The sequence below is a fragment of the Cytobacillus praedii genome (assembly GCF_001439605.1).
GTDB lineage: Bacteria > Bacillota > Bacilli > Bacillales > Cytobacillaceae > Cytobacillus > Cytobacillus praedii.
In genome coordinates this window covers 230,686-288,356 of record NZ_LMBX01000001.1, presented here as the reverse complement: position 1 = coordinate 288,356, position 57,671 = coordinate 230,686, and the positions used below count along the sequence as shown (strand labels likewise).

Genomic DNA, 57,671 nt, shown 5'->3' with positions numbered 1-57,671 from the left:
AAACACCTCCCAGTACAACTGGGAGGTGTCCTCTATAATTAAAAATGTTTATCCGAAACATTAATACGGTTTAGTGCACGCTGTAGAGCAAGTTCAGCACGCTTGAAGTCGATGTTTTCACGCTTCTGATCGTTCAGACGCTTTTCCGCGCGCTCTTTCGCACGAAGAGCACGATCAACATCAATTTCATCACTTTGTTCAGCAGATTGCGCCAAAATAGATACTTTATCTGGACGAACTTCTACAAATCCGCCACTTACTGCTACGATGTCTGTTTTACCTTGCGTTTTTAAACGAACGGCTCCAATCTGTAACGGTGCAACCATTGGAATATGACCTGGCAAAATTCCGAGTTCACCGCTCTCGGCCTTTGTACTTACCATTTCCACATCTGATTCATACACCGGGCCATCGGGAGTAACAACACTGACTTTAATCGTCTTCATTTTTTACCCTCCTGGTCCGAGATTAGACTTCTACACCCATTTGTTTTGCATTCTCAATCGCGTCTTCAATGCGGCCAACTAGACGGAATGCATCTTCTGGAAGGTGATCATATTTACCTTCAAGAATTTCTTTAAAGCCTTTAACTGTTTCTTTAACAGGTACGTATGAACCTGGCTGGCCAGTGAACTGTTCAGCCACGTGGAAGTTTTGTGATAAGAATACTTGAATACGACGCGCACGCTGTACAACAAGCTTATCTTCATCAGAAAGCTCGTCCATACCAAGGATTGCGATAATATCTTGTAATTCTTTATACTTTTGCAATGTTGACTGTACTTGACGAGCAACAGCATAATGCTCTTCCCCAACAATTTCAGGTGACAATGCACGAGAAGTAGAAGCAAGTGGATCCACCGCAGGGTAGATACCCATTTCAGAAAGCTTACGCTCAAGGTTTGTTGTTGCATCTAAGTGAGCGAAAGTTGTAGCCGGTGCCGGATCCGTATAGTCATCGGCCGGTACATAAATCGCTTGGATAGAAGTAACAGAACCTACGTTAGTAGATGTGATACGCTCTTGTAATTTACCCATTTCAGTAGCAAGAGTTGGCTGGTAACCAACGGCAGAAGGCATACGGCCTAGTAGCGCTGATACTTCAGAACCTGCTTGTGTGAAACGGAAGATGTTATCCATGAAGAAAAGAACGTCTTGTCCTTGGTCATCACGGAAATATTCTGCCATTGTCAAACCAGTTAAGGCAACACGCATACGTGCACCTGGCGGCTCGTTCATCTGACCGAATACCATCGCAGTTTTCTTAATAACGCCTGAATCAGTCATTTCATGGTAAAGGTCATTACCTTCACGAGTACGCTCACCTACACCAGCGAATACAGAAATACCGCCGTGCTCTTGAGCGATGTTATTGATTAATTCCTGGATTAAAACGGTTTTACCTACACCGGCACCACCGAATAGACCGATTTTTCCACCTTTAATATATGGAGCAAGCAAGTCTACTACCTTAATTCCAGTTTCAAGAATTTCTACCTCTGTTGAAAGCTGCTCAAAATTAGGTGCTTCCCTATGGATAGAGTCACGACGACCATCACCAGAAAGAGCCGGGTCTAAGTCGATTGTTTCACCTAATACGTTAAATACACGGCCAAGTGTAACATCACCGACAGGTACAGAAATTGGTGCACCAGTATCAATAACTTCACTACCACGTGTTAAACCGTCAGTAGATGACATTGCAATGGTACGAACTGTATCATCACCTAAATGAAGGGCAACTTCAAGGGTTAAGTTGATGTCAACTTCAGATTCATTACGCGCTTTATTTACGATTGTCAATGCGTTATAGATCTCAGGAAGTTGTCCGCTTTCGAACTTTACGTCAACAACTGGACCCATAACTTGAAGAACGCGTCCTTTGTTCATCTTTTTCCCTCCGTTCATTTCAACACACAAAAGAGCAAGGGACCAGCTGGGCCCTTCTCCTTTGTACTAATATTTTATTTTTATTCCAACGCGGCTGCTCCGCCGACGATTTCGGTAATCTCTTGTGTAATTGCAGCTTGACGAGCGCGGTTGTAGATTAGGCTGTAAGAGTCAATAAGCTCTTTCGCGTTGTCAGTTGCACTTTTCATTGCGCTCATCCTTGCGGCATGTTCACTAGCTTTACTGTCTAGAAGTGCACCATAAATTAAACTCTCTGCATATTGAGGCAATAATACATTTAAAATCTCTTCTGCAGATGGTTCAAATTCATAAGATGTTAGTTTGTTAGATGTCGCAATATCGGTTAGTGGAAGAACTTTCTTCTCTGTAACATCCTGTTGGATTGCACTGACAAAGTGATTGTAGTACATGTATAGCTCATCAAATGCCCCATCAGCAAACATATTCACTGTTTTATTTACAGTATCTTTAATATCAGCAAATGTTGGCTGATCAGCTATTCCAGTAATGTCGAGAATAACGTTCATGTCACGTTTCACGAAGAATTCACGGCCCATCTTCCCTAAAGCGATAATCACATACTCATCTTTTGATTTATGGCGCTTTTGAATGGATTGGAATGCTAAACGCAAAACGTTACTGTTAAATGCCCCTGCAAGACCACGCTCACCCGTAATAACTAAATAAGCTGTCTTTTTAACAGGTCGAGAGCTTAACATCGGATGCGTTGCATCTTTACTGCCTAAGGCTATGGATGCTGTAACCTCTTGAATTTTATCCATGTAAGGAACGAATTTCTTCGCATTCGACTCCGCACGGTTAAAGTTAGAGGCAGATACCATTTCCATTGCTTTTGTAATTTGGCTCGTTTTCTTTGTAGAATTAATCTTACTTTTTATATCTCTTAATGATGCCACAGGTTCTCACCACCTTATTTCAAAGTTTGTCAGACCCCGATTATTCGGAAACTGCGAAAGATTTTTTGAATTCGTTGATCGCAGCAGCCATATCATCATCAGAAGGAAGTTCCTTCGTTGTAGCGATATGGTCTAACAAATCTTTGCGGTTGTGGTCTAACCAAGAAAGGTATTCTGATTCGAAACGACGAATATCCTGTACAGGAATATCATCAAGGAAGCCACGAGTTAGTGCATAAAGAATCGCAACTTGCTTTTCAACTTTTAATGGTTTATTTAGATCCTGTTTTAATACTTCTACTGTACGAGCACCACGGTTAAGTTTTGCTTGAGTAGCTTTATCAAGATCAGAACCGAATTGAGCAAATGATTCCAATTCACGGTAAGATGCAAGGTCAAGACGCAGCGTACCTGCAACCTTTTTCATCGCTTTAATTTGTGCGGATCCACCTACACGTGAAACAGAAAGACCTGCGTTGATCGCTGGACGTACACCAGAGAAGAAAAGGTCAGACTGTAAGAAGATCTGTCCATCTGTGATAGAGATAACGTTTGTTGGAATATATGCAGAAACGTCACCAGCTTGTGTTTCAATAAACGGCAATGCAGTGATTGAACCTGCACCTTTTGCATCGCTTAATTTAGCAGCACGCTCTAGAAGACGGCTGTGCAAGTAGAATACATCCCCTGGATATGCTTCACGACCTGGAGGACGGCGTAATAATAAGGAAAGCTCACGGTATGCAGCTGCTTGCTTTGTTAAGTCATCATATACAACTAATACATGCTTTCCATCTAGCATAAATTCTTCTCCCATTGAAACCCCAGCATATGGTGCCAAGTATAACAATGGAGCAGGCTGTGATGCAGAAGCTGTAACAACAATTGTGTAATCCATTGCACCATTCTTACGTAACGTTTCAACTAGTCCACGGACCGTTGATTCTTTTTGTCCGATGGCAACATAAATACAAATCATATCTTGTCCCTTTTGGTTCAAGATTGTATCGATCGCAACGGATGTTTTACCTGTTTGACGGTCACCAATGATTAACTCACGTTGCCCGCGTCCGATTGGCACAAGTGCGTCAATCGCTTTAATTCCCGTTTGAAGCGGCTCGTGTACAGATTTACGATCCATAACACCAAAAGCCGGGCTTTCAATTGGACGAGTTTTTGTTGTATTGATTGGACCCATTCCATCAACTGGCTGTCCTAGTGGGTTAACAACACGACCGATTAACTCTTCCCCAACAGGAACTTCCATGATACGTCCTGTACGGCGTACCTCATCCCCTTCACGAATTTCTGTGAATGGTCCTAAAATGATAATACCAACGTTATTTTCTTCAAGGTTTTGCGCCATACCCATAACGCCGTTTGAAAATTCAAGAAGCTCTCCAGCCATGACATTGTCGAGGCCATGAGCACGAGCGATACCGTCACCAACTTGGATAACTGTACCTACATCACTCACTTGAATTTCCGACTGATAGTTTTCGATTTGCTTTTTTATCAGCGCACTGATTTCTTCAGCTTTGATGCTCATGAGTTTCACCCCTATCTACGAATCTTATCCTAATAATTGACGTTCCAGACGATCTAGCTTACCGCGCAAGCTGCCGTCGAAAATCCGGTTTCCGATTCGAAGCTTGATGCCGCCGAGTAAATTAGTATCTACGATATTGTCAATGCGAAGTGATTTCTTGCCAACTTTTACTGCAAATGATGAAGACAGCGCTTCACATTCCGCGTCTGTTAACGGACGGATTGAGTAGACCTTTGCCTCTGCAATGCCTCTTGCATCATTTGCCATATTTACAAAGTGATCCGCCACATCAGAGATTTCATCTTCACGATGGCGTTCAATTAAAAGCATTAACGTATTTGAAACGAATGTATTTACAGATGCAAATGCATCCTTTATAATCTCCTTCTTCTTTTCAATTGAAAGCTTTGGAGACTTAAGCACCGCATGTAATTCGGAAGTTTCATTCATTACTTGTTTCACTGCACGAAGCTCTTCTTCCATCTGGTCAAGAAGCTGATGTTCATTTGCAAGCTGGAAAAGAGCTAACGCATAGCGCTTTGCTACCATAGAGCCCGTCATCGCTCTTCTCCTGCCTCTTGAATGTATTCGTTAATAAGCTTCTCTTGATCCTCTGCACTTAATTCCTTCTCAATTACCTTTGAAGCAATTAATACAGATAGTGAAGCCACTTGTTCGCGAATAGCTGCAACCGCTTGTTCTTTCTGCTGTTCGATCTCAACCTTAGCAGATTGCTTAATACGCTCAGATTCCGCACGTGCAGCAGCAATGATTTCCTCACGCTGTACATCGCCTTGTTTCTTTGCGCTTTCAATTAAGCCTTGCGCATCGTTGCGTGCTTCTTTTAGAAGGTTTCTTTGCTCTTCTAAAAGCTTTTTCGCTTCTGTACGGCTTTGTTCAGCCGACTCGATTTCATTTGCAATATGATTTTCACGTTCTTTCATGATGCCCATTAATGGACCCCATGCAAACTTTTTAAGCAAAAGTAATAAAATAATAAACGCGATCAACTGGTAAATCATATCTCCACTGTTAAAACCGGTTGATGCACCTAATACTAAACTGTTTGATAACACCCTCGATTCACTCCCTTCAAGAGCTATAAGAAATGCAATAACGATGTTTCATTTATATAAAACTTAGATTTTTTTCATTTTTAAGGCATAAAGGAATGGCGAAGGTCCTCATCGAATGATCTTCGCCATTTTCAAATTGTTTAACTAGGAGTTACTGTCCAACAACCATGAATGCGATAACTACTGCGATGATTGGTAGTACCTCTACTAGACCTACACCGATAAACATTGTTGTTTGTAGCATTCCACGAGCTTCAGGCTGACGAGCCATCCCTTCAACTGTTCTTGAAATGATAAGACCGTTACCGATACCAGCACCTAGTGCTGCTAAACCTACTGCGATTGCTGCTGCTAATAGACCCATTCTAAATTTCCTCCTTGAATTGTATAATTAATTTTTTTTATTTGTGTTTTGTTCAAAATTGAACAGGGTATATATTAATGGTCTCGGCTCACTTTGTGTGCCATATAAACCATAGATAACATACAGAAGATAAACGCCTGGATTCCACCGATAAAGATTGAGAATCCTTGCCAAGCAACCGTTGGAATGATTGCTGCAAATTTGCCGGCCCAGCTGCCAGCAGCTAGAGAACCAACTAGTAATGATAGGAGAATTTCTCCAGCATAAATATTTCCATAAAGACGCAGACCTAATGTGAGGGCATTGGCAAATTCCTCAACAATCTTAATTGGAGACATGATCCAGAATGGCTTAAGGAATTCACGTCCATAACCGCCTGCTCCTTTTGCCTTAATTCCAAAGAAATGCGTTAAGGCTAAGAGCATTAGAGACAAAGTCAATGTAATTGCGGGATCAGCTGTTGGTGATTTCCACCAGAGTTCCCCGTTATAAGTTATTGAAAATGGCAGACCAAGCATATTGGAAACAAAAATATACATAATCAATGTTAAAGCAAGCAGATGGAATCGTCCGCCATCCTTCCAATCCATCGAACTGTTAATAATGCCTTTCACAAAATCCATTACCCATTCGAGTATATTTTGCATCCCTGTAGGTTTCATGGCTAACTTCCTAGTAGCGAGAACAGCTATAATAAATACAACTGCACTAGCAACCGTAATCATCATAATATTCCCCAAGTTAAAGGTTAAGCCCATAAACTCACGTAAAGGAGCTCCATGATGCATTAATATTCACCTCTCTTCCCCGCTATTTACGTAAATGAAAAGTTTGAAGAAAAAAATCTATCATAATGACAACATATGAAGTCATTAATCCAATTACAACACTGATCAGATGGAACTTCTCGGGATATTCCATTGCAGCAAACACAGCAAGTACTGCCATTGCCATTCTGGTAACCATTCCGAGTGAGCGTATCTTCTCACCGTTTGCGACCGCATTGCCAAATTGCTCTGTTTTTCTTGCTAGAATCCACAAGTTAAACAAACTACAGGAAGTACCCAATACTAATCCTAAAAAGATAGATTGGTAAGAAGTAAATCCCCAGCCAAGAACATAAATTGACAACAATAAAAATATGTATTTTCGTTGTCTCACATAGGTAGCTTTTAATTCTGGCATTATGATTTATTCTCCTGTAAAAAAATGATGGACTGCTTTGTATGGGTTGCGGTCTTTTGATGCATGAAAACGCATTCCCCCTCACTTTGAGGTGAATGGTAAGTGGGTTTTGAGGTGTTACTAATTACCATTAGCAACATGCAGACGTGGGAATAATGACTGCCCAAAATTATGAAAACCCTATCATATTATACCCTTTGTAAGCATACAATAGGGGCTTGTCAATGTCAATGCATTTAAATTGAAAAAAGTCATATATATCAAGGGAAAGAAAGTACGTTCACATTATTTTCATAATAATTTGAATCTTACCTATTGAAAAAGGGGCGAAGTTCTGCTACGCCCCTTTTATCAAGTATTTCAGGGTTTTCCATGCAGTTGAAATAGCATCTTTTTTGACACTTATTTTTTTAGTTTTTCTTTAATCGGGTGGAATGATGATGATTCCATTTCACCATTTGGTAATATATACAAGTAGGATTCAAGCGCATCCTCTCTGCCCGCTTTTTTCGCAAACACCTTAATTTTATAAAGACCAGGCTCTGGGAGCTGATCGCTTTTTATCTCCTGCAAAAGCTGCCCTTTTCCTACTCCTCTTTTCCAATCAAGGAAATCAATAAATCGCAGACTATCCGCATCAAACATCGCAATCCCGAATTCCTCTGCCCCTCCCGGCAGATACACTTCATATCGGTACGTATCTGGCTTATCTCCCTTTCCAACCCCAAATCCCATGACTCTTGGATAATTGGGTTCTTCAAGAACATAGATATATGGGATATTGATTTCTTGTGATCCTGCTTTCAATCTAATTGTTCCATCATATACCTTCTTTTTAAATACATTTGGGTCAACAGCTAACTTTAGCTCAAGGCGCTTTTTTTCTCCTGGCTTTAAATAGAAGGAAAATGGAAGCGTCCAGCTTAGGCCATTTTCTGCATGCGGAATGGAAAATGAGTACGAAAGGGAAGAATCACTGATATTTTCTACTGTTAGATACCCATTATGCTCGTGCATACGATCGGCTAGTTGAAATTTACCAAACTGTAATGAAGCAGGCATAACGAGTGAATTCGATTTTAAAGCCTTTTCCATTTGGATTCTTCCTGCTCCCTGTTCATACGTTCGGTAAGGCTTTCCTTTTTTGTTTAGGAGCGGTTTTGCTGTATTCATGAGTACGGCTTTAATTTTTTCAGGACCCCAATCAGGGTGGGCTTGCTTAATAAGTGCGCTTGCTCCCGCTACATGAGGAGCAGCCATACTCGTTCCTTGCAGAGGCAAATATCCCCCTGGTACCGTACTATTAATTGCGACACCTGGCGCAACAATGTCTGGTTTGATTTCCCATGTTGACGTTACAGGGCCACGGGAACTGAAATCAGCAAGAACATCCTTTTCTTCTATTATATATGTTCTTGCAAAAATCCTTTCTTTGGAGAGTTTCTTTCTAAGCTGCTCCCCATTCGTTTTTGATAACGCAGTTACCGGAATTGGCAATTCCCTTTCTAAATTCCCGAAAAAGTTACCCTTCGTATTATTGTAAATAACGACTGCTTTTGCCCCTGCTTCGAATGCATTTAATCCCTTTTCTGTAAAGGTAAGCTCTCCCCTTTCTACAAGAACGATTTTTCCTTTAACATCCTTCAGTTCTTCCTTTTTACCTAATCCACCATAAACCATTTCATGTGATTGATTGAATTCCCAATCAACCGACCCTTGAAGCGGCTCAAGCCTGAGCTTCTGACCTGATACCTCCAGCAAAGGAATATGTATGGACGGTGTTGATGCACCGACGGAGATTGCTCTTGAAGCTGTACCTGGTGAACCAACTGTCCAATGATTCGGGCCGGAGTTGCCAGAAGATGTCACTGCTGTTATCCCTTTCTCTACGGCTTTATTTAGTGCCATGCTTATCGGGAGATCTGGACCATTCACGTTGTTGCCCAATGACAGGTTTAAAATATCAACCTTATCCTTTATTGCCTGATCGATTGCGGCAATGACCTGTTCCGTAGTCCCGCTGCCTCCGGGACCAAGCGCCCGATAAGCGATAATCGTCGCTTCTGGTGCTACTCCCTGAATTTTCCCATTTGCTGCGATAATCCCAGCCACATGAGTTCCATGCAGCGTTCCTTCTCCATCAGCTGCATTTGTTTCCATCGGATCATCATCTCCATCAACTAAATCATGCCCGCCCCCATAGTTGACTCTTAAATCTGGGTGGGTGTAGTCGATTCCCGTATCAATGATTCCAACTTTTACTCCTTTTCCTGTTAACCGCTGATTTTTTTGATCAAAAAGTCCGCGTACTTCCTCTCCGCCAATTATTTTTATACTCTCTTCTGCATGAACCCTATACGTATTAACTGGAGAAATGATTGAAGTGTTCGCTTTTTTCGAAAGCTGCTCAATTTCAGCCTGCTTTCCCTTTACCGAAAAGCCAGCTATCGCGTATTTATAAATATGTCTTAGCTTTAATTCTGGAATCGAACGAACGAGCTTTTTAATTTCTTCCTCACTTTTTTCTTCGGATAAAACAACAATAGAAACCTTTTCCATGTCAGGGGATTCCAACGGAATTTGCGGGTGATTTAATGTCTGTGCGAATGCCGCCGATTGAGATAGAACCAGGAGGATGACCGTTAATACCGAGATGATCTTTTTCATAGAAAGCACCCTTTTTTGTAATAGGGTTTTCAATTTAATGGGGGATTATGTGAAGATGTAAAAATAAGAAAGGCTAACCTTAAAATTAGGTCAGCCTTTCATTATGAAATATCGACGGCAATTACTTCGTTCCGAATAAACGATCTCCTGCATCACCAAGTCCTGGAACAATGTAGCCATGATCATTCAGCTTTTCATCAAGCGCAGCAATGTAAATATCTACATCTGGGTGTGCCTCTTGCAGCACTTTCACTCCCTCTGGAGCAGCAACGAGGCACATGAATTTAATATTTTTGCCTCCACGCTTTTTCAAAGAGTTAATTGCTTCTACCGCAGAGCCCCCTGTTGCAAGCATTGGGTCAACCACGATGAAATCTCTTTCTTCCACATCACTTGGAAGCTTTACGTAATATTCGATTGGCTTCAATGTTTCAGGATCACGGTATAGTCCAATATGACCAACCTTTGCCGCAGGGATAAGCTTTAATATTCCATCAACCATCCCAATTCCCGCACGAAGGATTGGAATGATCCCCATCTTTTTACCAGCCAAAATTTTCGATTTTGTCCGGCTCACTGGTGTATCAATTTCTGTTTCCTCAAGCGGCATATCTCTTGTGATTTCGAATGCCATTAATGTTGCAACTTCATCAACAAGTTCGCGGAAATCCTTCGTTCCTGTCGCTTTATCACGAATATATGTAAGTTTATGCTGAATAAGGGGGTGGTCAAATACGTATACTTTTGCCATGGAAAATTCTCTCCTTTTCAATATGTAAAATAGGTTCGTTCTAACACTTCGTCTAATTTTACAGAAAAAAAATAATCAGGGCAACTATGAGTGTAAAAAGTTTAAAATTCGTTAAAAGTTTTTTGTATGGATAATTTTCTAGTATTTTCCTCAATTAATCTAGTACTTACAATCAATTTTTCTTGTTATTAGGCAAATACCCTTTGGGATTGTCTTTATCTAGCAGTCTCCTACTTTTATCTAGCATTTCAATCATTTTATCAAGCATCATTTTTGTTTTATCTAGCATTTAAACTTTGTTCTTCTTTATCCGCTAAAATTCTCCAATAAAAAAACTGCCCTTCCTTTTCGAAGAGCAGCCTGTATAGATTATCTTTCAGGATATAAAGTAAAGTTGCTTGTTAATGCTTCGACACGCTTGCTTGCCTCTTCAAGCTTGCCTTCATCTTCATGATTTTTCAATGTAAAGGCAATAATTGATGCAATTTCTTCCATTTCCTTTGCACCGAAGCCACGTGAAGTAACCGCTGCTGTCCCGATGCGAATACCGCTTGTTACAAATGGACTTTCTGGATCGAATGGAATCGTATTTTTATTTACTGTGATGCCCACTTCGTCTAGCACCTTTTCAGCAATTTTTCCAGTTAAGCTGAGTGAACGAAGATCAACGAGCAATAAATGATTATCCGTACCGCCAGAAACAAGGTCAAGTCCTTCTTTCTGAAGACCTTCTGCCAGATGCTTCGCATTAGCAATGATTTCACCAGCATACCCTTTGAAATCATCCTGAAGCGCTTCACCGAATGCGACTGCTTTTGCTGCAATGACATGCATTAGAGGACCGCCTTGGATACCAGGGAAAATCGACTTGTCAATTTTCTTCGCGTATTCTTCTTTACAAAGAATCATCCCGCCGCGTGGGCCGCGAAGTGTTTTATGCGTTGTTGTTGTGACGAAATCTGCATATGGAACTGGATTCTGATGAAGCCCTGCTGCAACTAGACCAGCGATATGAGCCATGTCCACCATTAAATACGCGCCAACCTCATCGGCAATCTCACGGAAACGCTTAAAATCAATTTCACGCGGGTATGCACTCGCACCAGCAACAATCAATTTTGGTTTATGCTCACGAGCCTTTTCGAGAACAACATTATAATCAATCAAATGCGTCTTTTCATCGACACCATACTCAACAAAGTTATATTGAACGCCACTGAAATTAACAGGGCTTCCATGTGTTAAATGACCGCCATGGGAAAGATTCATACCAAGGACCGTATCGCCTTGTTCTAAAATTGTAAAGTAAACAGCCATATTCGCTTGTGCACCTGAATGCGGCTGTACATTTACATGCTCAGCACCAAAAATTTGCTTCGCACGATCACGAGCCAGGTTCTCTACGACATCCACATGCTCACATCCGCCGTAATAGCGTCTGCCTGGATAGCCTTCAGCATATTTATTCGTCAACACAGATCCTTGTGCTTCCATTACTGCTTCACTTACAAAGTTTTCAGAAGCAATTAATTCAATCTTTGTTCTTTGACGTCCTAACTCATCTTGAATCGATTGAAATACTTGTTCATCCTGTTGTGCTAAATGCTTCATTATAGAATCCTCCCTTTTCGACTAAGCTCTTTTCAATAGATATGTAACGTCCTATTTTGAAAATTCTATTATATCTTATCATGTTTTTGTGACGAAAAGAAGAATAGAAACGATTGTAAGCGGATTTCTCATCTAAAAGGAAAAGCCGTTGCATTTTGCAAAGGCTTCTACTATCTGCATGACTCATTCGCTTGGCTTCGTTCATACACAGCACGGGCACCGCCTATAAGCTTTGGCCTCGTTTTTGCTAATGTCACATGGGCTTCCCCAATACATTTCTGTGTGGTTCTTATCGGGACAGCGACATGCTTTAAGTGCATACCAATGAATGTATCTCCGATATCCATACCTGCATCAGCAGTGATATGTTCAACCATAACTGGATCATTAAGGTGTTCAAACGCATAAGTAGCCATTGCTCCGCCAGCTTTTCTTACAGGAACCACGCTTACTTCGGAGAGCTGTCTTTCTTCTGCAATTTTCCGTTCAACAACTAACGCCCTGTTCAAGTGTTCACAGCACTGGAACGCTAGAGCAACGCCTGTTTGTTCCTGAAATATTTTCAGCTGGGTAAAAATCATTTCTGCCACTTGCTCTGTGCCAGCCGTGCCAATTTTCCTTCCAGCCACTTCACTTGTGCTGCAGCCGATAACAAATAGATGCTTGTCTGTTAGCTGAACTTGTTCAGCAAATTCACGAATAATGGTATTCAGCTGTTCTTCCCATGTTTGAATGGATTCCGTCATAAAGGCTCACCCTTTCTCGGAAGTTTTGTTTCTATTTGTTTTCGTAGTCTTTAATTTTTCCAACACGGTTTTCATGGCGTCCGCCTTCATAATCCGTTGTCAGCCAAACCTTTGCAATTTCCCTGGCCAATCCCGGTCCAATGACACGTTCTCCCATAGCAAGCATATTGCTGTCATTATGCTCACGTGTTGCTTTTGCACTGAAAAGATCATGAACGAGTGCACAGCGAATGCCCTTCACCTTGTTAGCCGCAATGCTCATGCCGATGCCAGTTCCGCAAATCAAAATGCCTTTATCAAATTCTCCGTTTGCAACCTTCTCCGCAACAGGAAGAGCATAATCAGGGTAATCAACAGACGTTTCGCATTCACAGCCAAAATCTTCAAATTCAATGCCCATTTCTTTCATTACATCTTTTATTTCCTCGCGAATATTTATTCCGCCATGATCTGATGCAATCGCTACTTTCATCTTTAATCCTCCTAAAAAAGTCTGTTTTCACAAATATTGTTGCTACATAAAATGAGTTGGTAGAGGTTGATTTGCGCTTCAGGGTACTCGCTTTCCGCGGGGTGGGCGCTGAGCCTCCTCGGCACTGCGTGCCTGTGGGGTCTCACCTGACCCACTTCTCCCGCAGGATGTTGAATAAGCTACAGTGAATAGTCATCGCACGAAGGAAATGCGTCAGCATTTTCGAGGAGTCTCGCACCTTCCGCTCCAGTCAACCAATTTTTTTACTGACCTATTTATCACATAACTTGGATAAAACAACAATCTTCTTGAAAAGTTCCTACTTTTATTACCTGCCCTTATTTTGGCACAAAAAGCAAATATTATAAAGAGGGATTGGCTTGTAAAGACGAATAGAATATAAAAAAAAGCCTTCATAAATGAAGGCTGCATTGGATTAAATCTGAAATCTCGTAATGGTATTCTTTAATTTTTCTGCTTGTCCCTTGAGCTCATTTGCTAGGCACTCTACATTGGCCATTACCTTGGTCTGCTGTTCTGTTGCAGTTGCCACCTCTTGGGCACCTGCAGATGTTTCCTCAGCAATAGCTGCTACTTCCTGTGACTGTGTGGAAGTATGCTGAATGCTTTCCATTTGTCGATCGACTAATATCGTTATCGCTGAAACAGATTCAGCCATTTCATTTACAGTTTTTGTCATTTCTTCAATAACTTCATTTGTTTCCGTTCCTTTTTTCGCTTCACTGTTTGCCGTTTCCACTTGCTCTGAAATTTGGCGCACGACATTCTGGACTTCACCCTGAATGTTTTTAATTAATTCTGAAATGCCTTGTACAGCTGTGGCACTCTCATCTGCAAGCTTGCGGACTTCCTCTGCAACAACAGCAAACCCTTTCCCATGTTCACCTGCACGTGCTGCCTCAATCGAAGCATTCAAGGCAAGTAAATTCGTTTGTGCTGCAATGTCACCAACTAGCTGGATGATTTGTTCAACCCTTGCCGCATTTTCTTCCAAGCGTTTGACTGTTTGAAGAGATTGCTGATTTTCCTTGGCAAGATCCTCAATTCCTGAAATTAGGTCATGAATAACCTTTTTAGAATTATAAAGATCCTGAACCATTTCTGTCGATACTAATTCAGATGCCTTAGCCTTTTCTTGAACCTCTTCAGCAATTCGGATTACATCTTCAACTGATTCAGCTGTTGATTGAATGGAAATTGCTGAATTATCCGCACCTAAAGAAATTTCGTTGATTGTTCTAGAAATAGCATCGACTTGATCTGCTGCAAAGGATGATTCCTTTGAAATAGCAATCACTTTATCATTTGTTTCACGGAAATTCTCATCGATTTGGTGAACCATTTCCCTTAAGTTTGAAAGCATATCATTGAAAGCCATTCCAAGCGAACGAATTTCATCATCCGATTTTGCCAGTTCGACATCGTCTTGAATATTTCCTTGAGCTGCTTTTAATGCCATTTTCTCTAACTTTTGTAAAGGTTTCACAATAAAGCCTGCTGCGAAAAAGGCCAATATCCCTGACCAAATAACTCCAAGACTAAGCGTAATGATTGTAAACCACACTTCCCCAAACGGAAGGGAATCCTGAATCAGCGGGTATAAAAAGTAAATAAAGAAAGCACTTGTTGTATATGTAATAATCGCCAAAGTAGTAATAAACAGTACAAGTTTCTTTCTTAAGCCAAATTTATATTGATGTTTCTCCCCCATTATTGTCCCCCTGCTTACCTATTTTCTTTTTGTAGCCGATGAATCATTTTTATAATCATGTCATTCATTTCATTATACGTGTGTCTGTATTGTTCAATTGGCCCGCCAAAGGGATCGGCAATATCACCCTCGCTATTTCCAATTGCAAATTCCTTTAAGGTAAAGGTTTTCCCAGCAGCATCTGGAAACATACTGATTACGGCTGCTTTATGGCTTGCAGTCATCGTGATAATATAGCTCGTCCAATTCACAAGCGTATCATTAAGCAGCGATGCCTGATGGGAATTAAATAGGATCCCATTCTCCGCTAGAACTTTCCTTGTATTTTCCGAAGCAGCACTCCCATCCGCTGCATAAACACCAGCCGATTTCACTTCAATTCCCGGGAGATTTCTGCTTTTCAAAATGGCCTCAGCCATCGGGCTCCGACACGTATTTCCTGTACAAACAAATAAAACGCGAGTCATAGCTGTGCCTCCTTTTCACCATTATAAGTCAAAACTCCCAGATTCAATAGTATTCTTCGACAAAAATTTTTTAAATACTTACAAAAAAAAAGAAAGGGGAGCACTCTTCCCTTTCTTAAAAAGAATTTTCGGCAAAGCTATGCTTCCTTTTAAAACTGGTTCGCTCCATCCATACAAGCCCAAACTATTTCTACGAGCGGTGTCAGGTACCGCTCATGAACACTTGTTAGCCTAAAAGCAGTTTAATTCCGAAGGCAAAGAGAATGCTGCCTCCGAGTGCTTCACTGTATGATCCCAACCATCCTTGGACCTTCCTCCCAATGAGTAAGCCAAGCCATGTAAGGATTGTTGCTGTTATGCCAAAGCATGCAAGTACAATAACGATTTGTGCCCCATATATGCCGAGAGTCAAACCAACTGAAAAGCTGTCTAAGCTAACGGTAAAGCCAAATAGAAGTAACCCCCAGCCAACTGGAGTGATCAGACTATTGTCTTCTTTTTTAAATCCTGACCAGATCATTTGAATACCTAATAGCAGAAGCAGTCCCCCGCCTACATAGGTAGCGAACTCCCCAAATTTATTGGATAAGAACTTGCCGGCAATCATCCCTAAGAGAGGCATCCAAATATGAAAAAAGCCTATGATCAAACCGATTTTGAAAATTTGTCTAAGGCGAAGTTTAAACATCCCCATCCCCAGACCAACTGAAAAAGCATCCATTGCTAGGGCAAATGCCATTAAGGATAGTGTGAATATTACACCAAACATTTCTCCCATTCTTCCTCCCCCTCGGACTTGCTAATTCAGCATATGCACGTCCAAAGGAATTTAGAAGAATAAACACAGTTAATTCCAAAGCTGCTTTAAGCAGAAATCCACAAAGTTATCAACAGTCTTCGATTGGATTATTTCCTAGTGGATGAAAAAAACCGCTCCTTCATTAGGAACGGCTTAGCTGTTTATCACTCGGTGCCCTGCTGCCTTCATTAGGCGATTCATAACCGCATGCCCCACACCTTCCTGGGGAAACATTTCACTAAAAAGCACATCGGCATTTGTATTATTAAATTTCCTTAACACATCATATAGAGAACTGGCTACAGAATCCAAGTCATCCCGTTTTCCACAGGCAATCACATAGTCTGCCTGATAGAAATTCACATTCTCCTCCGTTGTTAAAATCCCCACAGATAATCCTTCTGCTTTCTTTTTATTCACAAGCTCCTGGATATACTCCTTCGTTCCATCCACAAGAGTAAGCGGCGCATCGGGTGCATAGTGACGGTATTTCATTCCCGGAGATTTCGGAGCCTCCCCTTTATCCACAAGTGCTGGATCAACACTCACCTCACCAATCACCGCTTCTAGCTGCTCCTTCGTTACACCGCCAGGTCTTAAGATAACAGGAATGAATTCTGTGCAATCAACAACAGTCGATTCAACTCCCACACCGGTCGGTCCACCGTCGACCACCCCGGCAATCTTTCCATTCAAATCCTCCCACACATGCTCAGCTGTTGTTGGGCTTGGTCTTCCTGATCGATTGGCGCTAGGAGCAGCAATAGGAAGTCCTGATGCACTGATAATCGCTAACGCCACTGGATGATCTGGCATTCGGACTGCAACGGTGGATAAACCAGCTGTAGCATGATCAGAAAGTGCTCCCTCTTTCTTTTTAAAAATAAGTGTTAATGGCCCCGGCCAAAACTGCTTCATTAATTGTGCAGCTTTCTCAGGTATTTCTTCAACAAAGGCATTTAGCTGCTCTTCTTCGGCAATGTGGATAATAAGTGGATTATCACTCGGTCTCCCTTTTGCTGCGAAAATTTTTTCCACTGCCTCATCATTTTTCGCATTTCCTCCTAAACCATACACGGTTTCAGTTGGAAAAGCGACAACTTCATTGTTTATTAAAAGATCGGCAGCCTGTGAGATATGTGGATAACTACCTTGATCATCCACATATTTATCCACCGACCATCTTTTTGTATTCATTCGGCTCCACCTTCATTAATCACATAAATAAAAAACGATTATCCCTTTATTTCCCGTGATTTTTTCTGTTGTTTACTTTTGAAAGTATAAAAGAAGATAGAGGATAACTCAAGTATTATCCACAAATTGTGGATAGATTAAGCGTTTTTGTGAATAACTTTGGAAAGATACCCACAATTTAGATAGATATTTTCAAAAAGAAGGAGTTGTCCACAGTTAAAATGTGCTTTACATGTTCAGATTGAAAAAGCTCTGCAGGCAAGTTTTCTATTATTTCCTCAGTAAATCCAATCAAGCTGAATATTTCAAGTGAACTCTTTTTATTGGAGGCTAAATATAATGTCGTTAGCTGTCTGTCCCGGGCTAAAATGAATATTTGCTCAAAAAGAAGATATAAATCTTTTTCCGTAAGATCCGGCCTTATTGCAAGCGAACGAAGCAGCCCCACCTTTCCAAACGGCTCTATCCCAAGTGTGGCTTTCATTTCTTCCGCATGATTCTCCATGACTAAAAAGTAATCTATGGACGCTTGCACCCCATCCTTGCTTAATCCTGCCTCTTCTAAGAATAACTCCAATCTCGTAATATCCTCTATTTGTGCGCAGCGAATGATAGTTTCCATTTCGACCCACCCCATTTTTCATATTCTACTTCTATGAATATGGAAAAATAGAGAAAGTAGAACTGTTTTTAATAAGAAAAGCGCAAGCGCCTTGGTCATCGCCGTACAAACTAGAAGGGCCGGTTCTTTCGATATAGGAAACACGGTGAGCGAGAGCAAACCGATGTTGACGCAATCGTTGCGGAGGGGACCTGAAGTTTGATAGGCGATAGGACGCTTGCGCTAGACAATTCTCCAACTCCAAAGTTATACTTTCTTATTTTATAAAAAAAAGCCTTGTACACACCCAAGGCTTTCAGCTAAATAGGTTATCCCAAAGCTCTTTAATGAAAAACTTCACTTCTACCGGCTGCTCATCTTCTTCTACATATACAGGAGGTTCTTCCTCTTCTATCTCTTCTTTTTCTTCTACTTCTTCTTTTTCCTCTATTACTAGTTCCGGCTCTTCCTTTTTCTCTTCTGTTATTTCTGCTGTTTCTGTTTCGATCTTATTCGCTGCCTTTACCTCTGGTTCAGCAATAACCTGTTCTGCCTTTTCTCCTTCAAAGCCATCACTTACTGCCACACCGTTTGAAAAATCCAGAAAGCATAGCGGCGGAAATAATACACACCACCAGTTGGCTCCATTTCCGTCTCCAAGAGTGATTAAAATAGCTTCATACTCTCCAGCTGGATATAGGAACTGTCCATACAGTTTTGTAGGAAAGTCTACCTTTCCGAATTCAGCTGTTACAGACTGTGATAATTGTTTCCTTTCGACTACACTTTCTGCTATTTTCTGAATCTCTGGCAGACGTGAGCGAATTAAATTACGTGCCTCTTCAATTGACGTTAATTCTGCTACCCACTCTGTAATTTCCGCATTGACCGCATCCCTGACAAGCCTCTTAAGCGCCTGGTCCGATTCACTATCACTATTTGCTAGAATCCGCAGCCTAATAGCCTCATTCGGTATGACAAGCGGCTCATCCGCTATCACCTCGTTTTTCGGCATATATAGACTTGCTATCGTTCCTAAGCATAGAATAATAATATATAAATTCACGATAATTTTTGTTTTCAATTCTGACACCGCCCCTTCACTAACCCAGTGTGGACAAAATGACAGAATCTTAAACTACTAAAATTAAAAAAAGTGACCAGTGCCGCAGAAGAGCAAATCTGTTATATTCGCTCTTCTGCGGCAGTTACTTCTTTAAACTAAGTCCATTCGTTCGCGCATACGCGGATATCCAGGAATAGTGCCTAACACCGGATCGTGGCGAAGACAATTCGGTCTTTGCCGTTTATGTCATGCACAATTTCAATATCTGCCTGTGGAAAAGTCTGCACAAGTAATTCTGCGACTGCCTGGCTTTGCCCTGCCCCGACTTCAAAACCAACTAGCACCTCATTCTTTAATACTTCAGGCAGTGAATTGATTAACCTTTTGTATATATCAAGACCATCCGTACCAGCAAACAATGCACGATGGGGTTCATGCTCTAAAACGACCTCTGACATCCATTCCTTATCACTGATTGGAATATATGGAGGATTTGAAATAACAGCATCGAACTTTTTCCCGCTGGAGATTAACGGCTTCAGCAGATCCCCTTGGACAAATTGGATGTCTGCTCCTAGTACTTTTGCATTTTCTGCTGCTAAAGCTAGCGTCGGCTCATAAATATCTGTCGCTGTTACTTGCAAATCTGTTTTTTCAAGCTTCAGTGTAATAGCAATCGCACCGCTGCCTGTCCCAATATCAGCTATTTCAAGTGTCTTCTTTCCTCCAAATAGTCTATCCATTCGCTGTAAGGCACCATGAACCAGCTCTTCTGTTTCTGGTCGTGGAATAAGAACATCTTCATTAACGAGAAAGCTGCGCCCATAGAATTCTTCATAGCCAATAATATATTGAATTGGCCTCCCCTCCGCATGGAGAAGAATGGCCTTTTTAAAATCTTCGAAAATATTTGCATCCAACTCATCGCGAAGACACGCTAAAAAGCTGGAACGGTTCATACGCATAAAATGCTGCAACAATAATTCTCCCGCATTTTCATCCCGATTTTTCTCTTTTAAAAAAGAAGAAGCCCAATGGAGGGCTTCATATACTTTCATTGCTTCATTACTCATTAGAAGCACTTTCAAGCTTCGCAGATTGTTCTTCAAGGATTAGTGCATCGATGACTTCATCAAGCTTTCCTGAAAGAATTTGGTCTAGCTTTTGAATCGTTAAGCCAATGCGGTGATCGGTTACACGGTTTTGCGGGAAGTTATACGTACGGATCCGTTCAGAACGGTCCCCAGTTCCAACAGCAGATTTACGCACTTGGTCATATTCAGCCTGTGCTTCCTGCTGGAATTTATCATATACACGGGCACGCAATACTTTCATTGCCTTTTCTTTATTCTTAATTTGCGACTTTTCATCCTGACAAGAAACAACCGTTCCAGTCGGCAAGTGTGTCAGACGGACTGCTGACATGGTTGTATTAACACTTTGTCCGCCAGGTCCGCTTGAAGCAAATGTGTCAACTCGAATGTCCTTGTCATGAATTTCAATTTCCACTTCTTCCGCTTCAGGAAGAACAGCAACAGTCGCTGTTGACGTATGAATACGGCCGCCAGACTCTGTTTCAGGAACACGCTGTACGCGGTGCGCGCCATTTTCAAACTTCAATTTCGAATAAGCGCCATTCCCATTAATCATGAAGATGATCTCTTTATAACCGCCAACACCTGTCGTGTTCGCATCGATTACTTCTGTTTTCCAGCCCTGCATCTCTGCAAAACGGCTGTACATACGGTATAAATCGCCTGCGAATAGAGCAGCTTCATCTCCGCCTGCTGCTCCACGGATTTCCATAATAACGTTTTTATCATCATTCGGGTCTTTCGGAATGAGAAGAATCTTCAGACGTGCTTCAAGGTCCTCCACCTTCTCTTCAAGCTCGCTCAGCTCTTCCTTTACCATTTCACGCATATCTGCATCTAATTTTTCCTCAAGCATCGCTTTTGCATCTTGCTGCTGCTCGCGTACTTCTTTATATTCGCGATACACCTCAACAGTCTCTTGTATATCTGATTGTTCTTTCGAATACTCACGCAATTTTTTTGGATCATTTACAATATCCGGATCACTCAAAAGCTCATTTAATCTTTCATAGCGGTCCTCCACTGATTGAAGACGATCAAACACAGCATTTCACCTCTATTTTTCCATTAATCCTCGGATGGTATTTCCGGGTAGTCTATATAAAGTAGATTGTTTTTGTTCATTTATACACAAATCCATAACATTCTAATTATAGTATAGGTGAAAGATGACGTCAAAAACAAATTAAGAAAGGCATTTGTAACTGGCACAAAGGTTATCACGCAACTTTTTCATTTTATCGAGTCATTTTTCTTGTTTATCTCGCACTTTGTGAAATTTATCAAGCACTTCATCCATTTTATCGAGCATTTTTAGTTTCCGGACGCAAAAAAAAGCCTTCTGATTTACTCAGAAGGCTTCCAAATAAAATTAATCAAAGCAGTAATGTATCTTTTGAAACCCAGACCTCATTTCAATGACCTGCTTACGAATATTTGTTACTGTCTCTCTTCCTTCTAATACATTGACAATGTAGTCCGCTATAATATCCATTTCCGCTTCCTTCATGCCCAAACGTGTTATTTCGATGGTTCCGATTCGCAAGCCGCTTGGATAATCCCAATCCTCAGGCTTATCGCTAGGAATCAAATTTTTGTTCGTAATAATGTTGGCTTCCGCAAGCTTATGAGCGACATTTAAACCGCCGCCAAATCGTTTCACATCAAGAATGACTTGGTGTGTTTCCGTAAAGCCTTTATGGGAACCAAGGACAGAAATTCCTCGATTATATAGTGCCTTTGCTAGCGCCTTTGCGTTCGCAACAATTTGTGCCATATACTCATTGCCAAAAGCTAAAAATTCTGCTGCAGATGCCGCTAGAGCAGCTACCCGATTTACTTGATGTGTCGCTGCAAGCGCAGGAAAAATTGTGTCACAAATAGGCTTTGTTAACTCCGGATCGTTCCAGACAATGATTCCGCTCTGCGGGCCGCTGAAAGTCTTTCCGGCCGAACCAGTCATGATGCAGGCACCTTCATTTAGAGGATCCTGGAACTGCCCCCCGCCAATAAGACCAAGCTGATGGGCGCCATCAAAAAATATTTTCCCGCCCCATTCACTCACAATCTCTGACATTTCTTTTAGCGGAAACGGGAATAAGGTCATCGAGGCACCGAGTGTGACGAGCTTAGGCTTTACTTCCCTAGCAGCCTTTGCAAACTCATCCAAATTTACGACTAGGTCAACAGGATCCATGGGAACATCATATATGTTTAATCCGCGAATTCCTGCTGGCCCATCATACCGATTACTTGAGTGGCCGCCAAACTGCTGTGCAATCGTTAAAATATTATCCCCTGGCTTAGTTAATGCAGCATACACAGTCATATTGCCAATCATGCTTGCAACTAACCGATGATCGGCATACTTGCTTTTAAATACCTTTTTGAGCAGCTCCACACAGAGAGATTCAATTTCATCAATATACTTTGTACCAGAAAACCATCTTTGAGTTGGGCCGATATGTCCTTCTGCCGCCCTTGTTCCTACCTCAGATGCAAGTAATTGCCGGACAGTTGGGCTTGTTGGTGCTTCTGGCGCTAATAAATTGAGACATTCTTCTCCTCTCCAAATCGCATTCCGATCGACAGCATTGATGATTTCCTTTTGGATTAGACGTGGAGAACTGCTTCTTTCAATCATTTCTTTTGCCCAGTCCAGCACATTAGAATCATGAATTTCATAGTTTTTAACATCTTTAGTCATTGAACTCATTCTACTTCCTCCTCGATCATTGCATTAACTTAGAAACACCCATGGCTTTTTTTCCGCTGCATCAGATAAAGAACCTATGATTCTATCAAGTTGGGAGGATTCATGATTGGAAAAGACGTAGAAGTAGGATCTTCATTAAAACCAATATATCGCATTCTGGATAATCGGTCAATATATTAATCTGATTATTCCGTCATTAAAAAGCCAAAAAAAAGAGTATAACCTCTGTTATACTCCCGATTATCCATTATTTAAGTCGCTATCCGCTTCCCCAACAAGAATTCTTCCTAAGCTTAGCCAGTTTTCCTCCACTAAAGAACCAGCTAATGCAGAATCCTTTTTCTGGCTAGCTAGAATGATCGCTTGATGTTCTTCTAGTGATTGATAAGCATCAACTGAGCTGAATTTAGAAAACTCAAGGCGTCTGACCTTAGGCATGATTCTATCTAATGCCCGCTCAATTTCATCATTCCTTGATGCCTTTAGCAAAACGGCGTGAAATTGATCATCTGCTTCAACTGCACGAATAACATCTTTTTCTTCCAAAGCTTTACGCAGCTCCGAGTTGCTGACTTCCATTAATTGAATATCTTCATTAGTAATAGCAGGTACTGCTAGACGTGCCGCTAAACTATGTAAAGCAGCAACAACGGTAAAAGCGTTTTTCGCCTCCTCTAAATGAATCTCTGTAATCCGTGTTTGAGAACCTGGCAGCGATTCAACAAGTCCTTCATCCTCAAGCCTTTTTAGCGCCTCTCTAACAGGTGTTCTGCTGACGCCAAATACAGCTGCCAAATCCTTATCCTTTATCCGCTGACCTGGTTCTAACTCTAATGTAATAATTGCTTTCTTCAATGAATCATATACTTGATCTCTTAGTGCCGGCCGTTCAATCGCTTTAATTGTTTTCATGAAACCAATATATCAATCAGTTCAATATAAAGTCAACATAAATTACACTGACTTATATTTTACTATAGGAAGCTTGATTGGCGTTTCTCTTTGGGAAACATAACTATGCAAAATCATGCCGATAATAACAAGGAGCATGCCCACCCATGATACAAAGGTTGGCAGTGGCGCAGATAGTATCAGCCATTCACCAGAAACAGCAAATAATACTTCAAATGACTGAGTTGCTTCAACTGCAGCCAATTTAGACATGTTCCCCTTCACTAAGTCAGTTGCCTTGAAAAAGAGAACAGTTGCAATGACACCCGAACAAAGTGCGACTAGTAGGGATTGAACCGTTTGTCCAATGCTTGGGAGACCGACCGCTGCCGCACCATAAATTGAGAGAAGAAGCCAAAAGGGCAAGCTTGCTAATGTCATCCCTAGGACTCGCTGATAAGCATCCAGCCGATTCCCACATACCTCCATCATCTTGCGATTCCCGAGCGGATAGGCGAAGGAGGCAAGAATGACCGGTAAAACACCCCACATAAACGCTTGTGCTGACAAACTATCTGCTTGATCCCCTTGCATGATCCCCACCCCAATTAAGATAAGCAGAGACATCATTAAGCCAACAAAGGGAATTCTCCCACGGACCTTTACAGACCCACTTTCCATTTTCTTTGTCTCAAAAAATAAAGGGGCAAGCAAGGATCCTGAAATAATGGTTATTTGCCAAGTCCCCGCAACAAGCCATCCAGGTCCATAAGCTGCAGCAAAGCTTAATGGAGCATAGAATAAAACAAAGCCAATAAAGCTCCATAAAAGCCAAACACCTGGCCTTCTTTTCATCTCAAGCAAAAGAGGCTTCAGATTTCTCCTGCATACAACAATCATAAGCAGGAATGGGACCATAAATAAATAGCGAAGTGAGGCACTCCAGATCCAGCTGCCCCCTGAAAGCTCCATGGACCGATTTAAAATAAAAGTAAAGGCAAAAAAGAAAGCAGCAAAAATACCAAAAATGATTGGACGCAATGCATTTCACCCCGGATGTTAGATAATTTCGTCAATTTTACATATAATTAATATATCGCATTTTGGTTTTTAATCAAGTTTTTTTGAACCTGCTTGAATAAAAAAATGCAAATTGTTTTTATCAGCTCTATCATCCAAACCTAATTTTTGTCCATAAAAAAACTGTCTGAACAAATTCAGACAGAATTAACATATGCATTATAAAATTGAAGTTGACGTTTCCTGTCCGTAGCTGATACTAGGAGATTTCGGTACTTCATGATGGTGGCGGCACCGAGGCTCGTATGCTTCAGAGGCACCAACTAAAATAACTGGATCATCATAGGAAGCCGGTTTGCCATTAATCAGTCGCTGGGTACGGCTCGCTGGCGATCCGCACACCGCACAAACAGCTTGCAGCTTTGTAACTAATTCAGCAATTGCCATCAAAGCTGGCATCTGGCCAAATGGCTCTCCGCGGAAATCCTGATCAAGACCGGCTGCGATCACTCGATGGCCGCTATTAGCTAGGTGCTGTATCACCTTCACAACCTCTGAATCAAAAAATTGGACTTCATCGATAGCAATCACATCAATTTCGGAATTTATATGTTGAAAAATATCGGTTGAATGGGAAATCGGGATTGCTGTAAAAGCAGTTCCATTATGGGAAACAACTTCTTCATCACTGTAGCGATTGTCGATTTGCGGTTTAAATACGACAATGCTTTGTTTAGCGAATTGGGCTCTGCGCACACGGCGAATCAGTTCCTCTGATTTTCCAGAGAACATGCTTCCACAAATGACTTCCACCCACCCATGATGCTTCATCACATACATGAACTCACCTCTCCTCCTTACACTGTTGCACTCTATATTATTATCTCTAAGTATCTTAAAATGACACATTAGAGGGGATAATTAGGTATGAAAGACAATAAAAAACAGGCAAGAAAGAAAACTTGCCTGTTTTGGTTGTTATTATTGTTGCTTAATGCCGTATTTTTTATTGAAACGATCAACACGTCCGCCAGCTTCAGCGAATTTTTGACGTCCTGTATAGAATGGGTGGCATTCAGAACAAGTTTCAACACGGATCTCTTTTTGAACAGACCCTGTTTCGAACTCGTTACCGCAAGCACATTTCACCATTGCTTTATTGTAATTTGGATGAATTCCTGCTTTCATTCTTTTCATCTCCTTCCGCCCTGAATCATACTGAAACAGAGTATATAGTACGGGCAATCATGATGATGCCGTATAATCTAAAAACACACTGGAATTATTATAACAAGGGCAAACCCATTTTGCAATATTTGATTTCCTGTTTCCTTAGAAAGGGAAATAATTGGTTAAAAAAATCCCCTATGATATTACTTAACTCCGTTTTTCTTTGCCTTCATTTCCTCTGAAAGATTAGCGAAAAATTCCTCATTTGATTTTGTCTGTCTTAGCTTGCGCAAGAATTTCTCGGCAAAATCAGGTGAATCAGACATTGATTTTCTAATTGCCCAAAGCTTGTCCAAATGATCCTTCTGGATAAGAAGCTCCTCTTTACGCGTTCCTGAACGGCGGATATCGATCGCAGGGAAAATTCTGCGTTCAGCAAGTGAACGATCAAGATGAAGCTCCATGTTTCCTGTCCCTTTAAATTCTTCATAGATCACATCATCCATACGCGAACCCGTATCAACAAGAGCTGTGGCAAGAATGGTTAAGCTTCCGCCTTCTTCAATATTACGGGCCGCACCGAAGAAACGCTTCGGACGGTGGAAAGCAGCTGGGTCAATCCCCCCTGATAAAGTTCTTCCACTAGGCGGGATTACAAGGTTGTAGGCTCTTGCTAGCCTAGTAATACTGTCCATTAAAATGACAACGTCACGTTTATGTTCAACAAGACGCATTGCGCGTTCAAGCACAAGCTCTGCCACTTTAATGTGATTTTCTGGAACCTCATCAAATGTCGAGCTAACGACATCCCCTGCAACAGAACGTTCAATATCTGTTACTTCCTCTGGACGCTCATCAATCAATAACACGATTAACTCAACGTCAGGATGATTCGTTGTAATACTATTGGCAATTTCCTTTAAGAGCATCGTTTTCCCAGCTTTTGGCGGGGCAACAATCAATCCGCGCTGACCAAATCCTACCGGAGCAAGCACATCCATAATTCTAGTTGATAAATGCTTAGGCGTAGTTTCAAGCTTCATCTGTAAATCTGGATATAAAGGAGTTAATCCAGGGAAATGCACACGTTCCTTCGCTGTTTCTGGGTCATCTCCGTTAACAGCTTCTACTTGAAGAAGGCCAAAATAGCGTTCATTCTCTTTCGGCGGACGAACTTTCCCAGAAACCTTATCTCCATTTCTTAAATCGAAGCGGCGGATCTGAGAAGCGGAAATATAAATGTCCTCAGAGCTTGGAGAATAGTTGATTGGGCGTAAAAAACCAAAGCCTTCTGACTGAATGATTTCAAGGACACCTTCCATAAAGAAGTAGCCTTCCTTTTCTGCACGAGCCTTTAAAATAGCAAATATTAATTCCTTTTTTGTTAATTTACTGTAATAAGATACTTTATATTCACGCGCAAGCTCATAAAGCTCTTTCAGCTTCATATTTTCTAAACTTGAAATATTTAATCCCATATAGACACCACACTTTTGAATTTTCAATCTCTTTTTCGATATACGCACAAATAAAACCATAAATATGGAATAGAAAAAGGGATTTTGTTTTTACCTGAGGTAATGAATTCTACTAAAAGTAAATAAAGAACCGAGGATAGACCGAAAAAAGGAGCTATATTTCTATCATTACTAAGTTGAATGAGCATTTTTTTGAGGATTCCTCTACTACTTGAAAAGCAATTTCTATTTTACCCCTTAATACGAGGTTTCACAACTATATTTTATATTGAAGAAATAAGGAAGGAGTAATGAAATGATAGGTCTGGCTCTTCGCCAGACCTTTTTTATTAGCTATTTTTGCAAAAAACATTCTTACTAATTAAACATAATCGGCAGAGACTGACTTCCGTTCCGGTCAACTAAGCCTTTGGCATTAACGAATAACAAGATTTGGTTTTTTCTTCAGGCTATGACGGCCTTCGATAAAACGTACTGTTCCTGATTTTGCACGCATAACGATTGAATGCGTAGAGCCGTAAGAGCCTTTAAATTGAACACCCCTTAACAGCTCGCCATCAGTTACACCAGTAGCAGCAAAAATGGCATCATCGCCTTTTACTAGATCTTCCATAAGAAGAACCTTGTTTATATCTAGCCCCATTTTCTGACAGCGCTCAATTTCAGTATCATTTTGCGGAATTAGCTTTCCTTGGATTTCTCCTCCAAGGCATTTTAAAGCAACTGCTGCTAGTACACCTTCAGGAGCCCCGCCAGAACCAAACAAAATGTCTACGCCTGTATGATCAAAAGCTGTGTTAATTGCACCAGCCACATCCCCATCATTAATCAGCTTAATTCTTGCCCCTGCTTCACGAAGCTGGCTGATGATATAATCATGTCTTGGACGATTTAATACAGTTGCAACAACATCAGAAATATCTTTGTTCTTTGCCTTTGCGACAGCTTTCAGGTTATCAATAACTGAGGCATTAATATCAATTTGACCCACTGCTTCAGGACCTACAGCAATTTTGTCCATGTACATATCAGGTGCATGAAGCAAATTGCCATGGTCAGCAATAGCCAAAACTGCTAAAGCATTCCAGCCACCAGATGCAACAATATTTGTTCCTTCAAGTGGATCGACAGCGACATCTACGCGAGGACCATAGCCAGTACCAAGCTTTTCTCCAATATAAAGCATTGGTGCTTCATCCATTTCCCCTTCACCAATAACAACCGTTCCCTTCATCGGAACTGTATCAAACACATCTCGCATCGCAGAAGTTGCTGCATCATCCGCCTCATCCTTTTTCCCTCTCCCCATCCAACGGGCAGACGCTAAAGCAGCACCCTCTGTTACACGGACAAGTTCCATTGTTAAACTGCGTTCCATCTTTATTTCCCCCTCAACCTCATAGCTGTATTCTTATTTGTCTAGTTTCCGGCTTCGCCTATCTTTGTCTAGCTTCGGCTCCTAGCCCCTCGAGGTCATAAGCCGTTCCGACGTGAAGGTTAAAGGACAACCTTCTCGCCGGATCGTCTTATGCTTGTCGGGGCTGGGCAGTCGCCTCCGCTTTTCTTTGTCTAGGCGTTTTTGATTTGCTCTTGCTCTTCTTGTGTTAAATTTTCACGCCAAATGGTTGCCCCAAGGCCATTTAATTTTTCAACGAGATGACTGTACCCACGGTCAATATGCTCGACTCCAGTTACTTCTGTTACACCTTCAGCCATTAGGCCCGCAATGACCAATGCAGCACCTGCACGCAGGTCACTAGCCTTCACTTTTGCTCCTTGAAGCTTTACTGGACCATGTATAATCGCAGATCGGCCTTCAACCTTAATATTCGCATTCATTCTTCTTAATTCATCTATATGCTTAAAACGGGCACTATAAATTGTATCTGTTACCATGCTTGTCCCAGCTGCATTCGTTAACAGCGTCGTAATGGGCTGCTGAAGATCTGTTGGGAACCCCGGATAGACAAGCGTTTTAATATCTACCGCTTTCATTTGATCTGCGGGTCCGACAAAGACTTGATCATCTCCTGCTTCGATTTTCACGCCCATTTCCCGAAGCTTGGCAATTAATGACTCAAGATGCTGAGGAATTACATTATCAATTAAAACCCCTTCACCCACTGCCGCTCCTAGTATCATGTACGTTCCAGCCTCTATACGATCAGGAATAATGGTATGCTGGCAGCCATGAAGCTGGTCAACTCCATCAATCCGAATAACATCCGTACCAGCACCCTTAATTTTTGCGCCCATATTTGTTAACAATGTAGCCACGTCAATAATTTCCGGCTCTTTAGCTGCATTTTCAATAATCGTTCTTCCTTTTGCTCTTACCGCAGCGAGCATAATATTGATTGTAGCACCAACACTAACAACATCCAGGTAAATTCTTGCTCCAATAAGCTCATCCGCTCGCAAGTAAATGGCACCCTGCTCATTTGTCACCTTTGCACCAAGAGCTTCAAAGCCTTTGATATGCTGATCTATTGGTCTCGGTCCAAGATGGCACCCACCAGGAAGACCAATAACTGCCTTCTTAAATCGGCCAAGCATGGCACCCATTAAATAATAAGAGGCACGCAGTTTTTTTACTTTTCCATTCGGCAAAGGCATGGAAATCATAGAAGATGGATCAACAGTCATATCACTCTCATCAAAGCTGACCGTACCCCCAAGTTCCTCAAGCAGTCCCTTTAAAATTTGAACATCCGAAATATTTGGCAGCCCTTCAATCGTGACGGGGGAATCAGCCAGTATCGTAGCCGGTATTAAAGCCACAGCACTATTTTTCGCCCCGCTAATTCGAACCGTTCCTTTTAAAGGATAACCGCCTGCAATCATAAGCTTTTCCATTGTTAACTCCCTTCTAAGCCGTATGTGTAAGAAAACACTGTGCGTGTTTGTAAAATCAAGTAAATAGGCTTATCCTTATTATGCAATAGTTCCATGGTAATAAGTCTACCTTCAATAAGTATATGGATGAAATTACCAAGTGTTTTTTGCGTATCCCGACAATATCCACATCATCTAGTTTACACGAAAAAATAAATCTCATGTATGGATATGCAAAAAAGTTTAAAATAAGCCTAAAGGCCCAGAAAAAAGTGTTTTTCTCAGCCTTTTCTTTATGTTGCATCGTAAACTAATTTCTTTTTATGAACGAGAATTCCAATCTGCTAGGAAAGCTTCAATGCCCTTAGCTGTTAGCGGATGGTTGAATAATTGCTGGATTACTTTATAAGGAACGGTTGCAATATGCGCCCCTCTTAAAGCTGCATCTGTTACATGCTGTGGATGTCTAATAGATGCTGCAATAATTTCTGTTGAGATATCGTGAATCGCAAAAATTTCTGCGATTGTAGAAATAAGGTCAAGACCATTATGACCGATATCATCCAGTCTTCCTACGAATGGAGAAACATAAGTCGCACCTGCTCTTGCAGCAAGCAATGCTTGATTTGCACTGAAAATGAGCGTAACGTTTGTTTTAATGCCTTCTTTTGAAAAAGCATGCACAGCTTTTAATCCATCTGGAGTCATTGGCACTTTAATCGTAATATTAGGGGCAATCGCTGCTAATTCTTTTCCTTCTTTGATCATTCCCTCTGCATCAAGTGCGATGACCTCTGCACTTACTGAACCTGGAACAAGTGCTGTAATTTCACGAAGACGATCCTCAAAAGAAACATTTTTTTCCTTCGCTACGAGGGATGGATTAGTTGTTACACCTGCAACCACACCAAGTGAGAACGCTTCTTTAATTTCTTCCATATTTGCTGTATCGATAAAAAATTTCATTAGTAATTCCTCCTGATAGTAATTATTTTTTAAATGCTATATTCATAAACATTGTATCTAAATACACTGTAGTTGGTAGAGGTTGATTTGCGCTTCAGGTTGCTCGCTTTCCACAGGGTGGGCGGTGAGCCTCACACCTTCCGCTCCAATCAACCAAGCTATTTTCCACAATAATTATTAATATAACTGTTGCATCAACAATAACCTTTTAGAAAAGTCCCTTCAAAAATGGTGACAAATGAATGGAAACCGCCTGCTGATTAAGAGGCGGTTTCCACTTCAAATAGATGTTATTAAGCTTTGCCAGAAGAACCGAATTCACGCATCTTTCCAATGACTGTTTCCTTGATTTTATCGCGTGCTGGCCCTAAATATTTGCGTGGATCATACATATTTGGATTCGCTGCTAAAACTTCACGAACCGTATTCGCAGAAGCAATTTGATTCTCCGTATTTACATTAATTTTTGCTGTACCTAGAGAAATTGCTTTTTGAATGTCTTTTGTTGGGATTCCTGTTCCGCCATGAAGAACGAGTGGAACACCTGTCAGGTTCCCAATCTCCTCCATTTCAGCAAAACCAAGATTTGGCTCCCCTTTATATGGACCATGCACAGAACCTAGTGCAGGTGCTAAGCAATCAATCTTCGTACGCTTTACAAGTTCGTCACACTCTTTTGCATCCGCATAAATAACGCCGTCTGCAACGACATCATCTTCCTGTCCGCCAACCGTACCTAATTCAGCCTCAACAGATACTCCTTTTGCGTGCGCATATTCAACTACTTTTGAAGTAGTTGCGATATTTTCCTCAAATGGGTCATGTGAAGCATCAATCATGACAGATGTGAAGCCAGCATCAATCGCTTCCTTACATTTATCATAACTTGATCCATGATCTAAGTGAATTGCAACTGGAACGGTAATTTTATAATCTTCAAGTAAGCCTTCTACCATTTTGACAACCGTTTTAAATCCACCCATGTAACGGGCAGCACCTTCAGAGACACCTAGAATAACAGGGGATTTTTCCTCCTCTGCTGCTAGAAGAATCGCTTGAGTAAACTCAAGATTGTTTAAGTTAAATTGACCTACTGCATAGCCCTCGGCTTTTCCTTTATTAAGCATGTCAGTCATTGAAACTAAAGGCATCTTTTTTCCTCCTTAAAATTAAACGGTTTATTTGCGCGGATTCTTATTAAAGTCTTTCCTTCATATGAAATGAATATGTACAGTTGTCCGCGCTTAAGAAAAGCATTTCGTTTGGAATTCATTTGTATCATACCAAAACAGAAAAAGAATTGCCATTAATCGAATGCTTTTTTACTATTTTAATACAGAGAAAAGAAGCCTCATTTACATGGGCTTCTTATAATGTATTAGATAATGGCAAATATTCTTTAACAGCTGAACGAATATCATCAATATCGAAGGGCTTTGCAAAATGGGTAAGGGCACCTAAATCCTTCGCTTCCTGAATCATATCTAGTTCTCCATAGGCTGTCATAATAATTACGCGGATTTCTTTATCGATGACTCTCATTCGCTTCAATATTTCAATACCGTCCATTCCAGGTATTTTCATATCTAGCAAAACTAAATCAGGTGAATGCTTTGAGACAATTTCGAGCGCCTGAATGCCATTTGCTGCCTGGTATGTATTATACCCTTCCTTTTGTAATACCTCATTCAGTAAAATCCGAATTCCAAATTGATCATCAACAATTAAGATTTTCCCCTTCATTAAGCCACCTCTTCCCTTCGTATAAGTGAAACTCAATCAATGCGGGTTTCCCTTCATCCCCCATTGATTATTAGCTGAACCAATCGGGCATTTGCCTGCTGTTAGATCTCTAGCTTAGATTTTAACTTCTTGTTTGGATCTTACAGCCCGTTAGTCTGCGATAAATGATTGTTCTTACTTTCTACCTATGATGTCCTGCTGGCTATTCAATTACTCCCCTTCCTATAATTCTACTCCATTCCTGTCAATTCCTGCCTGTTTTTTTAATTCTAAGCCATTATTTTACCTTTTACTCTACATTCCTTATAATTAGACATGATTTAAAATGAAACAATTGTATAAGGAGAGAGAAGATGCTAAAAATGTTTTCTACCCAGCTTTCTGGGTTGTTTAAAAGAATACAGGATAAAGAAGAACTGGCAATGGAGGACAGTGCACGTCTGCTTGCACAAGCTGTCATCGGAAGCGGAAAATTATACATATTTGCTGAAAATGAAATGAAAGCCGTTGCTTATGAAGCAGCAGAAAGTCAGGAGCCTTTAAGAAAAGGAGTCATTTGGAATGCTGATGATAAGTTAGATGACATTTCCGAGACAGACAGATTTTTAATCGTCTCTAGATATTCAACAGATGAAGAAGCAGTCAAATTAGGAAATTTTTTAGCAGAAAAGCAGATTCCTTTTGTTGCTATCTCCACCGCTGTATCTGAAGAAGAGGAGAACTTGGTTAATCTCGCGGATGTTCATATTAATTTATCTCTTACAAAAGGGCTTCTCCCTGACGAAGAAGGAAACCGCTTTGGTTTCCCATCATCAATGGCTGCATTATTTGTCTATTATGGAATCCGCTTCACCATAGAGGAAATCCTTGCAGAATATGAGTAATTCATGAGCAGATTGGCTGCTAAGCAGGTTAGTTCCTATTAAAAATCTACTATTTTTGCATTTTATAGGCCACTTCGAGTAATTTACGGGCCACTTTCAATGATTTATCGACCAAAATAGAAACCCCCGCCAAATTAGCGGGGGTTTTTCCATTACTTCTCGCTGAATTGTAATGCTGCACCAACAAATTCGCGGAACAATGGCTGTGGACGATTTGGTCTTGAAATAAATTCCGGATGGAATTGAGATGCCACAAACCATGGATGGTCTTTAATTTCAATAATTTCGACTAGGCGGCCGTCAGGGCTAGTCCCAGAGAATACAAAACCTGCATCCTCCATTTCTTGACGGTAATGATTATTGAACTCGTAGCGATGACGATGACGTTCATACACAACTTCATCCTGATAAGCATGGTAAGCCTTCGTCTCTTCGATTAATTTACAAGCTTGCAATCCAAGTCGAAGCGTTCCGCCAAGATCCTCTACATCCTTTTGTTCTGGAAGAAGGTCAATAATCGGATGCTCTGTTGATGGATCAATTTCCGCGGAATGTGCTCCTTTAAGATTTAACACATTTCTTGCAAACTCAATCGATGCCAGCTGCATACCTAAGCAAATGCCAAGGAATGGCTTTTTATGTTCACGAGCATATTGGATCGCAAGAATTTTCCCTTCAATTCCTCGATCTCCGAATCCGCCAGGCACAAGTACGCCATCTGCATCCTTCAATAAATCTGTCACATTGCTTTCAGTAACCTCTTCTGCATTAATCCAGTCCACTGCGATATCGGAATCATGTGCATACCCAGCATGCTTCAATGCTTCAACTACTGAAATATACGCATCCTGCAATTCAACATATTTACCGACAAGCGCTATTCTCGTTGTCTTCGATAAGTTAGTTACTTTTTCAACTAACTGCTTCCATTCCGTCATGTCTGCTTCTCCACAGTCTAACTTTAAATGGTCGCAGACAATCTTATCAAGATTTTGATCCTGAAGAGCTAACGGAATGGAATATAATGTGTCCGCATCACGGCATTCAATTACCGCATCTTTATCAATATCACAGAATAAAGCAAGCTTGTCCTTCATATCTTGAGAGATTGGCATTTCTGTACGAACAACAATGACGTTTGGCTGGATGCCCAAGCTTCTTAGTTCTTTTACACTATGCTGTGTTGGCTTTGTTTTCATTTCTCCAGCAGCTTTAATATAAGGCACCAATGTACAGTGAACATACATTACATTGTCACGGCCTACATCGCTTTTAATTTGACGGATAGCTTCTAAAAATGGAAGAGATTCAATATCTCCTACTGTACCGCCAATTTCAGTGATAACAACATCTGAATTTGTTTCATGACCCGCGCGGAAAACACGGTCTTTAATTTCATTTGTAATATGCGGAATGACCTGAACCGTTCCGCCATTATAATCTCCGCGGCGTTCCTTCCGAAGCACAGTTGAGTAGATCTTCCCTGTTGTTACACTGCTGTATTTTGTTACATTGATGTCAACAAAGCGCTCATAGTGCCCTAAGTCTAAATCTGTTTCTGCTCCATCACCCGTTACGAAAACTTCACCATGCTGGTAAGGACTCATTGTCCCTGGATCTACATTTATATAGGGATCAAACTTTTGAATCGTTACCGATAATCCTCTGTTTTTCAACAGTCTTCCAAGTGATGCTGCTACAATACCCTTTCCTAGTGACGACACAACGCCGCCTGTCACAAAAATATACTTCGTCATCATAATTCCCCCTTAAGTATCAGTTTGTACAAATTTGCCTTTATTTAAAGACATAATTAAAGAAATCATTCTTGCCGGTTGTCCAAGCATGATGTTGCTGTTTTCGTAAACATTGCTGCCATTAAATAACAAAGTTAGCAGGGGGTGACTTCCGCTCCAGGTTGCTCGCTTTCCGCGGGGTGGGCGGTGAGCCTCCTCGGCACTTTAGTGCCTGTGGGGTCTCACCTGTCCCACTCCTCCCGCAGGAGTCTCGCACCTTCTGCTCCAGTCAACCAAGCCATTTTACTGCTAAAGTTCATTCACAACTAAGTTAAAAGACAACAATCTTTCAGAAAAGAGCTTTGATTTTAGAGGGTCTAGCGATGCAATAAAAAATAAAAAGCGCTCCGCTTACTTAATAAAAGTAAGGGAGCGCTGTACGTGTATAATGAATCGTTCCTTTTTAAAAGGAGCCCAAAAATGATTCTACAAGCCTGCTAGGAAAAAGTCAAGATTATAAATCTTCTTCTTCCTCTTCATCAAGATCATCATCCTCTAGATCTTCGTCTTCATCATCCAGGTCAAATTCTTCATCCTTATCAAGAAGATCCTCATCTATATCCTCTTCATCTTCAATCAAATCATCATCATCGTCGTCGAGTAAATCTTCTTCATCCAAATCGTCAATATCATCATAATCAATTTCATCTTCATCTAAATCATCAAAATCATCAAGGTCTAAATCATCATCATCCGATGCCTTTTTCGCCTTTTTCTTCTTCGGCTTAATATCTGTGACCACTTCTTCTTCTACTTGATCAATTGGATACCAAACACGAAGACCCCAAGTGTTGTCTCCTAAGCCTAAAAAACGGCCATCAATATTTAAATCTGTATAAAATTGGGCAATTTTTGTTCTAACTTGCTCGTCTGAAAGCTCAAGAAGATTTGTAAGTTCATCCATAATGACCTTGAAAGGCAAAGCTTCTTTTCTTCCCTTTAATAACTCATATGCGATTTCAATTAAAGACATTTCTTGCAATTGTTCTTTCGAGTACTCTTGTAAACTCACTATTCGCACGTCCTTTCTCTATGTAACACCTTCAGCGCTTTTCTCTGAAGGGAAAATTAACAAAAAAATATTAAAGATAATTATTATTTCTGCTTTTATTTGCATGCTCTAAAATGCATATTCTTCATTATAAACAAAATTTTTCTGTTTATGCTAGCTATATCTGTTGTTTTTCTTCTCTTTTTCTTCTTCATCACACTGATTCGGTTTTTTTGAGAGCTGTTTGTAGGCTAAAATAAAGAAGTAAATGGATAGTAATAAAAACGGGATTGCCCCTAATTGTCTCTGATATAGATAGACGGTTCCAATACAAACCCCTATTAGTCCAATAAAAACGAAAATTCGTTTCACTCATTCCACACCCTGCTCTTTCAAATCTGTGAAGTTTACACTTAACTATATTCGATTATATCGAATTCACGCAGGAAAGTATAAGTAAGGAATGAATTTTTTTGAAATTGACATGTGAACGCTACTGGTTCATCCCGATAAGCGTAAGAAAATCCTGCTGGGAGACACAGCTAGACAAAAGGAAATCGGCTGCAGTGCCGATTTCCTCCCAGTCCCCTATTTAAAATTACATATTCCTTCTATACTGACCCCCAACTTCATAAAGAGCCCTTGTTATTTGGCCAAGACTTGCCACTTTGACTGTCTCCATCAGTTCAGCAAAAATATTTCCTCCGCTGACCGCTGTTTCCTTCAAACATTTTAGCGCATCTTCTGTTTTCTCTTTGTTTCGATTCTGGAAGCTGCGCAAATTTTGGATTTGTGTTTCCTTTTCTTCCTTCGTAGCCCTTGCCAGCTCCATGTTGTTCATATCATCCTCGGATGGAGGATTTGGGTTTAAATACGTGTTAACGCCAATAATTGGCAGTTCGCCCGTATGCTTTCGCATTTCGTAATACATCGATTCATCTTGGATTTTCCCGCGCTGGTACTGTGTTTCCATTGCACCGAGCACACCGCCGCGATCATTGATTCTTTCGAACTCTTGTAGCACCTGCTCCTCTACAAGATCTGTTAATTCATCAATAATAAATGCCCCTTGCAGTGGATTTTCATTTTTCGTTAAACCATGCTCTTTTGTAATAATCATTTGAATCGCCATTGCACGGCGGACAGATTCCTCTGTCGGCGTAGTAATGGCCTCATCATACGCGTTCGTATGCAAAGAATTGCAGTTATCATGCAGAGCCATCAAAGCTTGCAAGGTCGTACGAATATCGTTGAAATCAATTTCCTGCGCATGAAGCGAGCGTCCTGATGTTTGAATATGGTACTTAAGCTTCTGGCTGCGTTCATTTGCTCCATACTTATTTCTCATTACCGTTGCCCAAATACGGCGTGCCACGCGGCCTAGCACCGTATATTCAGGATCCAGTCCATTTGAGAAGAAGAACGATAAATTTGGTGCAAAATCATTGATATTCATTCCTCTGCTTAAATAATACTCTACATACGTAAAGCCGTTTGCAAGTGTAAAGGCAAGCTGTGAAATTGGATTAGCTCCTGCTTCCGCAATATGGTAACCGGAAATAGAAACAGAGTAATAATTACGAACCTTTTGGTCAATGAAATACTGCTGAATATCTCCCATCATTCTTAGTGCAAACTCAGTGGAGAAAATACATGTATTCTGGCCTTGATCTTCTTTTAATATGTCTGCCTGAACAGTACCTCTAACGGTTTGCAATGTAAGAGCCCTAACCTCCGCAAATTCCGCTTCTGTTAAAATACGGCCAAGCTCTTGTTCCTTCGCCTCGATTTGCTGTTCAATTGCTGTATTCATAAACATCGCAAGAATAATTGGCGCTGGGCCATTGATTGTCATTGAAACAGATGTGGATGGATGACAGAGGTCAAAGCCTGCATAAAGCTTTTTCATATCATCTAACGTACAAATGCTGACTCCGCTTTCCCCTACTTTTCCATAAATATCTGGACGGTAATCTGGATCCTCTCCATATAAAGTAACCGAGTCGAATGCCGTGCTTAAACGTTTTGCCGAATCGTCCTTCGATAAATAATGGAAGCGGCGATTCGTTCTTTCCGGCGTTCCTTCTCCAGCAAATTGCCGCTTCGGATCTTCTCCCTCTCGCTTAAACGGGAAAACCCCAGCAGTATATGGGAATGACCCAGGTACATTTTCTCTATACACCCAGCGGATAATTTCTCCATAATCCTTATATTTCGGCAGTGCAACCTTTGGAATCGAAAGGCCAGATAGACTTCTCGTCTTTAAAATAGTAACGATTTCTTTATCACGTATTTTGGTAACAAACTGTTCACCCGTGTACTTCTTCGTTAAGTCTTCCCAGCCGTCAAGAATTTTCTTCGTTTCTTGAGTAAGCTTTGCTTCAGTGTCTGCTTTAACCTTTTCTAATGCTGCAAGAACTTCCTCATTTGTATCCTGCTCACGAACAGCAAGCAGTGCACCTTCAAGCTGGAATAGCTTGCGGGCAAGTTCAGCTTGTTCATTTGCCTTCTTATGATAATTGCGAACAGCTTCAGAAACTTCTCTTAAATAGTAGCGCTGCTCATTTGGGATAATGACGTTTTGCTTTTCAACACGGGCATTTTTTGAAAAAGAGGTTTGCCAATCTGTTCTGGACTTTTCATTGATCTTCTCGATTAAAGCTGCGAATACAGCGTTCGTCCCTGGATCATTGAACTGACTTGCAATCGTTCCATATACCGGCATTTCATCCATTTCTTTTTCGAACAGCATATGGCTTCTTTGATATTGCTTCTGAACTTGCCGTCTCGCATCCTCTGAGCCTTTTCGTTCGAATTTATTGATAACAATCAAATCAGCATAGTCAATCATATCGATTTTTTCAAGCTGGGATGGGGCACCAAATTCACTCGTCATGACATACATGGAAACGTCGCAAATTTCAGTTATTTCAGCATCCCCTTGCCCTATTCCGCTTGTCTCAACAACAATGAGATCAAAGCCGGCCGCTTTGACGACAGAAATCGCGTCCTTAATAGCAAGTGAAAGCTCACTTTTTGATTGTCTTGTTGCTAAACTGCGCATGTACACACGAGGATTGAAAATCGCATTCATTCGAATACGGTCACCAAGAAGGGCCCCGCCTGTTTTTTGTTTCGTCGGGTCAACTGATAGAATTGCAACCTTCTTTTCTGGAATTTCATTGATAAAACGGCGAATTAATTCATCTGTTAATGAGCTTTTTCCCGCTCCTCCCGTACCGGTAATCCCCAGAACCGGAACAGACTTCTCTAATGTTTTCACCTTTTCCATCACTGAATTGAGTGCGGCTGCTGTTTCTTTTTCCATGCTGACATGGTGCTCGGCAAGCGTAATCAGCTTGGCAACAGCATTAACCTGCCCAACTTGAAGTTTTTCAATATGCTCCGTTGCTTCTGTATCGAATGTTGGGAAATCACATTCCTCAAGCATCACATTGATCATGCCTTGCAGTCCGTTTTGGCGCCCATCTTCTGGAGAAAAGATTTTTGCAATTCCGTATTCATGAAGCTCCTTAATTTCCTTTGGAATAATAACGCCGCCCCCGCCGCCATAAATCCGGATGTGCGGCGCGCCTTTTTCCTTTAAAAGGTCGTACATATATTTAAAGTATTCAACATGTCCTCCCTGGTAGGAAGAAATCGCGATCCCTTGTACATCCTCTTGAATAGCTGCATTGACCACCTCTTCAACTGAACGGTTATGTCCAAGATGAATGACCTCTGCCCCGCTTGCCTGAATAATTCTTCTCATAATATTAATGGAGGCATCATGACCATCAAAAAGACTGGAAGCTGTTACAAAACGAATATGATTCTTTGGCTTATAAACTTCTAGATTACTCATTCTTCTCCCCCTCTATTAGATTGATTGCTTATCTAGCATGTTTTATGGTTTATCGAGCAACTCCGTTTAGTTATCTAGTAACTTTGTTCAGTTATCTCGCAATCCGCACTGTTTATCTAGCAATTCTGAAAATTTTTCAGCCATTTGCCCATTTCCCTCTATATCTGCTGTACTTTTTCATTGATTATTCCTTGAAAAAGCAAATCGGTTTGCAGCTTAATATAATCATCGATTGTGTAGATTTTCTTCAATGACCAGCGGCGGAATGCCCACATTTGCCCTTGGACAAAGATATTATGAGCAATCATTTTGACCTGCTCCTCCGTTAGATCTAATTCACCATTTTCTACACAGCCATTTATAACCTGCTCAAACATTTCAACCATTTCAAGTTCCTTCTTGAGAACATAAGGCAAAGCATCCTTTGATAAGGATTTTACTTCCTGATACATGACGAGAACCTCATCCTGCATCTCATCAACCACTCGGAAATAACCAGCAATGCCAATCCTTAAGCTTTCAAGTGTGCCCCGGTTTGTATCAAGATCTTCCTGCAGGCGTTCGCTTACCTGATCATAAATGCTGTCACACACAAGATATAAGACATCTTCCTTCGTCCGAATGTACTCATATAAGGTGCCGATGCTAAATCCGGAAGCCTTGGCAATTTCTCTTGTTGTTGTGCGGTGGAACCCTTTTTGAATAAAAAGGGTTACCGCACCTTTAATCATTTGATCTCGCCTCTTTTTAACGAGCCGTTCGTCTTTCACAGACGCTTGTACTTCACGTTTTTTCACTTTACCTACCGCCTTTTTCAATCCCCAATTTCGAGTATGCCTTTAGGGCAAGTTTTCAGCAGGTTTGGCAGACTAAGACGATCTAGATCTTCGAGGAAACCCCGCTTTAAAACTCTTTTTGCATGCAAGCCTTATTTCGTCAGCATGCGAGAAATAACGAGACGCTGAATTTCTTGTGTCCCTTCATAAATCTGAGTGATTTTTGCATCACGCATAAAGCGCTCAACTGGATAATCCTTTGTATAGCCGTAGCCGCCAAAAATTTGCACAGCATCTGTCGTTACCTTCATTGCCGTATCTCCCGCAAGCAATTTAGACATCGCTGATTCTTTTCCATACGGTAAGCCTTCAGATTCAAGCCATGCTGCTTGATAGGTTAATAACCTTGAAGCTTCCACACTAGTTGCCATGTCTGCCAGCTTAAAGCCAATGCCTTGCTGGGCTGCAATCGGCTTTCCGAATTGCACTCGCTCCTTTGCATATTCAATTGAAGCATCTAATGCACCTTGAGCAATCCCAACCGCTTGTGCGGCAATTCCATTGCGTCCGCCATCAAGCGTCATCATTGCAATCTTGAAGCCTTCTCCTACTTCACCTAGCACATTTTCAACAGGTACCTTGCAGTTATCAAAAATGATTTCTGTTGTTGGTGAAGAACGAATGCCTAGCTTTTTCTCCTTTTTGCCGACTGAAAAGCCTTCAAAGTCTGATTCGATAATAAATGCAGTTGTTCCCTTATGCTTTGAAGACGGATCTGTTAGCGCAAAGACGACGTAAATATCAGCAATTCCGCCATTTGTAATAAAAATTTTCGAGCCATTTAAAATATAGTGTTCCCCTTCAAGACGTGCAGTCGTTTTCATTCCGCCTGCATCTGAACCGCTCCCAGGCTCTGTTAAGCCGTAGCCGCCAATTTTCTCTCCTTGGGCCATCGGTTTTAAGTATTTTTGCTTTTGCTCTTCACTGCCGAACTTATAAATTGGCCAGCCTGCAAGAGAAGTATGTGCAGATAAAGTCACGCCTGTTGAGGCACAGACTCTGGAAAGCTCTTCTACAGCAATACAATAGGCTAAATAATCGCTGCCAATGCCGCCGTACTCTTCAGGCCATGGAATACCTGTTAAACCAAGCTCAGCCATCTTATCGAAAATCTCACGGTCAAAACGCTCTTCCTCATCTCGCTCAGCTGCTGTTGGAGCTACTTCATTTTTCGCAAAATCACGTACCATTTTTCGGATCATTTCATGTTCTTCAGTTAATTGAAAGTTCATCTCACTTATCCTCCATTAATGATGGTATTTGTTTTACAGCTGTTTGCTAATAACAATTCGTTGAATTTCACTTGTTCCCTCATAAATTTCAGTAATTTTTGCATCACGGAAATAACGTTCAACTGGGTAATCCTCTGTATAGCCGTAGCCGCCAAATACCTGGATTGCATCTGTCGTTACTTCCACTGCCGTTCTTGAGGCATAAAGCTTGGCCATTGACGCTTCTTTCCCGCATTTAACCCCTCTTTGGCGAAGGTCTGCCGCACGGTAGATTAATAGCTTCGCAGCTTCCACACTTGTTGCCATATCTGCCAGCTTAAACCCAATACCTTGCTGAGCTGCAATTGGCTTGCCAAATTGAACACGTTCCTTTGCATACCCTGTTGCAGCCTTGAGTGCTGCCTCTGCTATTCCAAGCGCCTGCGCGGCAATTCCGATGCGGCCGACGTCAAGGTTAGCCATAGCAATTTTAAACCCTTGCCCTTCTTCACCAAGCAGGTTCTCTGCCGGAACACGCATGTCCTCAAAGCTAAGCTGCAGTGTTCTTGATCCATGCAGCCCCATTTTATGCTCATCCTTCCCGATCACGAGACCAGGCGTATCTTTCTCAACGATGAACGCTGAAATTCCTTTGCTGCCAAGCTCAGGATTGGTGGAAGCGAAAACGATATAAATATCTGCTTCCCCGCCGTTTGTAATAAATACTTTGGATCCATTGATGATATAATGGTCGCCATCTTTACGCGCTTTTGATTTTAGGCCCCCTGCATCTGATCCTGCACTCGGTTCAGTTAAACAGAACGCGCCAAGATATTCACCTGATGCCAGTTTTGGCACGTACTTTTGCTTTTGCTCTTCTGTTCCAAAATAAACGATTGGGTTTGTTCCCACAGATGTATGAACAGATAAAATCACGCCAACCGTCGCACTCACTTTTGAAAGCTCGTTTATTGCAATGATATACGAGGTAAAATCCATTTCAGATCCGCCGTATTGCTCAGGAATTGGAATCCCCATCAATCCTAGCTCTCCCATTTTGCGGAGGATTTCACGCGGGAACTCCCCTTGCTCCATTTTTTCAATAAAAGGTGCAATTTCTGCTTGTGCAAAGTCACGCACCATTTTTCTCATCATTTCCTGCTCTTCAGTAAATCTTAGGTTCATTCGAATCCCCTCCGGACCTCATTCTTCGGTGTTATATTAAGGCTTTTTTCTTTTCGCGGCATTTATCTGCGAAAACGGATCATTTATCTGCGAAAATTAGGATATATCTACGAAATTGGTTCATTTATCTGCGAAATAACTGAAATATCGATTATTCGACAAAAACCAACATTTTCTTATGCGTATTCGTAAAAGCCTCTGCCTGTTTTCTTTCCAAGCCAGCCTGCTTTAACATACTTTCTTAATAGCGGGCATGGACGGTATTTATCATCTCCGAAGCCTTCATGAAGTGTTTCCATAATGTACAGGCATGTATCGAGTCCGATGAAATCAGCCAGTGTTAATGGCCCCATTGGATGATTCATGCCAAGCTTCATAACCTCATCAATCGCTTCCTTCGTTGCAACCCCTTCATATAAGGTAAAAATTGCTTCATTGATCATTGGCATTAACACTCTGTTAGAGACAAATCCTGGGAAGTCATTCACTTCAACTGGAACCTTCTTTAACGTCTTCGTGATATCTTCGATTGTTTGATAGACTTCATCAGCTGTTGCCAATCCACGGATGATTTCAACAAGCTTCATAACTGGAACTGGGTTCATAAAATGCATGCCGATTACTTTCTCAGGGCGCTTTGTTGCTGCTGCAATTTCTGTAATTGGCAAGGAAGAAGTATTGCTTGCTAGAATCGCGTGTGCTGGTGCAATTTCATCCAGCTGGCTGAAAATTTTCGTTTTGATTTCCATATTTTCAACCGCTGCCTCAATGATGAGGTCCATATCCTTCGCATCCGTTAATGCAGTTGATGGCGTAAGATTATTCAAAACCTCTTCCATTTGCTGTGCTGTCATTCGTTCTTTCTCTACTTGACGATTGAGGTTCTTTTTAATGACACCAAGTCCGCGGTCTACAAACTCCTGCTTCAGGTCATTTAATAAAACACTATATCCTGCTTGAGCACATACTTGTGCAATCCCTGAACCCATTTGACCAGCACCGATTACCATGATTTTTTGTACATTCATTTTTTCTGCTCCCCCAATTTGTTCGTTGAATACTATATTTCAAATTTAAACAATATACGTAGATTTCAGATAATAAAACCTAAAAATTTTACAATAGATTAGCGTACAGCCTATTGTTTTGGCACTTCAATCATAATCGCATCGCCTTGGCCGCCGCCGCTGCAGATAGCCGCAATGCCAACCCCGCCGCCGCGTCTTTTCAATTCATGCATTAATGTTAGAATAATTCGCGCCCCGCTCGCACCAATTGGATGACCAAGGGCAACCGCACCGCCATTTACATTGACTTTGCTTTCATCTAAGTTTGCAATTTTTCCGCTCGTTAATGCTACTGCTGCAAATGCCTCATTAATTTCGAATAAATCGATATCTTCAACAGATTTCCCTGTTTTCCGAAGAAGCTCATTAATCACTAGCCCTGGTGTTTTCGGAAAATCCTTTGCTTCTACTGCAATGGCCGCATGCCCTAGAATAACCGCTTCCGGCTTTCTTCCTTCACGCACCGCACGTTCCTCGCTCATCAATACGAGTGCCGCTGCTCCATCATTCACTCCAGGTGCATTCCCTGCTGTAATCGTTCCGCCTTGGCCAAAAGCTGAACGAAGCTTAGCTAACTTTTCAAGTGATGTGTCCTTTCGAGGCGACTCATCTTCTGCCACAATAATCGGCTCGCCCTTACGCTGCGGAACCTCTACAGGAACAATCTCTTCTGCCAATTTCCCAGACTCCATCGCTGCAATGGTCAACTCATGACTTCTTAGAGCCCAGCGATCTTGCTCTTCCCTGCTAATTTCTAGTTCTTCTGCTGCCTCATTGCCATACGTGCCCATATGGACGCCAGTAAAGCTGCAGCTCAAGCCATCATGCGTCATAAGGTCTTTTACTTGCGCATCTCCCATTCGTAACCCCCAGCGGGCATTCGGCAAGAAATACGGTGCATTGCTCATCGATTCCATTCCGCCTGCTACAATGACCTCTTCATCCCCTAAGCGAATAATTTGGTCACCGAGGGTCACACTGCGCATACCTGAGGCACAAACTTTGTTAACGGTTTCTGTCTTTACTTCCCATGGCAAGCCAGCCTTCCGTGCTGCCTGCCGCGACGGGATTTGTCCTTGCCCGCCTTGGAGAACGGTACCTAGAATGACTTCACCTACTTCTTCAGGCTTTACACCCGCACGATGCAGGGCCTCTTTTACGGCAATGCCCCCAAGATCAGATGCCGAAAAGCTGCTTAATCCGCCTGCAAATTTTCCGAAAGGTGTTCTTGCTCCGCCTACTATTACAGTTTTCCCCATTCGAATCGCCCCTTTAATTCAATTGTTAAGTATAAAAACATTGAGATGAAAAAGTAATTGTCTTTGAAGTTGTTCTTCGCTGAAGTTTCAATTAGTGGACTAGTTAAATGACTGAACGCTCGCTCGAAACAAATATAAAAAAATTTGCATACCTATTCCAAGGAATGTAAGCGCTTTATCCTATTATTCTATTTTACTTTAAAAATAGCAGAAATTGAAACACTTTACCCAAAATTCATAAAATTATATTATGAATGATGCTGTGTTTCAATTTCCACTGATTATTTATTATGATACGAGTGTCTGCTGTTCACCAATGACGGCTTTTTCTAGAATTTCAGCAACATCATACGTACCTACTTTTTCCTCTACTTCCTTCGCCTTTGTCCCATCTGAAAGCATCGTTAAGCAGTATGGACAGCCAGAGCTGATGATGCCTGGATTCACTGCCAATGCTTGCTCTGTCCGTGAGACATTAATGCGGTGGCCAGTTTCTTCTTCCATCCACATTAAACCGCCTCCTGCTCCACAGCACATGCCTGTTTCACGGTTTCTTTCCATTTCTACTAGCTTAACGCCTGGAATTGCTTTAAGGATTTCACGAGGCGGATCATACACTTCGTTATAGCGTCCTAAGTAACAGGAGTCATGGAAGGTAATCGTTTCGTTTACTGCATGCTGCGGCTTCAGTCTGCCTTCTTTAACAAGGTCGTAAAGAATTTCTGTATGATGGTACACTTCAGCTTCTAATCCGAAATCAGGATATTCGTTTTTGAATATATTGTATGCATGCGGATCAATTGTAACGATCTTTTTGACTTCATTCTTCTCAAACTCTTCAATATTTTTCGTTGCAAGCTCCTGGAATAAGAACTCGTTTCCAAGACGTCTTGGTGTATCGCCAGAGTTCTTTTCTTTATTTCCTAAAATCGCAAACTTAACGCCAGCTTCGTTCATTAATTTCGCAAAGGAAAGGGCAATTTTTTGGCTGCGGTTATCAAATGAGCCCATCGCACCAACCCAGAAGAGGTACTCGAATTCTTCTCCGGATTTTTTCAATTCCTTCACTGTTGGTACATATACATCCTCGCGCGCTTCTCTCCAGTTTTCTTTTTCCTTGCGGTTAAGTCCCCATGGATTGCCCTGGCGTTCAATATTTGTCATCGCACGCTGTGCATCTGCATCCATTTTTCCTTCTGTTAAGACAAGATAACGGCGAAGGTCAATAATTTTATCAACATGTTCATTCATTACTGGACATTGGTCTTCACAGTTTCGGCATGTTGTACATGCCCAGATTTCTTCTTCTGTAATTACATCGCCAATTAAGCTTGGGCTGTATGCAAGCCCCGCTGCAGCCTCTTGCGCTCCTTTTCCTGACGCAGCTAATGCTAGCTGGTTGCCTGTAGTATTTGAAAATGCAAATGTTGGCACCCATGGCTGCTTAGATGTGACAGCTGCCCCATGGTTTGTTAGATGATCACGAAGCTTTAGAATTAGATCCATCGGCGATAGCATCTTGCCTGTGCCAGTCGCTGGACACATATTTGTACAGCGTCCGCATTCTACACATGCATAGAAGTCTATCATTTGCAGCTGGTTGAAATCTTCAATTTTCCCCACACCGAACGATTCCTGTGATTCATCTTCAAAGTCAATTTTCGTTAATTTCCCAGGATTCTCTAAACGGTTAAAATACACATTTGCTGGTCCAGCAATTAAGTGAGCATGCTTGCCCTGTGGAACGTATACCAGGAATGCAAGAAGGAATAGCAGGTGAATCCACCAAGAAATGTAGAATACGACGATAGAGGCTGTTTCTCCCATCCAGGAGAATCCTCCCGCAATTAATGATGCGACCGGCTCTGTCCACACACCTTCATGGCCATGCCAGATCATCCCCATGCCGTTTCCAAGTAAGACGGAAAGCATTAACCCACCGATAAAAATTAAAACAAGACCTGATTTAAAGCCTCTCTTCAATCGTACAAGCTTTTCAATGTACCTGCGATAGAACGCCCATACAACGGCTACTAAAATCGTTAACGTAACAATTTCCTGAAAAAAGGTAAAGCCTGGATATAATGGCCCAAGCGGCAAATGGGCTCCTGGCTTGATTCCTTTAATGATAAAATCAATCGCGCCGAATTGAACAAGAATAAAACCATAGAAGAACATGACGTGGATTGCTCCACTTTTCTTATCCTTCATAAGCTTTTTCTGGCCAAAGACATTCACCCAGATCTTTCCGAGCCGCTCTTTCACATTATTATCGAAGTCAGCCTTTTTACCGAGCTTGATATACGCCATTCTTGTCTTAATCACATAAACAAACAGGCTAACAGCGTAAGCGGTTACAAGGAGAAATGCAATTAAGTTAATCCATAATAACCCGTTCATATATAAAGCACTCCTTTCTTGGATTCCTAATATACGTATTAGTCGAAAATTTTTAATACGATTCAATTTTCAGATATTATTACTTGTATCTATTATATAATGAATGAGCATTCAGTCAACCAGTTTTTTCTTTTTCTATAAAAATAATTATAGAATTTATTGACATGGAGATAATAATTGGAAATATATTTCCGAGGAGCACACTGCAATGACAATCCTTCTGACAATAGCAGCTATTTTACTAATTATTGCTCTTTGGCTTTCTCTTGATTTCACCCTCGGGAGAAAAAAACAGTTACAAGGCTTAAAACGAGTAAACTCCCCTTTTCGAGCAAGCAACATAGATATTTTCACTAAAGGACCGGAGCTATTTGCCGATTTTTTTTCCGAGCTAAAAAAGGCAACACATCATATCCATATCCTCTTCTATATTGTTAAGGACGACAACATCAGTAAAGAATTTCTTAACATATTAAAAGAAAAGGCGGATGAAGGAGTCGAAGTCCGCTTGCTCCTTGATCGAATGGGAAGCTTCCCGATTAAGAAGAAAACCATTGAATCGCTAAAAAGGCATGGGATTCATTTCTCCTTTGCCCACACACCGAAGCCCCCCTGCCTGTTTTATACGTTCCAGGCGAGAAACCACAGGAAAATCACAATTATTGACGGGAAAATTGGCTATATTGGCGGATTCAATATTGGCAAGGAATATATTAATTTAGACCCGAAGTTAAGTCCATGGCGTGATTATCACTTAAAAATGATCGGCGAAGGTGTGGCTGATCTGCAGAAGGAATTTTTAATCGACTGGCTTAAAGAGACGAACACCAATCTATTAGCAAATAACGCTTATTTTCCGGCATTGCATACAGGAAAGATTCAACACCAGATTGTTCCATCAAAAGGTGCCTTTTTGGAAGACACCTTTTCCTCTTTAATTAATAGGGCAAAAACTAAAATATTTATTGGCACACCTTATTTTATACCCAGTGAAAGATTATTAAATGACTTAATTGCTGCACAGGCAAGGGGAATTACATTAACCATCCTTGTTCCAAAAGTTTCAGATCATATCCTTGTCAAAGAGGCTTCCTATTCATCACTAAGGAAACTTCTTGAAAATGGCGCAGAAGTTTATGAATTTCAAACTGGTTTTTATCATGCCAAAACAATCATTATCGATGATGAGGTGTGCGATATTGGTACAGCAAATTTTGATAGACGCAGCCTTTTTATCAACTATGAAATAAACTGTTATATCTATGATCAGCCTTTCATTAAAAAAGTGCAGGCTGTCATTAAACAAGATATTCAGCATTCGAGGCAATTATCCTTAACAGAATTAAAACAGAGGCGAAATATCAAAGAGTGGGCAGCCCGACTTATTGCACCACTCTTATAATTGAAAATCGTAAGAAAAGCGGAAGGGCGCGGCTGAGATAAAGGAAACACGGTGAGCGAGAGCGAACCGATGTTGACTTATCGTAGGGAGGGGACCTGAAGTTTGATAGGCGATAGGCGCTGGAGCTAGATGCAGACAACCTGTCACAAAGTTATCCACAACATTCAATTTTATAATTTCCTAGAATACAAAAAAGCTGACTCCCGCGAGTCAGCTTTTCCTATTACATTTTTTCCGGTGCAGAAACACCGATTAAGGCAAGAGCATTTTTCAAGGAGGTTTGAACTGCCTTGATTAGTGCCAAGCGTGCTTTTGTCCGTTCAGGATGATCGGCATCCAAAACTTTTTCCGCATTGTAGAAGCTATGGAAAGTAGATGCTAATTCAAATATATAATTTGTAATTCGGTGCGGTAACCGCTTCCCCGCTGCTTCTCCAACTGCTTGCGGGAATTCGCCTAACTTTTTCAGGACATCCATTTCCTTTTCTGAAGAAATAAGGGAGAAGTCAGCCTGGCTGCCGACAGTCATACCTTGTTCTTCCCCTTGGCGTAAAATGCTTGAAATACGCGCATGTGCATATTGCGCATAATAAACAGGATTTTCATTAGATTGAGAAACAGCTAAGTCTAAATCAAAGTCCATATGCGTATCTGCGCTTCTCATTGCAAAGAAATAACGAGTTGCATCAAGTCCTACCTCTTCAACAAGGTCACGCATCGTTACAGCTTTCCCAGTACGTTTGCTCATCTTCATTTTTTCGCCGTTTTTATATAAATGAACAAGCTGGATAATTTCTACCTCTAAAGCTTCACGATTATAGCCTAGTGCCTCAATTGCCGCCTTCATACGAGGGATATAGCCATGATGGTCTGCACCCCAAATATTAATCAGCTGTTCAAATCCGCGCTCAAGCTTATCCTTATGGTAAGCAATATCTGGTGTTAAATATGTGTAAGAACCATCATTTTTAATAAGAACACGGTCTTTATCATCGCCAAAAGTTGTTGAACGGAACCATGTTGCTCCATCTTCTTCAAAAATATGGCCATTGTCTTTTAATGCTGTTAACGCCTTATCAATTTTCCCGTTCTCATAAAGAGATGTTTCAGAATACCAGACATCAAATGGGACACGGAAATCTTCAAGATCAGCCTTCAGCTTAGCCATTTCAACCTTTAAGCCGTATGCACGGAAAAAGTCAAAGCGTTCCTTTTCGTCTGCATGGACATACTTGTCGCCGTATTCCTCTGCTAGCTTCTTGCCGATGCCAATAATGTCTTCGCCATGGTAGCCATCTGCAGGCATTTCTTTCTCCATGCCAAGCGCTTGGAAATAACGAGCTTCTACAGACCATGCCAAATTATTAATCTGGTTGCCCGCGTCATTAATATAATATTCGCGAGATACATCATAGCCTGCCTTTGCTAAGATGTTGCATAACGAGTCACCAACTGCCGCGCCCCGAGCATGTCCAAGATGAAGGTCACCGGTAGGGTTTGCAGACACAAACTCCACTTGAACCTTTTGCTTGCCGCCGATATTTGTTTCTCCATATCGATCCCCTGCTTCAAGAATCGTTGGGATCAAATTTGTTAAGTAGCTGTTATCCATGTGAAAATTAATAAATCCCGGACCAGCCATTTCAATCTTTTTAATGGATGCTTTGGAAGAATCAAAATTCTCGATTAATGCTTCAGCTATTTGTCTAGGTGCCTTTTTTGCAACACGTGCCAGCTGCATAGCCATATTCGTAGAATAATCCCCATGTGATTTATCCTTCGGGACTTCTAGAATGACATCCGGAATTTGTTCTTCAGCTGCTAAATTTGCTTTTAGAACAGCATCTTTGATTTCTTGTTTTAATTTACTCTGCATTTGTTCAACACTATTCATTTTTCTTCCTCCTTTTGAAATGTTATGACTAAATGATATGTACCTGAATGTGCACCTTGTATGCTCATTTCATATAAAAGATCAATTGATCCAATGTCTGTCTGTTCATCAAACTGATGGACAAGCCTTTTTGTTAAAGTAGCCGTTTCAAATACCCCGTATGGCGTATCATAGCTGCCTCTTAGCTTTTTATTCATTTGAAAAGGAAGCCTCATTTTAACTGCACCGCTTCGCAAAATTAGACCATCCTGATCGGAAATTTTAATAATCGTCTTTACGGTGCCTTCTTCCATTTCCTCATTGTATTGCAGGAAACGGGCGTTTTCCTTTTTGTAGTATTGTCCAAAAGCCGTAAGTTCAAAAGTATCCTTACTGCTTCCATCGCGTATATCCGTTTTTACCTTAATTTTTACAGGCACTTGCTCCACTGGTTGGCCACACATCCTTTTCATTTCATTATAGTAGAAAACGATAACGGGTGCTAGTTGAATAAGAAAAGCGGAAGCGCCCCGCTTAGCGACGTATGGACTGGACGGCCCCCGACTGAGATAAAGGAAACACGAAGAGCGATAGCGATTCGATGTTGACTTATCGTAAGAAGGGAACGGAAGTCCGATAGTCGCTGGGCGCTGGGGCTAGACAATAAAGAAAAGCACAATTGCCTTGGTTATCGCCGTACAAACGCAGAAGGGCCGCGGCCGAGATAATAGAGACACAATGAGCAGAGCGAATTGATGTCGACGCAATCGTTGCGGAGTGGACCTGAAGTTTGATAGGTGATAGGACGCTTGCGCTAGACAATCCGAAATGCGGAGGTGGCTTGCCCAGGGGCGACAAGCATAAGACGAATCGGCAGGAAGGCTGCTCTTTAGCCTTCTTGTCAAGTTGGCTTATGATCTCGAGCCCCTAGCAGCGGTAGCCAGACAATTCTCTAACTCCAAAGCTATTCTTTCTTATTTCACGGAAAAAAACGGAGACAGCGGGTCTCCGTTTTTGATTATTAAAACAAGTAATAGCTGTATCATCTTACTTCTTGACTGCTTTTTTTACCTTAACTTTGTTTCTTATTTAATACATAGTTGGTAGAGGTTGACTTCCGCTCCAGGTAGCTCGCTTTCCGCGGGGTGGGCGCTGAGCCTCCTCGGCGCTTGCGCCTGTGGGGTCTCAGCTGTCCCACACTTCCCGCAGGAGTCTCGCCACCTTCTGCTCCCGTCAACCAAACTTTTTGCTAAATGTCTCATGTTCACACAACTAGGTAAAAAAACAAAATCTTTTTAGAATAGAACCTACTTATTTTATCCAGCCAAGAATCATTTCGCGAATGAGTTTGCTTGCTGTATTGGCTGTTTGTTCTGACGGGTCATAGATTGGGGCAACTTCCACAAGGTCTGCTCCTACTACATTAATTTCCGAACGGGCAATTTCATGGATGGAGGCAAGCAGTTCTTTAGATGTAATGCCTCCTGCATCAACTGTTCCCGTACCTGGTGCATGTGCAGGATCGAGTACATCAATGTCGATCGTGACATAAACAGGACGTCCGGCTAATTTTGGCAGCACTTCTTTTAGAGGCTCAAGCACTTCAAATTTTGAAATGTGCATGCCCACTTCTTTTGCCCATTGGAACTCTTCCTTCATGCCAGAACGGATACCGAATGAATAAACATTCTGAGGTCCAATTAATTCAGCTACCTTGCGAATTGGTGTTGAATGGGATAGTGGCTCCCCTTCATAATTCTCACGCAAATCTGTGTGTGCATCCATATGGATAATCGCAAGATCTGGATATTTTTTATACATTGCTTTCATTACAGGCCAAGAGACAAGATGCTCGCCCCCCATCCCTAATGGGAACTTATTTTCAGCCAAAAGCTTATCAATAAATTCCTCAATTAAGTCCAGACTTCTTTGCGGGTTTCCGAACGGAAGCGGAATATCGCCTGCATCAAAGTATTTTACTTCTTCTAATTCACGATCAAGATAGGCGCTGTACTCCTCAAGGCCGATAGACACTTCACGTATCCGGGCAGGGCCAAAACGGGAGCCTGGACGATAGCTGACCGTCCAATCCATCGGCATACCGTATAAAACAGCTTTACTTTCTTCGTAATTTGGATGGCTTTTTATAAAAACATTGCCTGAATATGCTTCATCAAAACGCATTCCTGTCATCCCTCGTTCGTTTATATTTGGAGCACAAAGCTCTTTTTTGGTCTTATTTTCAAATCAAGGTTACTTCACTAAATCCTGCACAAATTTCGGCAATACGAATGCTGCTTTATGAAGTTCCTTTGTATAATACTTCGTTTCAATCTCATGGAAGCGATCTTCGCTTACTGCAAGCGGATCGTATTTTTTTGAACCGATCGTAAATGCCCACATGCCGCTTGGATAAGTAGGAATGTTCGCTACATATAAATTGGTAATTGGGAAAATTTCTTTTACATCTTTTTGAACATTACGGATTAAGTCTGCCTTAAACCAAGGGTTATCCGATTGAGCAACAAAGATTCCATCTTCCTTTAGGGCTTTAGAGATCCCTGCATAGAATCCTTTTGTAAACAAGTTAACAGCAGGACCCACTGGCTCAGTTGAGTCGACCATAATGACATCGTATTCATTTTCACTTTCAGCAATATGCATGAAACCGTCGCCAACTTGTACATCGACACGCGGATCATCTAGCATGCCAGCAATCTCCGGCAAAAACTTCTTCGAATACTCGATTACTTTTCCATCGATATCAACGAGTGTTGCCTTTTTCACGCTAGGATGCTTAAGCACCTCACGAATAACACCGCCATCTCCTCCGCCTACTACAAGGACATTTTCAGGATTTGGGTGTGTAAATAATGGCACATGCGCCACCATTTCATGGTAAACAAATTCATCCTTCACAGAAGTCATAACCATGCCATCAAGCAAAAGCATATTTCCCCATTCTTCTGTTTCTACCATTTCAAGCATTTGAAAATCCGTTTGCTCTGTATGTAAAGTCTGTTTAATTTTCATTGTGATTCCGAAATTCTCTGTTTGTTTCTCAGTAAACCATAGTCCCATTTAGAATCATCCCTTCTATCAAAAAATGACAGGTATTTAAAGTAATAAAATTGGCTAGCGCAAGCAGCAGACTATCGCCTATCAAAACAAAGGTTTCCTTTATCTCAGCTAGTGCCCCCACATTTTGTAAGGCAATGATCAAGGTCTTCCACTTTTCTTATAATTCCCAAACGCCATAATTACAAACATGAGAAAAAGTATAGATGAATCTAGCGAAAATGCAAGAAAAAGTTACATGTATTTGATAAAAATGTTTAAAATCCCACTGTTTTTTCAATACTAGATAAATAGAAGTGCTTTTCAGGTAATTCTACCGTGATTCTTTAGGTTAGCCCAGAAAGGGGGAGGCACCGAAATGGAAATAATGACAAATCAGCGATTTAGAAAAGCAGGGAAATATTTTCGAGCATTCTTTATTATTAGCTTAATTGGACTTGCATTAACCGTGCTTATTGGTGCAGGTATTTTGCTTTATGCAAAAATACTTGGTCCCCCACCACTTGCTGTTCCGCAGTCAACTTTATTTTATTCTGATGACGGGACTGTAATTGGAGAGAGCCATAATGGGCAAAAGCGTTATTGGGTGGAGCTTGACCAAATCAGCCCGCATTTAATTGACGCTACCATCTCTATAGAGGATCGCAAATTTTATTCCCATCATGGGTTTGATTATAAACGGATCGTCGGTGCTTTACTTGCAGATATCAAAGCAATGGCAAAGGTTCAAGGCGCGAGTACCATTAGTCAGCAATATGCACGCAATTTATTCCTGGCACATGAAAAAACATGGAAGCGAAAGATGCTGGAGGCCTTTTATACGATTCGCCTTGAAATGAATTATACGAAGAAGGAAATTTTAGAAGGCTATTTAAATACGATTTATTACGGACATGGTGCTTATGGAGCTGAAGCAGCAAGCCAGTACTACTTTGGAAAAAAAGCTGGAGAGCTATCTCTAGGGGAAGCTGCAATGCTTGCTGGCATTCCAAAAGGGGCAGGCGTTTATTCCCCGTTCAACTCAATGGAAAATGCTAAGAGCCGCCAAAAACTTATTTTGCGAACCATGGTTGAAAACAAACTTATTCACAAAAATGACGTTGATAAAGCTTTAAATGAACAGCTTACTTTCGTCGGCAAACATCTTCACACAAAAACAAAGACAGCACCTTATTTTCAGGATACGGTTCGGCATATTTTAAAAACAGAGCTGAATTTGGATGATCGGGTCATTGAGCTTGGCGGTTTAAAAGTCTACACAACGCTTGATTTAAAACAACAGGAGATTGCTGAACAAACAGTAGAGAGATTGATTTCCAAGGAATCAGAGATCCAAACAGGACTGGTGGCAATGGATCCTAAAAACGGCTATGTCAAAGCGATGGTTGGCGGAAGAAGTTATGAGGAAAGCCCCTTTAACCGGGCTGTACAGGCTGTTCGCCAGCCTGGATCCACCATAAAACCGCTTCTATATTATGCGGCGCTTGAGAAGGGCTTTACGCCTTCCACAGTCATGCGCAGTGAGCAGACAACGTTTCGTTTTGATGATGGAAGACCAGACTACTCACCGAAAAACTTTAATAGCCAGTATGCAGACGGAGATATTACCATGGCTCAAGCACTGGCTTTATCTGATAATATTTTTGCTGTAAAAACACATTTATTTTTAGGTGAAAATACACTTGTCGATACAGCAAAAAAATTCGGTCTTACAACAAAGATGGCTGACGTCCCATCATTAGCCTTAGGGACATCTGGTGTAAGGGTCATCGAAATGGCCAGTGCCTATAGCATCCTAGCAAATGGAGGAAAAAAGGTTTCACCTATTATGATCACACGAGTTGAGGATCATCGCGGGAAAGTAATTTATGAGAATGACAAGCAGTCCATTCCGATTTTAAAGCCTGAATTAGCCTATGTAATGACTCAAATGATGACAGGCATTTTTGATCCGAAATTAAATGGCTATACTAATGTAACAGGGAGTACAGTCATTAATGATATTACACGCTCATATGCGGGAAAGTCTGGAACGACGGACACGGATAGCTGGATGATCGGCTTTTCTCCTCAGCTCGTCTCCGCCGTTTGGACTGGATATGATAAAGGAAAAGCAATTACACTTTCTGCAGATAAAGCATACGCAAAGAATATTTGGGCCCGCTTCATGGAGGATGCTCATAGAGGAAGGTCATCTAAAGGTTTTAAGCAGCCGAAGGGGACAGTAGGTGTTTATATCAATCCGGCAAATGGAAAGCTGGCAACAGACAATTGTCCAATCAAGCGGTTTACGTACTTTGTCAGCGGCACCGAGCCAACTGAATACTGTACGGACCATTTGCCATATACAGAGGAAAAACCAAGTAAGAAGGAAAATTCACCTAAAAAACCATGGTACAAAAAACTATTTGACTGGTAACAGCATCGGGCAATCTTGTCCTATGGAAATGGACAATATAAATAAGGAGCAAATAGACATAAGACCCATTAGAAGTGAAAAAACTCGAAGGAATTCCTCCGAGTTTTTTCGTGTCCTAGTTTTTATATAGTGTCTACACACTGTTTATAAGTTTACTTATTTTATTGGATTTGAGCAAGTAGTTAAAAATTTTAGTCAGTAAACTGTCACAATTTCGACAAAATTCATGAACTATTTCGATTAATTCACTTGCAAATCGTCTTTGAGCTGTTGTATAGAGCGTTCCCACATCCCAAGATTATGATTCTGCAAAAACTCAGCAAGAATAGCCTTTGATTTTGTATCCATATGATCCACGATAATATGCCTTTTAATGGATTT

Annotated in this window: 51 protein-coding genes (1 of these 51 running past the window's edge); 3 read left to right on the top strand and 48 right to left on the bottom strand. The window is 41.3% G+C overall.

Annotation, left to right across the window (positions count from 1 at the left end; translation table 11 throughout):
- Positions 1-38: 38 nt before the first annotated feature.
- The 33 genes from ASU02_RS01375 to ASU02_RS01215 all read right to left on the bottom strand — a co-directional run bounded on the left by ASU02_RS01375 (position 39) and on the right by ASU02_RS01215 (position 33,024).
- Positions 39-446 (bottom strand): F0F1 ATP synthase subunit epsilon, encoded by a 408-nt coding sequence (locus ASU02_RS01375; RefSeq protein ID WP_057760191.1) that lies wholly within the window; start codon positions 444-446, stop codon positions 39-41.
- A 22-nt stretch (positions 447-468) separates the two neighbouring features.
- Complete coding sequence (gene atpD, locus ASU02_RS01370; RefSeq protein ID WP_057760189.1) at positions 469-1,890, bottom strand: F0F1 ATP synthase subunit beta; 1,422 nt, start codon at positions 1,888-1,890, stop codon at positions 469-471.
- An 80-nt stretch (positions 1,891-1,970) separates the two neighbouring features.
- Positions 1,971-2,828 carry an ATP synthase F1 subunit gamma gene (atpG, locus tag ASU02_RS01365; protein ID WP_057760187.1) on the bottom strand — a complete coding sequence of 286 codons (858 nt, stop codon included), beginning with the start codon at positions 2,826-2,828 and terminating at the stop codon, positions 1,971-1,973.
- Positions 2,829-2,868: 40 nt separating this feature from the next.
- Positions 2,869-4,377, bottom strand: coding sequence for a F0F1 ATP synthase subunit alpha (atpA, locus tag ASU02_RS01360; RefSeq protein ID WP_057760185.1), 1,509 nt, complete (start codon positions 4,375-4,377; stop codon positions 2,869-2,871).
- Positions 4,378-4,401: 24 nt separating this feature from the next.
- Positions 4,402-4,938 (bottom strand): F0F1 ATP synthase subunit delta, encoded by a 537-nt coding sequence (locus ASU02_RS01355; RefSeq protein WP_057760182.1) that lies wholly within the window; start codon positions 4,936-4,938, stop codon positions 4,402-4,404.
- Complete coding sequence (locus tag ASU02_RS01350) at positions 4,935-5,453, bottom strand: F0F1 ATP synthase subunit B (RefSeq protein ID WP_057760180.1); 519 nt, start codon at positions 5,451-5,453, stop codon at positions 4,935-4,937. Before ASU02_RS01350 ends, ASU02_RS01355 begins: the two co-directional genes overlap by 4 nt.
- A 151-nt stretch (positions 5,454-5,604) precedes the next feature.
- Positions 5,605-5,817, bottom strand: coding sequence for a F0F1 ATP synthase subunit C (atpE, locus tag ASU02_RS01345; RefSeq protein ID WP_053478547.1), 213 nt, complete (start codon positions 5,815-5,817; stop codon positions 5,605-5,607).
- A gap of 74 nt (positions 5,818-5,891) precedes the next feature.
- Complete coding sequence (gene atpB, locus ASU02_RS01340) at positions 5,892-6,605, bottom strand: F0F1 ATP synthase subunit A (protein ID WP_057760178.1); 714 nt, start codon at positions 6,603-6,605, stop codon at positions 5,892-5,894.
- A 22-nt stretch (positions 6,606-6,627) separates the two neighbouring features.
- On the bottom strand, positions 6,628-7,002 hold the full coding sequence (locus ASU02_RS01335) for an ATP synthase subunit I (protein WP_057760176.1): 375 nt from the start codon (positions 7,000-7,002) through the stop codon (positions 6,628-6,630).
- A gap of 402 nt (positions 7,003-7,404) precedes the next feature.
- Positions 7,405-9,669 carry a S8 family serine peptidase gene (locus ASU02_RS01330; RefSeq protein ID WP_057760173.1) on the bottom strand — a complete coding sequence of 755 codons (2,265 nt, stop codon included), beginning with the start codon at positions 9,667-9,669 and terminating at the stop codon, positions 7,405-7,407.
- A 121-nt stretch (positions 9,670-9,790) separates the two neighbouring features.
- A complete protein-coding gene (gene upp / locus ASU02_RS01325) occupies positions 9,791-10,420 on the bottom strand; it encodes a uracil phosphoribosyltransferase (protein ID WP_057760172.1) in 630 nt (209 codons plus the stop codon).
- A 369-nt stretch (positions 10,421-10,789) separates the two neighbouring features.
- Positions 10,790-12,031, bottom strand: coding sequence for a serine hydroxymethyltransferase (locus ASU02_RS01320; protein ID WP_057760169.1), 1,242 nt, complete (start codon positions 12,029-12,031; stop codon positions 10,790-10,792).
- A 170-nt stretch (positions 12,032-12,201) separates the two neighbouring features.
- Positions 12,202-12,777, bottom strand: a complete 576-nt coding sequence (locus ASU02_RS01315; protein WP_057760167.1) for a TIGR01440 family protein — start codon at positions 12,775-12,777, stop codon at positions 12,202-12,204.
- Between the two features lie 31 nt (positions 12,778-12,808).
- A complete protein-coding gene (gene rpiB / locus ASU02_RS01310; protein WP_057760165.1) occupies positions 12,809-13,249 on the bottom strand; it encodes a ribose 5-phosphate isomerase B in 441 nt (146 codons plus the stop codon).
- 436 nt (positions 13,250-13,685) lie between these two features.
- Positions 13,686-14,981, bottom strand: a complete 1,296-nt coding sequence (locus ASU02_RS01305; protein ID WP_057760163.1) for a methyl-accepting chemotaxis protein — start codon at positions 14,979-14,981, stop codon at positions 13,686-13,688.
- Between the two features lie 14 nt (positions 14,982-14,995).
- Entirely contained in the window at positions 14,996-15,448 is a 453-nt protein-coding gene (locus ASU02_RS01300; protein WP_057760161.1) for a low molecular weight protein arginine phosphatase, read from the bottom strand.
- Positions 15,449-15,674: 226 nt separating this feature from the next.
- Positions 15,675-16,226, bottom strand: a complete 552-nt coding sequence (locus tag ASU02_RS01295; protein WP_057760159.1) for a manganese efflux pump MntP — start codon at positions 16,224-16,226, stop codon at positions 15,675-15,677.
- Between the two features lie 174 nt (positions 16,227-16,400).
- Positions 16,401-17,444, bottom strand: a complete 1,044-nt coding sequence (locus tag ASU02_RS01290) for an L-threonylcarbamoyladenylate synthase (protein WP_057760158.1) — start codon at positions 17,442-17,444, stop codon at positions 16,401-16,403.
- A 178-nt stretch (positions 17,445-17,622) separates the two neighbouring features.
- Positions 17,623-18,066 carry a GNAT family N-acetyltransferase gene (locus tag ASU02_RS01285; protein WP_057760157.1) on the bottom strand — a complete coding sequence of 148 codons (444 nt, stop codon included), beginning with the start codon at positions 18,064-18,066 and terminating at the stop codon, positions 17,623-17,625.
- A 295-nt stretch (positions 18,067-18,361) separates the two neighbouring features.
- Entirely contained in the window at positions 18,362-19,129 is a 768-nt protein-coding gene (gene spoIIR / locus ASU02_RS01280) for a stage II sporulation protein R (protein ID WP_082631656.1), read from the bottom strand.
- A gap of 182 nt (positions 19,130-19,311) precedes the next feature.
- Complete coding sequence (prmC, locus tag ASU02_RS01275; protein ID WP_057760452.1) at positions 19,312-20,169, bottom strand: peptide chain release factor N(5)-glutamine methyltransferase; 858 nt, start codon at positions 20,167-20,169, stop codon at positions 19,312-19,314.
- 7 nt (positions 20,170-20,176) lie between these two features.
- Positions 20,177-21,250: a peptide chain release factor 1 gene (gene prfA, locus ASU02_RS01270; RefSeq protein WP_057760152.1), complete on the bottom strand. Its 1,074-nt coding sequence runs from the start codon at positions 21,248-21,250 to the stop codon at positions 20,177-20,179.
- 327 nt (positions 21,251-21,577) lie between these two features.
- A complete protein-coding gene (locus ASU02_RS01265; protein ID WP_057760150.1) occupies positions 21,578-22,921 on the bottom strand; it encodes a serine hydroxymethyltransferase in 1,344 nt (447 codons plus the stop codon).
- A 240-nt stretch (positions 22,922-23,161) separates the two neighbouring features.
- Positions 23,162-23,833 carry a GntR family transcriptional regulator gene (locus tag ASU02_RS01260; protein WP_057760148.1) on the bottom strand — a complete coding sequence of 224 codons (672 nt, stop codon included), beginning with the start codon at positions 23,831-23,833 and terminating at the stop codon, positions 23,162-23,164.
- A 42-nt stretch (positions 23,834-23,875) separates the two neighbouring features.
- The gene (locus ASU02_RS01255) at positions 23,876-24,853 is read right to left on the bottom strand and encodes a DMT family transporter (RefSeq protein ID WP_057760146.1); all 978 of its coding nucleotides are present in this window, start codon (positions 24,851-24,853) and stop codon (positions 23,876-23,878) included.
- A 198-nt stretch (positions 24,854-25,051) separates the two neighbouring features.
- Positions 25,052-25,672, bottom strand: coding sequence for a thymidine kinase (locus tag ASU02_RS01250; protein WP_057760144.1), 621 nt, complete (start codon positions 25,670-25,672; stop codon positions 25,052-25,054).
- Positions 25,673-25,813: 141 nt separating this feature from the next.
- A complete protein-coding gene (rpmE, locus tag ASU02_RS01245; RefSeq protein WP_053478529.1) occupies positions 25,814-26,020 on the bottom strand; it encodes a 50S ribosomal protein L31 in 207 nt (68 codons plus the stop codon).
- A 185-nt stretch (positions 26,021-26,205) separates the two neighbouring features.
- On the bottom strand, positions 26,206-27,480 hold the full coding sequence (gene rho / locus ASU02_RS01240; RefSeq protein ID WP_057760142.1) for a transcription termination factor Rho: 1,275 nt from the start codon (positions 27,478-27,480) through the stop codon (positions 26,206-26,208).
- Positions 27,481-27,895: 415 nt separating this feature from the next.
- A complete protein-coding gene (glpX, locus tag ASU02_RS01235; RefSeq protein WP_053478527.1) occupies positions 27,896-28,858 on the bottom strand; it encodes a class II fructose-bisphosphatase in 963 nt (320 codons plus the stop codon).
- A 191-nt stretch (positions 28,859-29,049) separates the two neighbouring features.
- Positions 29,050-30,336: a UDP-N-acetylglucosamine 1-carboxyvinyltransferase gene (locus tag ASU02_RS01230; protein WP_057760140.1), complete on the bottom strand. Its 1,287-nt coding sequence runs from the start codon at positions 30,334-30,336 to the stop codon at positions 29,050-29,052.
- A 300-nt stretch (positions 30,337-30,636) separates the two neighbouring features.
- Positions 30,637-31,281 (bottom strand): fructose-6-phosphate aldolase, encoded by a 645-nt coding sequence (gene fsa / locus ASU02_RS01225; protein WP_057760138.1) that lies wholly within the window; start codon positions 31,279-31,281, stop codon positions 30,637-30,639.
- A 293-nt stretch (positions 31,282-31,574) separates the two neighbouring features.
- Positions 31,575-32,432, bottom strand: coding sequence for a class II fructose-bisphosphate aldolase (locus tag ASU02_RS01220; RefSeq protein WP_057760136.1), 858 nt, complete (start codon positions 32,430-32,432; stop codon positions 31,575-31,577).
- A 217-nt stretch (positions 32,433-32,649) separates the two neighbouring features.
- On the bottom strand, positions 32,650-33,024 hold the full coding sequence (locus ASU02_RS01215) for a response regulator (RefSeq protein ID WP_057760134.1): 375 nt from the start codon (positions 33,022-33,024) through the stop codon (positions 32,650-32,652).
- 353 nt (positions 33,025-33,377) lie between these two features.
- On the opposite strand from ASU02_RS01215, the gene ASU02_RS01210 reads away from it, so the two are divergent.
- Positions 33,378-33,908 (top strand): DUF2529 domain-containing protein, encoded by a 531-nt coding sequence (locus ASU02_RS01210; protein WP_057760132.1) that lies wholly within the window; start codon positions 33,378-33,380, stop codon positions 33,906-33,908.
- A 152-nt stretch (positions 33,909-34,060) separates the two neighbouring features.
- Here the strand turns inward: ASU02_RS01210 and ASU02_RS01205 are convergent, their stop codons facing one another.
- The 10 genes from ASU02_RS01205 to ASU02_RS01160 all read right to left on the bottom strand — a co-directional run bounded on the left by ASU02_RS01205 (position 34,061) and on the right by ASU02_RS01160 (position 48,518).
- A complete protein-coding gene (locus ASU02_RS01205; protein WP_057760129.1) occupies positions 34,061-35,665 on the bottom strand; it encodes a CTP synthase in 1,605 nt (534 codons plus the stop codon).
- A 493-nt stretch (positions 35,666-36,158) separates the two neighbouring features.
- Positions 36,159-36,716 (bottom strand): DNA-directed RNA polymerase subunit delta, encoded by a 558-nt coding sequence (gene rpoE / locus ASU02_RS01200; protein ID WP_057760127.1) that lies wholly within the window; start codon positions 36,714-36,716, stop codon positions 36,159-36,161.
- Positions 36,717-36,869: 153 nt separating this feature from the next.
- Entirely contained in the window at positions 36,870-37,067 is a 198-nt protein-coding gene (locus tag ASU02_RS01195; RefSeq protein ID WP_057760125.1) for a hypothetical protein, read from the bottom strand.
- A gap of 226 nt (positions 37,068-37,293) precedes the next feature.
- Positions 37,294-40,560 carry a fused isobutyryl-CoA mutase/GTPase IcmF gene (icmF, locus tag ASU02_RS01190; protein WP_057760122.1) on the bottom strand — a complete coding sequence of 1,089 codons (3,267 nt, stop codon included), beginning with the start codon at positions 40,558-40,560 and terminating at the stop codon, positions 37,294-37,296.
- A 158-nt stretch (positions 40,561-40,718) separates the two neighbouring features.
- Positions 40,719-41,357 (bottom strand): TetR/AcrR family transcriptional regulator, encoded by a 639-nt coding sequence (locus ASU02_RS01185; protein ID WP_057760120.1) that lies wholly within the window; start codon positions 41,355-41,357, stop codon positions 40,719-40,721.
- 131 nt (positions 41,358-41,488) lie between these two features.
- On the bottom strand, positions 41,489-42,628 hold the full coding sequence (locus ASU02_RS01180; RefSeq protein WP_057760118.1) for an acyl-CoA dehydrogenase: 1,140 nt from the start codon (positions 42,626-42,628) through the stop codon (positions 41,489-41,491).
- 33 nt (positions 42,629-42,661) lie between these two features.
- Positions 42,662-43,792: an acyl-CoA dehydrogenase gene (locus ASU02_RS01175; RefSeq protein ID WP_057760116.1), complete on the bottom strand. Its 1,131-nt coding sequence runs from the start codon at positions 43,790-43,792 to the stop codon at positions 42,662-42,664.
- A 176-nt stretch (positions 43,793-43,968) separates the two neighbouring features.
- Positions 43,969-44,820 (bottom strand): 3-hydroxybutyryl-CoA dehydrogenase, encoded by an 852-nt coding sequence (locus tag ASU02_RS01170; RefSeq protein ID WP_057760114.1) that lies wholly within the window; start codon positions 44,818-44,820, stop codon positions 43,969-43,971.
- A 110-nt stretch (positions 44,821-44,930) separates the two neighbouring features.
- Positions 44,931-46,118, bottom strand: a complete 1,188-nt coding sequence (locus ASU02_RS01165) for an acetyl-CoA C-acetyltransferase (RefSeq protein ID WP_057760111.1) — start codon at positions 46,116-46,118, stop codon at positions 44,931-44,933.
- 288 nt (positions 46,119-46,406) lie between these two features.
- On the bottom strand, positions 46,407-48,518 hold the full coding sequence (locus ASU02_RS01160; RefSeq protein ID WP_057760109.1) for a heterodisulfide reductase-related iron-sulfur binding cluster: 2,112 nt from the start codon (positions 48,516-48,518) through the stop codon (positions 46,407-46,409).
- Positions 48,519-48,726: 208 nt separating this feature from the next.
- Between ASU02_RS01160 and cls the strand changes: the two genes are divergently transcribed.
- Positions 48,727-49,920 (top strand): cardiolipin synthase, encoded by a 1,194-nt coding sequence (cls, locus tag ASU02_RS01155; RefSeq protein WP_057760107.1) that lies wholly within the window; start codon positions 48,727-48,729, stop codon positions 49,918-49,920.
- Positions 49,921-50,143: 223 nt separating this feature from the next.
- Here the strand turns inward: cls and argS are convergent, their stop codons facing one another.
- From argS to speE, 4 genes are all read right to left on the bottom strand, one after another.
- Positions 50,144-51,814 (bottom strand): arginine--tRNA ligase, encoded by a 1,671-nt coding sequence (gene argS, locus ASU02_RS01150; RefSeq protein ID WP_057760105.1) that lies wholly within the window; start codon positions 51,812-51,814, stop codon positions 50,144-50,146.
- Complete coding sequence (locus tag ASU02_RS01145) at positions 51,811-52,242, bottom strand: DUF1934 domain-containing protein (RefSeq protein WP_232426111.1); 432 nt, start codon at positions 52,240-52,242, stop codon at positions 51,811-51,813. The genes argS and ASU02_RS01145 overlap by 4 nt, the downstream gene beginning before the upstream one ends.
- A gap of 862 nt (positions 52,243-53,104) precedes the next feature.
- Positions 53,105-53,977, bottom strand: a complete 873-nt coding sequence (gene speB / locus ASU02_RS01140; RefSeq protein ID WP_057760099.1) for an agmatinase — start codon at positions 53,975-53,977, stop codon at positions 53,105-53,107.
- 69 nt (positions 53,978-54,046) lie between these two features.
- The gene (speE, locus tag ASU02_RS01135) at positions 54,047-54,874 is read right to left on the bottom strand and encodes a spermidine synthase (RefSeq protein WP_057760096.1); all 828 of its coding nucleotides are present in this window, start codon (positions 54,872-54,874) and stop codon (positions 54,047-54,049) included.
- Between the two features lie 355 nt (positions 54,875-55,229).
- Here speE and ASU02_RS01130 point away from each other — a divergent pair, with 355 nt between their 5' ends.
- Positions 55,230-57,290, top strand: a complete 2,061-nt coding sequence (locus ASU02_RS01130; RefSeq protein ID WP_057760094.1) for a transglycosylase domain-containing protein — start codon at positions 55,230-55,232, stop codon at positions 57,288-57,290.
- A 240-nt stretch (positions 57,291-57,530) separates the two neighbouring features.
- Here the strand turns inward: ASU02_RS01130 and ASU02_RS01125 are convergent, their stop codons facing one another.
- Positions 57,531-57,671 carry the 3' end of a YwhD family protein gene (locus ASU02_RS01125; protein WP_057760091.1) on the bottom strand. It continues 372 nt past the right edge of the window, so 141 of the gene's 513 nt are visible here — the last part of the coding sequence; its start codon lies off the right edge, out of view — the gene reads right to left on this strand; its stop codon occupies positions 57,531-57,533.

Coding starts and splice junctions, on each gene's coding strand:
- ASU02_RS01375 (WP_057760191.1), bottom strand. CDS start 446: ATGAAGACGATTAAAGTCAGTGTTGTTACTCCCGATGGCCCGGTGTAT.
- atpD (WP_057760189.1), bottom strand. CDS start 1,890: ATGAACAAAGGACGCGTTCTTCAAGTTATGGGTCCAGTTGTTGACGTA.
- atpA (WP_057760185.1), bottom strand. CDS start 4,377: ATGAGCATCAAAGCTGAAGAAATCAGTGCGCTGATAAAAAAGCAAATC.
- ASU02_RS01355 (WP_057760182.1), bottom strand. CDS start 4,938: ATGACGGGCTCTATGGTAGCAAAGCGCTATGCGTTAGCTCTTTTCCAG.
- atpE (WP_053478547.1), bottom strand. CDS start 5,817: ATGGGTCTATTAGCAGCAGCAATCGCAGTAGGTTTAGCAGCACTAGGT.
- atpB (WP_057760178.1), bottom strand. CDS start 6,605: ATGCATCATGGAGCTCCTTTACGTGAGTTTATGGGCTTAACCTTTAAC.
- ASU02_RS01335 (WP_057760176.1), bottom strand. CDS start 7,002: ATGCCAGAATTAAAAGCTACCTATGTGAGACAACGAAAATACATATTT.
- ASU02_RS01330 (WP_057760173.1), bottom strand. CDS start 9,669: ATGAAAAAGATCATCTCGGTATTAACGGTCATCCTCCTGGTTCTATCT.
- upp (WP_057760172.1), bottom strand. CDS start 10,420: ATGGCAAAAGTATACGTATTTGACCACCCCCTTATTCAGCATAAACTT.
- ASU02_RS01320 (WP_057760169.1), bottom strand. CDS start 12,031: ATGAAGCATTTAGCACAACAGGATGAACAAGTATTTCAATCGATTCAA.
- ASU02_RS01315 (WP_057760167.1), bottom strand. CDS start 12,777: ATGACGGAATCCATTCAAACATGGGAAGAACAGCTGAATACCATTATT.
- rpiB (WP_057760165.1), bottom strand. CDS start 13,249: ATGAAAGTAGCGATTGCATCAGATCATGGCGGAATAAATATTCGCGAG.
- ASU02_RS01305 (WP_057760163.1), bottom strand. CDS start 14,981: ATGGGGGAGAAACATCAATATAAATTTGGCTTAAGAAAGAAACTTGTA.
- ASU02_RS01300 (WP_057760161.1), bottom strand. CDS start 15,448: ATGACTCGCGTTTTATTTGTTTGTACAGGAAATACGTGTCGGAGCCCG.
- ASU02_RS01295 (WP_057760159.1), bottom strand. CDS start 16,226: ATGGGAGAAATGTTTGGTGTAATATTCACACTATCCTTAATGGCATTT.
- ASU02_RS01290 (WP_057760158.1), bottom strand. CDS start 17,444: ATGAATACAAAAAGATGGTCGGTGGATAAATATGTGGATGATCAAGGT.
- ASU02_RS01285 (WP_057760157.1), bottom strand. CDS start 18,066: ATGGAAACTATCATTCGCTGCGCACAAATAGAGGATATTACGAGATTG.
- prmC (WP_057760452.1), bottom strand. CDS start 20,169: ATGAAAGTATATGAAGCCCTCCATTGGGCTTCTTCTTTTTTAAAAGAG.
- ASU02_RS01265 (WP_057760150.1), bottom strand. CDS start 22,921: ATGAGTTCAATGACTAAAGATGTTAAAAACTATGAAATTCATGATTCT.
- ASU02_RS01260 (WP_057760148.1), bottom strand. CDS start 23,833: ATGAAAACAATTAAAGCGATTGAACGGCCGGCACTAAGAGATCAAGTA.
- ASU02_RS01250 (WP_057760144.1), bottom strand. CDS start 25,672: ATGTATGTGATGAAGCATCATGGGTGGGTGGAAGTCATTTGTGGAAGC.
- rpmE (WP_053478529.1), bottom strand. CDS start 26,020: ATGAAAGCAGGAATTCATCCAAATTACAATAAAGCAATGGTGAAATGT.
- rho (WP_057760142.1), bottom strand. CDS start 27,480: ATGGGATTAAATATTTCAAGTTTAGAAAATATGAAGCTGAAAGAGCTT.
- glpX (WP_053478527.1), bottom strand. CDS start 28,858: ATGGAACGCAGTTTAACAATGGAACTTGTCCGTGTAACAGAGGGTGCT.
- ASU02_RS01230 (WP_057760140.1), bottom strand. CDS start 30,336: ATGGAAAAGCTTATGATTGCAGGCGGTTATCCTTTAAAAGGAACGGTT.
- fsa (WP_057760138.1), bottom strand. CDS start 31,281: ATGAAATTTTTTATCGATACAGCAAATATGGAAGAAATTAAAGAAGCG.
- ASU02_RS01220 (WP_057760136.1), bottom strand. CDS start 32,432: ATGCCTTTAGTTTCAATGACTGACATGCTTAATAAAGGAAAAGCCGAG.
- ASU02_RS01215 (WP_057760134.1), bottom strand. CDS start 33,024: ATGAAGGGGAAAATCTTAATTGTTGATGATCAATTTGGAATTCGGATT.
- ASU02_RS01210 (WP_057760132.1), top strand. CDS start 33,378: ATGCTAAAAATGTTTTCTACCCAGCTTTCTGGGTTGTTTAAAAGAATA.
- ASU02_RS01205 (WP_057760129.1), bottom strand. CDS start 35,665: ATGACGAAGTATATTTTTGTGACAGGCGGCGTTGTGTCGTCACTAGGA.
- icmF (WP_057760122.1), bottom strand. CDS start 40,560: ATGAGTAATCTAGAAGTTTATAAGCCAAAGAATCATATTCGTTTTGTA.
- ASU02_RS01180 (WP_057760118.1), bottom strand. CDS start 42,628: ATGAACTTTCAATTAACTGAAGAACATGAAATGATCCGAAAAATGGTA.
- ASU02_RS01175 (WP_057760116.1), bottom strand. CDS start 43,792: ATGAACCTAAGATTTACTGAAGAGCAGGAAATGATGAGAAAAATGGTG.
- ASU02_RS01170 (WP_057760114.1), bottom strand. CDS start 44,820: ATGAATGTACAAAAAATCATGGTAATCGGTGCTGGTCAAATGGGTTCA.
- ASU02_RS01165 (WP_057760111.1), bottom strand. CDS start 46,118: ATGGGGAAAACTGTAATAGTAGGCGGAGCAAGAACACCTTTCGGAAAA.
- ASU02_RS01160 (WP_057760109.1), bottom strand. CDS start 48,518: ATGAACGGGTTATTATGGATTAACTTAATTGCATTTCTCCTTGTAACC.
- cls (WP_057760107.1), top strand. CDS start 48,727: ATGACAATCCTTCTGACAATAGCAGCTATTTTACTAATTATTGCTCTT.
- argS (WP_057760105.1), bottom strand. CDS start 51,814: ATGAATAGTGTTGAACAAATGCAGAGTAAATTAAAACAAGAAATCAAA.
- speB (WP_057760099.1), bottom strand. CDS start 53,977: ATGCGTTTTGATGAAGCATATTCAGGCAATGTTTTTATAAAAAGCCAT.
- speE (WP_057760096.1), bottom strand. CDS start 54,874: ATGGGACTATGGTTTACTGAGAAACAAACAGAGAATTTCGGAATCACA.
- ASU02_RS01130 (WP_057760094.1), top strand. CDS start 55,230: ATGGAAATAATGACAAATCAGCGATTTAGAAAAGCAGGGAAATATTTT.